This is a genomic window from Pseudomonas sp. P9_2, from assembly GCF_034008255.1.
Taxonomy (GTDB): domain Bacteria; phylum Pseudomonadota; class Gammaproteobacteria; order Pseudomonadales; family Pseudomonadaceae; genus Aquipseudomonas; species Aquipseudomonas synxantha_A.
Window position 1 is genome coordinate 6,094,396 of the sequence record NZ_CP125376.1, and the last position, 57,209, is coordinate 6,151,604.

General features: G+C 60.4%; 51 protein-coding genes (2 of these 51 only partly in view). 19 read left to right on the plus strand and 32 right to left on the minus strand.

The genetic code is table 11. The features are described 5' to 3' along the window. On the plus strand, window positions 1-722 hold the final stretch of the coding sequence (locus QMK52_RS26735; protein ID WP_320403687.1) for a DEAD/DEAH box helicase. Its footprint begins 1,969 nt before the window's first position; only the last 722 of its 2,691 coding nucleotides appear in the window; its start codon lies beyond the left edge, outside the window; it ends in the stop codon at window positions 720-722. 101 nt (window positions 723-823) lie between these two features. Here QMK52_RS26735 and nagZ read toward each other — a convergent pair whose 3' ends face one another. Together nagZ and QMK52_RS26745 are read right to left on the minus strand one after the other, a co-directional pair. Continuing rightward, window positions 824-1,834, minus strand: a complete 1,011-nt coding sequence (nagZ, locus tag QMK52_RS26740) for a beta-N-acetylhexosaminidase (protein ID WP_005786173.1) — start codon at window positions 1,832-1,834, stop codon at window positions 824-826. Window positions 1,835-1,970: 136 nt separating this feature from the next. Further along, window positions 1,971-2,678 (minus strand): TetR/AcrR family transcriptional regulator, encoded by a 708-nt coding sequence (locus QMK52_RS26745; protein WP_005786171.1) that lies wholly within the window; start codon window positions 2,676-2,678, stop codon window positions 1,971-1,973. A gap of 263 nt (window positions 2,679-2,941) precedes the next feature. Here QMK52_RS26745 and lexA point away from each other — a divergent pair, with 263 nt between their 5' ends. Both lexA and sulA read left to right on the plus strand, forming a co-directional pair. Then, window positions 2,942-3,550: a transcriptional repressor LexA gene (gene lexA / locus QMK52_RS26750; protein ID WP_003172575.1), complete on the plus strand. Its 609-nt coding sequence runs from the start codon at window positions 2,942-2,944 to the stop codon at window positions 3,548-3,550. A gap of 10 nt (window positions 3,551-3,560) precedes the next feature. Beyond that, on the plus strand, window positions 3,561-4,034 hold the full coding sequence (gene sulA, locus QMK52_RS26755; RefSeq protein WP_005786162.1) for an SOS-induced cell division inhibitor SulA: 474 nt from the start codon (window positions 3,561-3,563) through the stop codon (window positions 4,032-4,034). 54 nt (window positions 4,035-4,088) lie between these two features. Here sulA and QMK52_RS26760 read toward each other — a convergent pair whose 3' ends face one another. The 7 genes from QMK52_RS26760 to QMK52_RS26790 form a co-directional block, all read right to left on the minus strand. Further along, entirely contained in the window at window positions 4,089-4,322 is a 234-nt protein-coding gene (locus QMK52_RS26760) for a hypothetical protein (RefSeq protein ID WP_005786160.1), read from the minus strand. Between the two features lie 115 nt (window positions 4,323-4,437). Then, the gene (locus tag QMK52_RS26765; RefSeq protein WP_005786158.1) at window positions 4,438-4,959 is read right to left on the minus strand and encodes a DUF6586 family protein; all 522 of its coding nucleotides are present in this window, start codon (window positions 4,957-4,959) and stop codon (window positions 4,438-4,440) included. A gap of 737 nt (window positions 4,960-5,696) precedes the next feature. Continuing rightward, window positions 5,697-8,318, minus strand: coding sequence for a type I DNA topoisomerase (gene topA, locus QMK52_RS26770; RefSeq protein ID WP_005786156.1), 2,622 nt, complete (start codon window positions 8,316-8,318; stop codon window positions 5,697-5,699). Window positions 8,319-8,432: 114 nt separating this feature from the next. Continuing rightward, complete coding sequence (locus tag QMK52_RS26775; protein ID WP_032803813.1) at window positions 8,433-8,669, minus strand: DUF1653 domain-containing protein; 237 nt, start codon at window positions 8,667-8,669, stop codon at window positions 8,433-8,435. Between the two features lie 98 nt (window positions 8,670-8,767). After that, window positions 8,768-9,943, minus strand: a complete 1,176-nt coding sequence (gene fadA, locus QMK52_RS26780; protein ID WP_005786153.1) for an acetyl-CoA C-acyltransferase FadA — start codon at window positions 9,941-9,943, stop codon at window positions 8,768-8,770. Window positions 9,944-9,972: 29 nt separating this feature from the next. Further along, complete coding sequence (fadB, locus tag QMK52_RS26785; protein ID WP_005786151.1) at window positions 9,973-12,120, minus strand: fatty acid oxidation complex subunit alpha FadB; 2,148 nt, start codon at window positions 12,118-12,120, stop codon at window positions 9,973-9,975. Window positions 12,121-12,605: 485 nt separating this feature from the next. Beyond that, on the minus strand, window positions 12,606-13,043 hold the full coding sequence (locus QMK52_RS26790) for a hypothetical protein (protein WP_005786149.1): 438 nt from the start codon (window positions 13,041-13,043) through the stop codon (window positions 12,606-12,608). A 105-nt stretch (window positions 13,044-13,148) separates the two neighbouring features. On the opposite strand from QMK52_RS26790, the gene QMK52_RS26795 reads away from it, so the two are divergent. Further along, window positions 13,149-13,589: a universal stress protein gene (locus QMK52_RS26795; protein ID WP_005786147.1), complete on the plus strand. Its 441-nt coding sequence runs from the start codon at window positions 13,149-13,151 to the stop codon at window positions 13,587-13,589. Window positions 13,590-13,771: 182 nt separating this feature from the next. Here QMK52_RS26795 and QMK52_RS26800 read toward each other — a convergent pair whose 3' ends face one another. After that, window positions 13,772-15,691, minus strand: a complete 1,920-nt coding sequence (locus QMK52_RS26800) for an ATP-binding cassette domain-containing protein (RefSeq protein WP_194440305.1) — start codon at window positions 15,689-15,691, stop codon at window positions 13,772-13,774. A gap of 213 nt (window positions 15,692-15,904) precedes the next feature. Here QMK52_RS26800 and QMK52_RS26805 point away from each other — a divergent pair, with 213 nt between their 5' ends. Continuing rightward, window positions 15,905-17,833: a transglycosylase SLT domain-containing protein gene (locus tag QMK52_RS26805; protein WP_005786144.1), complete on the plus strand. Its 1,929-nt coding sequence runs from the start codon at window positions 15,905-15,907 to the stop codon at window positions 17,831-17,833. Window positions 17,834-17,968: 135 nt separating this feature from the next. Here the strand turns inward: QMK52_RS26805 and QMK52_RS26810 are convergent, their stop codons facing one another. Continuing rightward, window positions 17,969-19,726: an ABC transporter transmembrane domain-containing protein gene (locus QMK52_RS26810; RefSeq protein ID WP_413817828.1), complete on the minus strand. Its 1,758-nt coding sequence runs from the start codon at window positions 19,724-19,726 to the stop codon at window positions 17,969-17,971. 245 nt (window positions 19,727-19,971) lie between these two features. On the opposite strand from QMK52_RS26810, the gene QMK52_RS26815 reads away from it, so the two are divergent. Then, window positions 19,972-20,145: a PA1571 family protein gene (locus QMK52_RS26815; protein ID WP_005786139.1), complete on the plus strand. Its 174-nt coding sequence runs from the start codon at window positions 19,972-19,974 to the stop codon at window positions 20,143-20,145. A gap of 52 nt (window positions 20,146-20,197) precedes the next feature. On the opposite strand, the gene pdxB is transcribed toward QMK52_RS26815, so the two are convergent. After that, entirely contained in the window at window positions 20,198-21,340 is a 1,143-nt protein-coding gene (gene pdxB / locus QMK52_RS26820; protein ID WP_320403688.1) for a 4-phosphoerythronate dehydrogenase PdxB, read from the minus strand. A 168-nt stretch (window positions 21,341-21,508) separates the two neighbouring features. On the opposite strand from pdxB, the gene QMK52_RS26825 reads away from it, so the two are divergent. Next, entirely contained in the window at window positions 21,509-22,903 is a 1,395-nt protein-coding gene (locus QMK52_RS26825) for an MATE family efflux transporter (protein WP_320403689.1), read from the plus strand. Here QMK52_RS26825 and tusA read toward each other — a convergent pair. Both tusA and rlmM read right to left on the minus strand, forming a co-directional pair. Next, window positions 22,900-23,145 (minus strand): sulfurtransferase TusA, encoded by a 246-nt coding sequence (gene tusA / locus QMK52_RS26830; protein ID WP_005786132.1) that lies wholly within the window; start codon window positions 23,143-23,145, stop codon window positions 22,900-22,902. The genes QMK52_RS26825 and tusA overlap by 4 nt on opposite strands. A 126-nt stretch (window positions 23,146-23,271) precedes the next feature. After that, window positions 23,272-24,348 carry a 23S rRNA (cytidine(2498)-2'-O)-methyltransferase RlmM gene (gene rlmM, locus QMK52_RS26835; protein ID WP_194440303.1) on the minus strand — a complete coding sequence of 359 codons (1,077 nt, stop codon included), beginning with the start codon at window positions 24,346-24,348 and terminating at the stop codon, window positions 23,272-23,274. 196 nt (window positions 24,349-24,544) lie between these two features. Between rlmM and acnA the strand changes: the two genes are divergently transcribed. Then, the gene (gene acnA / locus QMK52_RS26840) at window positions 24,545-27,286 is read left to right on the plus strand and encodes an aconitate hydratase AcnA (RefSeq protein WP_320403690.1); all 2,742 of its coding nucleotides are present in this window, start codon (window positions 24,545-24,547) and stop codon (window positions 27,284-27,286) included. Window positions 27,287-27,465: 179 nt separating this feature from the next. Here acnA and QMK52_RS26845 read toward each other — a convergent pair whose 3' ends face one another. Together QMK52_RS26845 and cysK are read right to left on the minus strand one after the other, a co-directional pair. Continuing rightward, on the minus strand, window positions 27,466-28,404 hold the full coding sequence (locus QMK52_RS26845) for an aspartyl/asparaginyl beta-hydroxylase domain-containing protein (RefSeq protein WP_005786126.1): 939 nt from the start codon (window positions 28,402-28,404) through the stop codon (window positions 27,466-27,468). A gap of 153 nt (window positions 28,405-28,557) precedes the next feature. Beyond that, a complete protein-coding gene (gene cysK, locus QMK52_RS26850) occupies window positions 28,558-29,532 on the minus strand; it encodes a cysteine synthase A (protein WP_194440301.1) in 975 nt (324 codons plus the stop codon). Between the two features lie 125 nt (window positions 29,533-29,657). Between cysK and QMK52_RS26855 the strand changes: the two genes are divergently transcribed. From QMK52_RS26855 to QMK52_RS26865, 3 genes are all read left to right on the plus strand, one after another. Further along, entirely contained in the window at window positions 29,658-30,734 is a 1,077-nt protein-coding gene (locus tag QMK52_RS26855; RefSeq protein WP_005786123.1) for a DUF748 domain-containing protein, read from the plus strand. A 150-nt stretch (window positions 30,735-30,884) separates the two neighbouring features. After that, the gene (locus QMK52_RS26860) at window positions 30,885-31,730 is read left to right on the plus strand and encodes an AAA family ATPase (protein WP_003210690.1); all 846 of its coding nucleotides are present in this window, start codon (window positions 30,885-30,887) and stop codon (window positions 31,728-31,730) included. Further along, complete coding sequence (locus tag QMK52_RS26865; RefSeq protein WP_194440300.1) at window positions 31,730-32,908, plus strand: vWA domain-containing protein; 1,179 nt, start codon at window positions 31,730-31,732, stop codon at window positions 32,906-32,908. Before QMK52_RS26860 ends, QMK52_RS26865 begins: the two co-directional genes overlap by 1 nt. Window positions 32,909-33,424: 516 nt before the next feature. Here the strand turns inward: QMK52_RS26865 and QMK52_RS26870 are convergent. From QMK52_RS26870 to QMK52_RS26880, 3 genes are read right to left on the minus strand one after another with little or no spacing between them, the layout of a single operon-like run. Continuing rightward, window positions 33,425-34,339 carry a biotin-dependent carboxyltransferase family protein gene (locus QMK52_RS26870; protein WP_005786119.1) on the minus strand — a complete coding sequence of 305 codons (915 nt, stop codon included), beginning with the start codon at window positions 34,337-34,339 and terminating at the stop codon, window positions 33,425-33,427. Further along, window positions 34,336-35,040, minus strand: a complete 705-nt coding sequence (gene pxpB / locus QMK52_RS26875) for a 5-oxoprolinase subunit PxpB (protein ID WP_005786118.1) — start codon at window positions 35,038-35,040, stop codon at window positions 34,336-34,338. Before pxpB ends, QMK52_RS26870 begins: the two co-directional genes overlap by 4 nt. Beyond that, window positions 35,037-35,777: a 5-oxoprolinase subunit PxpA gene (locus QMK52_RS26880; RefSeq protein WP_005786116.1), complete on the minus strand. Its 741-nt coding sequence runs from the start codon at window positions 35,775-35,777 to the stop codon at window positions 35,037-35,039. The genes pxpB and QMK52_RS26880 overlap by 4 nt, the downstream gene beginning before the upstream one ends. Before the next feature lie 175 nt (window positions 35,778-35,952). Here QMK52_RS26880 and QMK52_RS26885 point away from each other — a divergent pair, with 175 nt between their 5' ends. Continuing rightward, window positions 35,953-36,873, plus strand: coding sequence for a LysR family transcriptional regulator (locus QMK52_RS26885; protein WP_005786115.1), 921 nt, complete (start codon window positions 35,953-35,955; stop codon window positions 36,871-36,873). 52 nt (window positions 36,874-36,925) lie between these two features. Here the strand turns inward: QMK52_RS26885 and QMK52_RS26890 are convergent, their stop codons facing one another. The 3 genes from QMK52_RS26890 to QMK52_RS26900 are packed head-to-tail and all read right to left on the minus strand — an operon-like array spanning window position 36,926 to window position 38,815. Beyond that, window positions 36,926-37,468, minus strand: a complete 543-nt coding sequence (locus tag QMK52_RS26890) for a DUF2937 family protein (protein ID WP_005786113.1) — start codon at window positions 37,466-37,468, stop codon at window positions 36,926-36,928. A gap of 10 nt (window positions 37,469-37,478) precedes the next feature. Beyond that, on the minus strand, window positions 37,479-38,255 hold the full coding sequence (locus tag QMK52_RS26895; RefSeq protein WP_320403691.1) for a class II glutamine amidotransferase: 777 nt from the start codon (window positions 38,253-38,255) through the stop codon (window positions 37,479-37,481). 32 nt (window positions 38,256-38,287) lie between these two features. After that, window positions 38,288-38,815 (minus strand): hypothetical protein, encoded by a 528-nt coding sequence (locus QMK52_RS26900; RefSeq protein ID WP_032803366.1) that lies wholly within the window; start codon window positions 38,813-38,815, stop codon window positions 38,288-38,290. A gap of 24 nt (window positions 38,816-38,839) precedes the next feature. Between QMK52_RS26900 and QMK52_RS26905 the strand changes: the two genes are divergently transcribed. Then, window positions 38,840-40,882 carry a S9 family peptidase gene (locus QMK52_RS26905; protein WP_005786109.1) on the plus strand — a complete coding sequence of 681 codons (2,043 nt, stop codon included), beginning with the start codon at window positions 38,840-38,842 and terminating at the stop codon, window positions 40,880-40,882. Between the two features lie 48 nt (window positions 40,883-40,930). Here the strand turns inward: QMK52_RS26905 and QMK52_RS26910 are convergent, their stop codons facing one another. Next, window positions 40,931-41,209, minus strand: coding sequence for a hypothetical protein (locus QMK52_RS26910; protein ID WP_005786107.1), 279 nt, complete (start codon window positions 41,207-41,209; stop codon window positions 40,931-40,933). A 78-nt stretch (window positions 41,210-41,287) separates the two neighbouring features. Between QMK52_RS26910 and QMK52_RS26915 the strand changes: the two genes are divergently transcribed. Beyond that, a complete protein-coding gene (locus QMK52_RS26915; RefSeq protein WP_005786106.1) occupies window positions 41,288-41,974 on the plus strand; it encodes a spermidine synthase in 687 nt (228 codons plus the stop codon). Window positions 41,975-42,004: 30 nt separating this feature from the next. Here the strand turns inward: QMK52_RS26915 and QMK52_RS26920 are convergent, their stop codons facing one another. Next, a complete protein-coding gene (locus QMK52_RS26920; RefSeq protein WP_320403692.1) occupies window positions 42,005-42,925 on the minus strand; it encodes a ParB/Srx family N-terminal domain-containing protein in 921 nt (306 codons plus the stop codon). Window positions 42,926-43,032: 107 nt separating this feature from the next. On the opposite strand from QMK52_RS26920, the gene QMK52_RS26925 reads away from it, so the two are divergent. The 3 genes from QMK52_RS26925 (at window position 43,033) to QMK52_RS26935 (ending at window position 44,454) form a co-directional block, all read left to right on the plus strand. After that, window positions 43,033-43,407 carry a YajD family HNH nuclease gene (locus QMK52_RS26925; RefSeq protein WP_005786102.1) on the plus strand — a complete coding sequence of 125 codons (375 nt, stop codon included), beginning with the start codon at window positions 43,033-43,035 and terminating at the stop codon, window positions 43,405-43,407. 161 nt (window positions 43,408-43,568) lie between these two features. Continuing rightward, the gene (locus QMK52_RS26930; RefSeq protein ID WP_320403693.1) at window positions 43,569-44,036 is read left to right on the plus strand and encodes an RNA methyltransferase; all 468 of its coding nucleotides are present in this window, start codon (window positions 43,569-43,571) and stop codon (window positions 44,034-44,036) included. A gap of 67 nt (window positions 44,037-44,103) precedes the next feature. After that, window positions 44,104-44,454 carry a DUF2892 domain-containing protein gene (locus tag QMK52_RS26935; protein WP_005786098.1) on the plus strand — a complete coding sequence of 117 codons (351 nt, stop codon included), beginning with the start codon at window positions 44,104-44,106 and terminating at the stop codon, window positions 44,452-44,454. An 83-nt stretch (window positions 44,455-44,537) separates the two neighbouring features. Here the strand turns inward: QMK52_RS26935 and QMK52_RS26940 are convergent, their stop codons facing one another. Both QMK52_RS26940 and QMK52_RS26945 read right to left on the minus strand, forming a co-directional pair. Beyond that, on the minus strand, window positions 44,538-45,758 hold the full coding sequence (locus QMK52_RS26940) for a hypothetical protein (protein WP_005786096.1): 1,221 nt from the start codon (window positions 45,756-45,758) through the stop codon (window positions 44,538-44,540). Window positions 45,759-45,772: 14 nt separating this feature from the next. Continuing rightward, on the minus strand, window positions 45,773-46,222 hold the full coding sequence (locus tag QMK52_RS26945; RefSeq protein WP_003172524.1) for a YcgN family cysteine cluster protein: 450 nt from the start codon (window positions 46,220-46,222) through the stop codon (window positions 45,773-45,775). A 154-nt stretch (window positions 46,223-46,376) separates the two neighbouring features. Here QMK52_RS26945 and QMK52_RS26950 point away from each other — a divergent pair, with 154 nt between their 5' ends. Continuing rightward, window positions 46,377-46,970, plus strand: coding sequence for a nitroreductase family protein (locus QMK52_RS26950; protein ID WP_032803360.1), 594 nt, complete (start codon window positions 46,377-46,379; stop codon window positions 46,968-46,970). A 48-nt stretch (window positions 46,971-47,018) separates the two neighbouring features. Here the strand turns inward: QMK52_RS26950 and QMK52_RS26955 are convergent, their stop codons facing one another. The 6 genes from QMK52_RS26955 to QMK52_RS26980 all read right to left on the minus strand — a co-directional run bounded on the left by QMK52_RS26955 (window position 47,019) and on the right by QMK52_RS26980 (window position 56,294). Continuing rightward, entirely contained in the window at window positions 47,019-51,491 is a 4,473-nt protein-coding gene (locus tag QMK52_RS26955; RefSeq protein ID WP_320403694.1) for an SET domain-containing protein-lysine N-methyltransferase, read from the minus strand. Window positions 51,492-51,637: 146 nt separating this feature from the next. Then, entirely contained in the window at window positions 51,638-52,570 is a 933-nt protein-coding gene (locus tag QMK52_RS26960) for a D-2-hydroxyacid dehydrogenase (protein WP_005786090.1), read from the minus strand. Window positions 52,571-52,678: 108 nt separating this feature from the next. Beyond that, window positions 52,679-52,972, minus strand: coding sequence for a YcgL domain-containing protein (locus QMK52_RS26965; protein WP_005786089.1), 294 nt, complete (start codon window positions 52,970-52,972; stop codon window positions 52,679-52,681). After that, complete coding sequence (rnd, locus tag QMK52_RS26970; RefSeq protein ID WP_005786087.1) at window positions 52,969-54,102, minus strand: ribonuclease D; 1,134 nt, start codon at window positions 54,100-54,102, stop codon at window positions 52,969-52,971. Before rnd ends, QMK52_RS26965 begins: the two co-directional genes overlap by 4 nt. 122 nt (window positions 54,103-54,224) lie before the next feature. Next, window positions 54,225-54,824, minus strand: coding sequence for a class I SAM-dependent methyltransferase (locus QMK52_RS26975; protein WP_005786086.1), 600 nt, complete (start codon window positions 54,822-54,824; stop codon window positions 54,225-54,227). A 99-nt stretch (window positions 54,825-54,923) separates the two neighbouring features. Further along, complete coding sequence (locus QMK52_RS26980; RefSeq protein WP_320403695.1) at window positions 54,924-56,294, minus strand: glutamine synthetase family protein; 1,371 nt, start codon at window positions 56,292-56,294, stop codon at window positions 54,924-54,926. A gap of 348 nt (window positions 56,295-56,642) precedes the next feature. Between QMK52_RS26980 and QMK52_RS26985 the strand changes: the two genes are divergently transcribed. After that, window positions 56,643-57,209 carry the 5' portion of a transporter substrate-binding domain-containing protein gene (locus tag QMK52_RS26985; RefSeq protein WP_005786084.1) on the plus strand. Its footprint extends 207 nt past the window's final position, so 567 of the gene's 774 nt are visible here — the first part of the coding sequence; its start codon is at window positions 56,643-56,645; the stop codon falls past the right edge of the window.

Consider the following 57,209-nt stretch of genomic DNA (forward strand, 5'->3'; position numbering starts at 1 on the left):
TAAACGAGGCCCAGCGCGATGTGTACGAAACCATGCGCCTGGCCATGGATAAAAAGGTCCGCGACGAAATCACCCGCAAGGGCGTGGCACGCAGCCAGATCATCATCCTTGAAGCGCTGCTCAAACTGCGACAAGTGTGCTGCGACCTGCGCCTGGTCAACGACGCCACTCTGCCAGCGCGTGGCAGCAGCTCAGGCAAGCTCGACAGCCTGATGGAAATGCTCGACGAGCTGTTTGCCGAAGGCCGCAGGATTCTGCTGTTTTCGCAGTTCACCTCGATGCTGAGCCTGATCGAGACCGAACTTAAAAAGCGCGGGATTGCCTACGCGTTGCTGACTGGGCAGACCCGCGACCGGCGTACACCGGTGAAGGATTTCCAGAGCGGCAAGTTGCAGATCTTTCTGATCAGCTTGAAGGCCGGTGGCGTGGGTTTGAACCTGACCGAAGCCGACACGGTGATTCACTACGACCCGTGGTGGAACCCGGCCACGGAAAACCAGGCCACCGACCGCGCGTATCGCATCGGGCAGGAAAAACCGGTGTTCGTGTACAAGATGATTGCCCGAGGCACGGTGGAGGAGAAAATCCAGCACTTGCAGAAGGAGAAGTCCGACCTTGCGGCGGGTGTTCTGGATGGCCGGACCACTGGCGATTGGCAGTTGGGTAATGAGGATATCGAGGCGCTCTTCGCACCACTGCCTAATAAGCAAGAGAAGCGCTGACTGTTAGATCGCTATCGCAGGCAAGCCAGCTCCCACACTTGAATGTATTCACACATCAAAATGTGGGAGCTGGCTTGCCTGCGATGGCCGCGCTTCGGTTTTCAGTCGATCAACTGCGCATCACGCAACGCAGTAAGCGCTGTCAGCCAACGCGGGTACTGCTTATAGTCCGTCGACGCAACCGCCTGCCCACGCATACGCGCAATCCGCGCCGACGGCGCGACCTTCATCCGCTGCGCGGCGGTGAGTGCCAGCTCGGCAGCCGCGCGGTCATTGCACACCAGCCCCATATCACAACCCGCCGTCAGCGCCGCCTCGATCCGACTCGCCGCATCACCCACCACGTGGGCGCCCGCCATGGACAGGTCATCACTGAAAATCACCCCATCAAACTGCAACTCGCCGCGCAGGATGTCCTGCAACCAGCGGCGCGAGAAGCCGGCGGGCTGGCTGTCCACCTGCGGGTAGATCACGTGCGCGGGCATCACTGCGGCCAATTGCTTGCTCAAGCGTGCGAAAGGCACCAGGTCATTGGCGCGAATCTGTTCCAGGCTGCGTTCGTCATTGGGGATCGCGACGTGGGAATCGGCCTCGGCCCAACCGTGCCCGGGGAAGTGCTTGCCGGTGGCGGCCATGCCGGCGCTGTTCATGCCGCGGATAAAGGCACCGGCCAGTACGGCGGCGCGCTCGGGGTCGCCTTCAAAGGAGCGAGTGCCGACCACAGCGCTGCGTTGGTAATCCAGGTCCAGCACCGGGGCGAAACTCAGGTCGAGACCCACGGCCAGTACTTCGGTGGCCATGATCCAGCCGCACTGTTCTGCCAGGTATTCAGCGTTGGGGTTATCGGCCAGCGCGCGCATGGCCGGCAGGCGCACAAAGCCTTGGCGCAGACGCTGCACGCGGCCACCTTCCTGATCGACCGCCAGCAGCAGGTCCGGGCGCACCGCACGGATCGCCGCACTCAGCTCGCGAACCTGGCGTGGATGCTCGATATTGCGCGCAAAAATAATCAGGCCGCCCACTTCCGGTTGGCGCAACAGGTGACGATCCTCGGCCGTCAGCCAGGTACCGGCAACGTCGACCATCAAAGAACCTTGCAGGGCAGCAGTCATAAACCTTCCTTAAATAACGCACACAACCCGTCGTGCTGACCAGGCACGGTCAGCACGACGGGTTGCGGACAAATAGCTGAAATCGGCATGGCGGCTAGCTTAGCGGATGCAAGCGGCCACGCACACCCAGGGGCGGTCAAACCTTGGCGGCGACCGGTGCAGTTTTGCTGCGTGGGCGCAGTTGGGCGGCGGCCATGGTCGAGTCGGTGACGCCAGTCTCGGCGCGCATACCCGCAGCGAGGAACGGCACCATCAGGCGCATCACCTGTTCGATCGAGGTGTTCACGCCGAAATCGGTCTCGGCTATCGCTCGCAACGCCTTGATCCCGGACATGCTGAACGCCGCAGCGCCGAGCATGAAATGCACGCGCCAGAACAGTTCGATAGGCGGAATACGTGGGGCCGCCTCGTTGACCAGCAACATATAGCGGCGGAATACTTTGCCGTACATGTCTTCCAGGTAACGGCGCAGGTGGCCTTGGCTCTGGCTGAACGCCAGGCCCAGCAGGCGCATGAAGATCGACAGGTCATTACCACTGCGAGGTTGCACGACCAACGCCTGCTCTACAAGAATTTCCAGCAGTTCTTCCAGGCTTGGCTTGTGATCAGCCTTGGCCTGGCGGCGCTCCAACTCACGGTCGAGGCTGGCACAGAATGGCCCCAGGAAGCGGGAAAACACCGCTTGGATCAGGGCTTTTTTCGAGCCGAAATGATAGTTCACGGCAGCGAGGTTGACCCCAGCCTTGCTGGTGATCAGCCGCAATGAGGTTTCAGCAAATCCTTTTTCCGCGAACAATTGCTCGGCAGCATCGAGAATGCGTTCAACGGTTTCCGACTGGGCCATGGCTACTCCGCCTGACAAACACTTGTTTGAAACATACGTTTCAGAGTGTGTCTTGTCAAGCCTGCGGGTTCGCTTTCCGGCCGGGCAGTCACCCCTTTCATCGCTATTTAATCACATCCCTTCCGCCGTGTAGGCAACACCCCATCTACGTTGTAGGAAGGGTGACGCATGACCGTCCAGCGGAGTCGCGCAAAAGGATGATTGCCAAGCGCAGTTCACTGTATATAATCCCAGTCACTGTATAAAAAGACAGAGCGATCAACATGCTAAAACTGACGCCACGCCAAGCCGAGATTCTGGCCTTCATCAAGCGCTGCCTTGATGACAACGGTTACCCGCCTACCCGTGCGGAGATTGCCCTGGAACTGGGGTTCAAGTCCCCGAATGCCGCGGAAGAGCACCTCAAGGCGCTCGCTCGCAAAGGCGCGATCGAGATGACTCCAGGGGCATCACGCGGTATCCGCATCCCTGGCTTTGAAGCCAAGGCCGACGAATCGACACTGCCGATCATCGGCCGCGTCGCTGCCGGTGCGCCGATCCTGGCGCAGCAGCACGTCGAGGAATCCTGCAATATCAACCCGACCTTCTTCCATCCTCGCGCCGACTATCTGTTGCGTGTGCACGGCATGAGCATGAAGGACGTAGGCATCTTCGATGGCGACCTGCTCGCCGTGCATACCACCCGTGAAGCCCGCAATGGCCAGATCGTCGTCGCCCGTATCGGTGATGAGGTCACGGTCAAACGCTTCAAGCGTGAAGGCAGCAAGGTCTGGCTGCTGGCCGAGAACCCTGAGTTCGCCCCGATTGAAGTCAACCTGAAAGATCAGGACCTGGTGATCGAAGGCTTGAGTGTCGGCGTCATTCGCCGCTAAAGGAGGCATCATGCAGCTCGTGCACACCCCACAACACACACAACTGTCGCTGTTCGAGGCCTTTATGGCCCAACCCCTTGCGCCCATCCTCAAGGAAACGGTCGAAGCCCCCTGGGGCGGTGAACCTGAGGCGTTCAGTGAATTGTCGTTGCGCGGTGCAGCCGAAAGCTGCCTGAACCTGCTGGCGCCAATTCTGCGCGAATTGAGCGAAGACCAGGACGCACGCTGGCTGACGCTGATCGCCCCGCCCGCCAGCCTGACCCAGGCCTGGCTGCGGGACGCCGGCCTCAACCGCGAGCGCATCCTGCTGTTGCAGCCACGGGGAGCGCAGAGCGCCCAGCAGTTGACCTGTGAGGCCTTGCGTCTAGGCCGCAGTCATACGGTGGTGAGCTGGTTGAATCCGTTGAATGCGAGCGCCAAGCAGCAACTCATCAGTGCCGCACGTACGGGCGATGCTCAGAGTTTGAATATTCGCTTGGGATAAAACTACAGCTTGGCGTGCAGTGATCGGGCTTGGAAGCCCTTTCAGCACAAGACTTCAGTGAAGTACCCGCGGGCCGTCGTCCTTCTCCGGTTCGCCTTCAGCCAGGCGACCTGCCATCTGCACGCCCACGCTCAACATGGCTTTAGCCACTTCCACGTGCTGGCCCTGCAGGAACACTTTGGCATCTTCGGAAAAATCCAGAATAACCAGAGAACCTTCGTCCTCAGCCCGGCGCAGTTCGATTCGGCCATCAGGCAGTTCAACAATTTCCAGAAAGGACGTTGGCATAAAAGTCTGTTCTCCACGAAAGGCCGAGATTATATCAGTCATCCACCCAGCCTCGCAGAGGAACCGGGCAGGTTTCTTTACGGCTTGATGAATGGTGCCCGGCGAGCGCCTACCTTCAGCACTCGTTCAACCCCTCACGAAAACGCAACGCCATCTTTTTCAGCTCCTGGCGCCAGCCTTCCAACTCTTCGCGCCCCAAGGGCTTGAGCTCATCCTGTTCCAACGCCACGGCAACGATCAGCGGCTGGGTGACATCGCCCTTGGGCACATGGGGAATACGTGGTGGATGGAACATATCCGCATGGGCCTTGAGCAGCCGTGCCACCCAACTGTCAGGGCTCTGGGCCATTTCCACCAGCTCGGCCAACTCAGGGATCGCCATCGAATCGAGCACTTCACGATTCATGATCATTTCTGCCCGGGGGGCACCTGCCTGGGGCAAGCGGTAGAACCCTGCAATTTCATGACACAGCCCCAGCAACGCGCCATAGAGATGGAACAAGGCCGCTTCGCGCCCCGCCTGCACCAGCGCGATGGCATTCATCTCCTTCCCTTCCTCTGCACGGCCAAGGGCGTCCAGGGATAAACCCGCGAAGTAAATTTTCTGATTGGTACGGGTATAGAGTTCGTTGGCCATGACGGCAATCTCCACAACGAATAGGCGTGATGCTGGCTGAACAGTGTCACGGATCAGCCGAATGTACTGCAAGTGCAAATGTGGGGGGGGGGGCTTGCTCCCGATGGCGGTGGGTCAGTTACAGATGTATCAACTGACACTCCCTCATCGGGGCATAGGTATCTACACAACTCTGACGTAGCAACCATCAGTAACCACGATGCGAAGCGAGCCGCTCTTGATCTTGATCTGCTTTTGATCTTGATCTTAGGCGCCCCGTTAAACCACGCTGGCCGGAATTCGACAGGGATTTGGGGGGTAAACCGGCAGGGATGCCGGTTTAGCCGCCCCGCGCCATGGATGGCGCGTGGCGGCGGCCCCCCAAATCACTGGCGGATTACGGGCACACCGAGCCACAGCGAGGTGCAGAGTGGTGGGGCGAAGGCCTTTTGCTTACTTTTGGGCGTCTCCAAAAGTGAGTCGCTGTAAGAGCGAAACCATAAGCGGCCGTTACCGCAGCAACGGATATGTACTCGGTCTGATCCAACATCCTGGTCGGCTGTCAGGCCGCCTTCGCAGGCAAGCCAGCTCCCACATTTGGATCGCGTCGCATCATTTAGATAGTCGGTGGCTGTCAGGCCGCCACGGGAGCAAGCTCCCTCGCCACAGGTTCAGGGCCATGCCAAAGTTGTGTAGATACCCATGCTCATCGGGGGCAAGCCCCCTCCCACATTTGGATCTTCAGCGCATCCGATGGATCAAGCGCCCTGGCGCTTGTCCTCGACCTTCCACTTGCCGCCGTCGTAGAACGCTTTCCAGCCGGTAGGCTTGCCGTCCACTTCGGTCTGCACGTACTGCTCCTTGGTCTTGCGGCTGTAGCGGATTACGGCTGGGCGACCATCCGGGTCCTTCTTCGGCGCTTCACACAGGAAGTGGTACTTCGGATCGATCTCGTCCTTGTGCGGTACGATTTCCATCACGAGCGGCGCACGGGTCTCGCGGTTTTTCGGGAACTGGCTGGCAGCCAGGAACAGCCCCGAAGCACCGTCACGCAGGATGTAGGTGTCGTTGACCTTTTCGCACTTGAGCTCCGGCATCTTCACCGGATCCATCTTCGGCGGCGCCGCATCACCGCTTTTGAGCAGTTTGCGCGTGTTCTTGCAGGTCGGATTGGTGCAGCCGAAGAACTTGCCGAAACGGCCGGTCTTGAGCTGCATCTCGCTGCCGCACTTATCGCATTCCAGGCTCGGACCTTCATAGCCTTTGATGCGGTAGGTGCCCTCTTCGATCTCGTAGCCATTGCAATCGGGGTTGTTACCGCAGATGTGCAACTTGTGCTTCTCGTCCAGCAGGTAGGCGTCCATCGCCGTGCTGCAGATCGGGCAGCGGTGCTTGCCACGCAGCACCAGCGACTCGGATTCACCCTCGTCATCAGCCGCGATTTCATCACCCGGCACCAGGTTGACGGTCGCCTTGCAGCGCTCTTTGGGCGGCAGGCTGTAGCCCGAGCAACCGAGGAATACGCCCGTGGAGGCGGTACGAATCTGCATTGGTCGACCGCAGGTGGTGCACGGAATATCCGTCATTACCGGCTGGTTGGCGCGCATACCGCTCTCAGGGTTCTCGGCCACTTCGAGTTTTTTCTTGAAGTCGCCGTAGAACTCATCCAGCACGTTTTTCCAGTCGCGCTCGCCCTGGGCCACGTCATCGAGGTTCTCTTCCATACCGGCGGTGAAGCCGTAGTCCATCAGGTTGGAGAAGCTCTCGGACAGACGCTCGGTAACGATATCGCCCATCTTTTCCGAATAGAAACGACGGTTGTGCAGCGCGACGTAGCCACGGTCCTGGATGGTAGAGATGATCGCTGCATAGGTCGACGGGCGACCGATACCGCGTTTCTCCATCTCTTTCACCAGGCTGGCTTCCGAATAGCGCGCCGGCGGCTTGGTGAAATGCTGGGACGGGTCGAGCTTGATCAGCTTCAACGTATCGCCCTGGGCCATGTCCGGCAGCACGTCGTCATCGCCTGGCTTGGCGATTTGCGGCATGACGCGGGTGTAGCCGTCGAACTTGAGGATACGGCCCTTGGCGCGCAGCTCGAAGTCGCCAGCGCCCACACTGACAGTGGTAGACAGGTATTGCGCCGGCAGCATCTGGCAGGCCAGGAACTGGCGCCAGATCAGCTCGTAGAGGCGCTCAGCGTCACGCTCCATGCCGCTCAGCTTGGCGGGCGTGGTGTTGGCGTCGGAAGGACGAATCGCTTCGTGAGCCTCTTGTGCGCCTTCCTTGCTGCTGTAGACGTTCGGCTTCTCCGGCAGATAGGTCTTGCCGAATTCGCTTTCAATATACGTGCGCGCCATCGCCACCGCGTCTTGCGACAGGTTGGTGGAGTCGGTACGCATGTAGGTGATGTAACCGGCTTCATACAGACGCTGGGCCATCATCATGGTCTTCTTCACCCCGAAGCCCAGGCGGTTGCTCGCGGCCTGTTGCAGGGTAGAAGTGATAAACGGCGCCGACGGCTTGCTGCTGGTCGGTTTGTCTTCACGCTTGACGATGCTGTAGCTGGAAGCCTTGAGCTTTTCCAGCGCGGCCATGGCCTGGGCTTCGTTCAGCGGCTTGAAGGCCTCGCCTTTCTCGCGGGCCACTTCGAAGCGCACGTTGGCGCCCTTGGCAGTGCCCAGGTCCGCGTGGACTTCCCAATATTCTTCGGGGTTGAACGCACGAATCTCACGCTCACGCTCCACCACCAGCTTCACCGCAACCGATTGCACACGGCCGGCGGACAAACCACGGGCAATTTTCGCCCACAGCAGTGGCGAGACCATGTAGCCCACGACGCGGTCGAGGAAGCGACGGGCCTGCTGGGCGTTGACGCGGTCAATGTCCAGCTCGCCCGGCTTGGAGAAGGCTTCCTGGATGGCTTTCTTGGTGATTTCGTTGAACACCACACGCTTGTAGCGGCTGTCATCACCGCCGATGGCTTCGCGCAGGTGCCAGGCAATGGCTTCCCCTTCGCGGTCCAAGTCCGTCGCGAGATAGATGGTGTCAGCATCCTTGGCGAGCCGGCGCAGCTCTTCGATGACCTTTTCCTTGCCCGGAAGAATTTCGTACTTGGCCTTCCAGCCATGGTCCGGGTCCACACCCATGCGCGAGACCAGCTGCTTGCGCGCTTTCTCTTTAGGGCTGAGCACCGGACCTTCGCCTGCGGCCGCCTTGCCGCGCTTGGCGGCAGGCTCCTTGCTGGCGCTAGCCGAACCGCTGGTGGGCAGGTCTCGGATATGGCCGATACTCGACTTCACCACGTACTCGTTGCCCAAGTACTTGTTGATGGTCTTGGCCTTAGCCGGGGATTCCACAATGACCAGCGATTTGCCCATGGATCGGAAAGTTCCTGAATTCGAGAAGTGAAAGGCAGTTGGCGCCTGTCGCGGCAACGCTATATATAGTGGCAACAAGGTGAGGTCAAGCGCAGCATTCTGCGCGACCTGCCGTTATTGCCCTTTAAAAAGACTGGGTTCGGCCTGGACCAAAGCAAAGCGCGGGACCTGCTCGCCGTCAACTTCAACGGTCTCCAGGAACATGCTCAAGGGACGCACCCAAAAGCCGTATTCGCCATACAGTGCTTGGTAAAACACCACTTCTTCTTCGGTTTCCGAGTGCCGTGCCACGCTGAAAACGCGGTACTGCGGCCCCTTGTAATGTTGGTAGAGCCCTGGTTCGACTTTCATGCTCTGGCCCTCGTACAAAATTTGTTGAAAAAAAATATTAAAAAGTTCCAAAAAACAAAAACCGGGGCACTGGGCCCCGGCTTCCGTCAACCGAACGTTTAGACGCGTTCGAAGACGGTGGAGATGCCTTGGCCGAGACCAATGCACATGGTTGCAACCCCAAGGTTGCCGCCATTTTGCTTCATCACGTTAAGCAAAGTGCCGGAGATACGTGCACCGGAGCAACCGAATGGGTGGCCCAGGGCAATCGCACCGCCGTGCAGGTTAACCTTCTCGTTCATCTTGTCGAGTACTTTCAAATCTTTCAGCACTGGCAGGGCCTGTGCGGCGAAAGCTTCGTTGAGCTCGAAGAAGTCGATATCGGAGATGGAAAGGCCTGCGCGCTTCAAGGCTTTTTGTGTGGCCGGTACTGGACCATAGCCCATGATCGCCGGGTCCACACCTGCTACCGCCATCGAACGGATCACGGCCAACGGCTGGATACCCAGGTCCTGGGCACGCTGCGCCGACATCACGATCATGCACGAAGCACCGTCGGTGATCTGCGACGACGTACCGGCTGTCACGGTGCCGCCCTTTGGATTGAACGCAGGCTTCAACGCCGCGAGGCTTTCCAGGGTGGTGTCCGGACGAATGGTTTCGTCGTAGTCGAACAGTTTCAGGAAACCGTTCTCGTCATAGCCGTTCATCGGGATGATCTCATCCTTGAACTTGCCTTCCACGGTCGCCTTGTGGGCGAGTTGGTGGGAACGCAGGCCGAACGCGTCCTGGGCTTCGCGAGTGATGCCGTGCATCTTGCCAAGCATTTCCGCGGTCAGGCCCATCATGCCCGAGGCCTTCGCCGCGTACAGCGACATGTGCGGGTTGGGATCGACGCCGTGCATCATGCTGACGTGGCCCATATGTTCCACGCCGCCGACCACGAATACATCACCGTTGCCGGTCATGATCGCTTGTGCAGCGGTGTGCAGCGCGCTCATCGACGAGCCGCACAGGCGGCTGACGGTCTGGCCGGCTGCGGTGTGCGGGATCTGAGTCATCAACGACGCCATGCGCGCGATGTTCCAGCCCTGCTCCAGGGTCTGGTTGACGCAGCCCCAGATCACGTCTTCGACTTCGTTCGGGTCAACCTTGACGTTACGTTCCAGCAGCTTGCTGATCAGGTGCGCCGACATATCTTCAGCGCGGGTGTTGCGGTGCATGCCGCCCTTGGAGCGGCCCATCGGAGTACGACCGAAGTCGACAATCACGACGTCTCTTGGATTCAAGCTCATAAATATTCTCGCTCTAGTCGATTGGGCGCTTAACCGAAGAAGCTCTGGCCATTCTTGGCCATTTCACGCAGCTTCGCGGTCGGGTGGTACAGCGGGCCCAAATCAGCGTATTTGTCAGCCAGGGCAACGAACTCGGCCACACCGATCGAGTCGATGTAGCGCAGTGCACCACCACGGAATGGAGGGAAACCAATACCGTACACCAGGCCCATATCGGCTTCGGCGGCGGTTTCGACGATGCCGTCTTCCAGGCAACGCACGGTTTCCAGGCACAGGGCGATCATCATCCAGTTGATGATGTCCTCGTCCGACACCTCACGCTGTTCGTAGATGACCGGAGCGAGCACTTCGTGCACCGACGGGTCGGCGACTTTCTTCTGCTTGCCCTTCTTGTCGGCCTCGTAGGCGTAGAAGCCCTTGCCGTTCTTCTGGCCCAGGCGCTTGGCCTCGTACAGCGCGTCGATCGCCGAGCGGCGGTCGTCTTTCATGCGGTCCGGGAAGCCCTCAGCCATCACGTCGCGGCCGTGGTGGCCGGTGTCGATGCCGACCACGTCCATCAGGTACGCCGGGCCCATGGGCCAGCCGAATTTCTCCATGACCTTGTCGATGCGCACGAAGTCCACACCGGCACTGACCAACTTGGCGAAACCGCCGAAGTAGGGGAACAGCACGCGGTTGACCAAAAAGCCCGGGCAGTCGTTGACCACGATCGGGTTCTTGCCCATTTTCTTGGCGTAGGCAACGGTGGTGGCAACAGCCAGCTCGCTGGACTTCTCGCCACGGATCACTTCCACCAGCGGCATCATGTGCACCGGGTTGAAGAAGTGCATGCCGACGAAGTTTTCCGGACGCTTGAGGGCCTTGGCCAGCAGCGAAATGGAAATGGTCGAGGTGTTGGAGGCCAGGATAGTGTCGTCTTTGACCTGAGCTTCCACTTCAGCCAATACCGCCTGCTTGACCTTCGGGTTCTCGACAACCGCTTCGACCACCAGATCGACGTGGCCGAAATCGCCGTAGGACAGCGTAGGACGAATGCCGTTAAGCACTTCGGCCATTTTTGCAGCGGTCATACGACCTTTATCCACGCGGCCCACCAGCAGCTTGGCGGCTTCGGCCAGACCCTGTTCGATACCGTGCTCGTTGATGTCTTTCATCAGGATCGGCGTGCCTTTGGACGCCGACTGATAGGCGATACCGCCGCCCATGATACCGGCGCCGAGTACGGCAGCCTGCTTCACGTCCTTGGCAATTTCGTCGTAGGCCTTGGCCTTTTTCTTCAGTTCCTGATCGTTCAGGAACAGGCCGATCAGGCTCTGGGCCGCCGAGGTTTTCGCCAGTTTGACGAAGCCAGCCGCTTCCACTTCCAGGGCTTTGTCGCGACCGAAGTTCGCGGCCTTCTGGATGGTCTTGATCGCTTCAACCGGGGCCGGGTAGTTCGGGCCGGCCTGGCCTGCCACGAAACCTTTGGCGGTTTCGAAAGACATCATCTGTTCGATAGCGTTGAGCTTGAGTTTTTCCAGCTTCGGCTGACGCTTGGCCTTGTAGTCAAATTCGCCGCTGATGGCGCCCTTGATCAGGTTCAGCGCGGCTTCGGCCAGTTTGTCCGGAGCCACCACTGCGTCGACGGCACCGACTTTCAGTGCGTCCTCGGCCTTGTTTTCCTTACCGGCGGCGATCCATTCGATCGCATTGTCGGCACCGATCAGGCGCGGCAGGCGCACGGTACCGCCGAAGCCCGGGTAGATGCCCAGTTTGACTTCCGGCAGGCCGATCTTGGCGGTCGCGGACATGACGCGGAAATCCGCTGCCAGGCACATTTCCAGGCCGCCACCCAACGCAATGCCATTGATCGCGGCAACGGTCGGCACGTTGAGGTCTTCGAAATCGCTGAAGATCTTGTTGGCTTCGAGGTTGCCAGCCACCAGCTCGGCATCGGGCAGCTTGAAGTTGTCGACGAATTCGGTGATGTCAGCGCCGACGATAAACACGTCCTTGCCGCTGGAGACGATCACGCCCTTGACCGAAGCATCTGCTTTGATGGTGTCTACGGCCTGACGCAGTTCGTTCAGGGTTAGACGGTTGAACTTGTTGACGGACTCACCCTTGAGGTCGAATTTGAGTTCGACGATGCCACTTTCAAGAGCCTTAACCGTGATGGCTTTACCTTCGTAAATCATCAACTGATCTCCACGATATGGAAGCTGAACAGTACACACCGGACGCTGGCCTCTGGTTTGACGTTGACAGTCGCATCAATGCTCAAACCCATCCGCCAGGCACACCCGCCAGTGCGATAGTCGGGGTAATGTATGAGCTGCCTGTAGGACAAACGCTCAATTCATACGCCCGTTTGATTTGGGTACGCCACCTTCATCCAATTCCGGGCAATTGTCAATCGCTCCAAAGGCTCGGTAAAACGCGACTTTCCAGTCATTTCAGAACCCGGACCACAGGCAGGCAACCCGTCAATATTCAAATATTCACAAGATCAATAATAGAAAAGGTGTGGGAAGCGGCTGTACAGAAAGGGATATACGGCTAGGCTAGCGGGAACTTGCAGATTTACCGGCCTGCCTGGCCACCTCCAGCCCGATGATGAAGTCGGGCTTTTTATTGCCCGATCTCTGTAGGAGCGAGCTTGCTCGGTCCTACAAACGCAGGGTCAGGCCAGAGCCTTGAGCAGCGCATCGATGTCTTTGAGCACGCTCGCGTCGCCCTTCTCGCCCCAATACAACGCGATCATTTGCTTGTCCGCTTCAATTTTGTAGACGTTCGCCGGTAGCGTTGCAAAATACGGCAACAACTTTTCATCCACACACCCTTCGCGCCATTGATTGACCCACACACCCGGCTCCAGCTGCCAGTAACTCCAGATGGCCGGCGTGCTCCCACGCCGTGGTCGACAGTACTGTGCACAAGGGCTCGGCGGCTCTTGCTTGAGCCAGTGTGGCCATTCCTGGGGCGCCAACTGCATGGCCAGGCCGATGCGGCGTGCCTCCATGCGCAGGGCCATGCGCCCGCTCTGCCCACGCGACGGGCGCAGCCAGGCCAGGGGGCTTAAAACCACCGCAAGGATTGACACCACTATCCACACCGTCATATGTGTACTCCCGAATTTCTAGATGAGCGGATTTGACCTGACGCAACCCCATCCGCTTGAAAGCAGCCATACTGAACTTATTGCAGCCCCCTGGAGGAACGCCTCATGCCCTACAAACATATTCTGGTCGCTGTCGATCTGACCGAAGAGTGCGATCCGGTGATCAAGCGCGCGCAGGAATCTGCATTGGCCAATGGCGCCATACTGTCGCTGGTGCATATCGTCGAGCCCATGGCCATGGCCTTTGGCGGTGACGTGCCGATGGACCTTTCCCAGTTGCAGCAACAACAATTTGACCAGGCCAAGGAGCGCCTGGACCGTTTGATTCTCAAATACCCGCACCTGAAAAAGGAAGACTGCCACCTGACCTACGGCCAACCGCGCCAGGAAATCCACCACTTGGCCAAGGAAAAGGCCTGTGACCTGATCGTGGTCGGCAGCCACGGCCGTCATGGCCTGGCACTGTTGCTGGGCTCCACCGCTAATGATGTATTGCACGGCGCGCCTTGCGATGTACTGGCCGTCAAACTGGCAAAGAGTTCGTAAGACCGATGAAGGTCTAATGTGGGAGCTGGCTTGCCTGCGATAGCAGTCTGTCAGTTGATGCATCAGATGGCTGTTACACCGCTATCGCAGGCAAGCCAGCTCCCACAGTTGAATCGCATTTCATATTAAAAAGCCCGGCGCTCATAGAAGAGTGCCGGGCTTTTTTATTGCGGTGCGATTACTCAGGCATCCAGCTCGGCCCAACGCTCAACCAACGCTTCCAGATCCTGGTTCAACGTCTCCAGGGAAGCAATGACCGCAGCGGTTTCTGCCGCCGGGCGCAGGTAGAAACCGGCGTCAGCCATTTGCGCTTCTACCGCGGCAATCTGCTGTTCCTTGGCGTCGATCTCACCCGGCAAGGCTTCCAGCTCACGCTGCAACTTGTAGCTGAGTTTCTTCTTGGCCGCTGGTGCAGCTTCCTGGGCCGGTGCAGCCTCTTGCACAGGAGTCACAACCGCCGAGGTCAGGTCGGCCTTGCCGGACTTGCTCTCGGTCACGCCCAGCAGACGTGGCGAACCACCCTGACGCAACCAGTCCTGGTAACCACCGACGTATTCGCGCACCTTGCCTTCACCTTCAAAGACCAGGGTGCTGGTGACCACGTTGTCGAGGAATTCCCGGTCGTGGCTGACCATCAGCACAGTGCCGTTGAACGTCAGCAGCACTTCTTCGAGCAACTCGAGGGTTTCCACATCGAGGTCGTTGGTCGGTTCGTCGAGCACCAGCAGGTTGGCCGGCTTGCTGAACAGCTTGGCCAGCAGCAAACGCGCGCGCTCACCACCCGACAGGGCCTTGACCGGGGTACGTGCACGTTGCGGGCTGAACAGGAAGTCGCCCAGGTAGCTGAGTACGTGGCGGCTCTGGCCGTCGATGTCGATAAAGTCGCGACCTTCGGCGACGTTGTCGATCACGGTCTTTTCCAGGTCCAACTGGTGGCGCAACTGGTCAAAGTAGGCCACATCGATGCGCGTGCCCTCTTCAACCTTGCCGCTGGTCGGCTGCAGACCGCTGAGCATCAGCTTGAGCAAGGTGGTCTTGCCAGTGCCGTTGGCGCCCAGCAGGCCGATACGGTCGCCGCGCTGCAGGACCATGGAGAAGTCCTTGATCAGGAACGGGCCGTCCGGGTGATGGAAGCTGACATTCTCCAGCACCATTACCTGCTTGCCCGACTTGTCGGCGGTGTCCAGCTGGATATTGGCCTTGCCGGTACGCTCGCGGCGCTCACTGCGCTCCACGCGCAAGGCTTTCAAGGCACGTACGCGGCCTTCGTTACGGGTGCGACGGGCCTTGATGCCCTGGCGGATCCAGACTTCTTCCTGGGCCAGCTTTTTGTCAAACAGCGCGTTGGCGGTTTCTTCGGCAGCCAGGGCGGCTTCCTTGTGCACCAGGAAGCTGGCGTAGTCGCCGTTCCAGTCGATCAGGCCGCCACGGTCCAGCTCGAGGATGCGCGTGGCCAGGCTTTGCAGGAATGCACGGTCGTGCGTGATAAACAGCACGGCGCCCTGGAAGTCCTTGATGGCTTCTTCAAGCCAGGCAATGGCGCCGATGTCCAGGTGGTTGGTCGGTTCGTCGAGCAGCAGCAGGTCCGGCTCGGACACCAGGGCCTGGGCCAGCAGCACACGGCGACGCCAGCCACCGGACAATTCGGCGAGGGTCTTGTCGGCCGGCAGTTGCAGGCGGCTCAGGGTGCTGTCCACCAGTTGCTGCAAGCGCCAGCCGTCGCGAGCTTCGAGGTCTTGCTGGACGTGCATCAGCTTGTCCAGGTCTTCCTCGGTGACGCAGTTCTGCGCCAAGTGATGGTATTGCGCGAGCAACTCGCCAACGCCGTCCAGGCCTTCGGCAACCACGTCGAACACTGTCCGTCCGTCGGCCACCGGCAATTCTTGCGGCAATTCGCCGATCTTGAGGCCCGGGGCACGCCAGACAGAGCCGTCATCAGGCTTCTGGTCGCCTTTTACCAGCTTCATCATGCTGGACTTGCCGGTGCCGTTGCGGCCGATGATGCACACCCGCTCACCACGGGCGATCTGCCAGGACACCTTGTCCAACAACGGCATGGCGCCGAAAGCAAGGGACACATCGCTGAATTTGAGCAGGGTCATACGCTTCTCCAAAAACTGGGCGCGCATTCTACCTGACTTGAGGGTGGGATGCGGTCGGCATTTTCTCTATTGACACGTTCTGTAGGACATTTCCGGCGAACTTGAACGAACCAGACGGCAAAGCTTTCGCGGGCCGCTGGCAAAAGGCTAAGCTAGGGGCAATCAGTGTCGGCAGTGCCGGTGCTAGTCGTGATTTCTCTGCACGGACGTCTCATGCGCAGTCGCCTTTTCAACTTTTTATCTTGTCTGCTTCTTTCCGCCACTGCCGTTCAAACCGCCCAGGCGGTGGACCTCACCACCCAACGTCAGTATTACGATCAAGCCAAACGCGCCCTGGCCAAGGGCGACAGCGGCCCGTACATGCAATACAGCCAGGCCCTGGCCGACTACCCGCTCACGCCGTACCTGGCGTATGACGAGCTGACTGCACGCCTGAAAACCGCGAGCAACGAGGAAATCGAACAGTTCCTCGCCAAACACGGCGACCTGCCCCAGGCCAACTGGATGAAACTGCGTTGGCTGCGCTGGCTGGCCGAGCGTGGCGATTGGCAGACCTTTGAAAAGTACTACGACACCAAGCTCAATTTCGTCGAGCTGGACTGCCTGCATGGCCAGTACCAGCTCAGCCACAATCTGAAGGCTGAAGGCTACAAGACCGCCGAAAAGTTGTGGATGACCGGCAAATCCCAGCCCGCCGCCTGTGACGCCACCTTCGGCCAATGGGCCGCTGCCGGCCAACTGACCGAACAGAAGATTTGGGACCGCACCAAGCTCGCCGCCGAAGCCCGCAATTACGCGCTGGCCAACAGCCTGGTGAAGACCCTGCCAACCCTCGGCGTCCAAGGCCGCCTGATGGTGGATGTGGCGCAAAAGCCTGACATGCTCAGTGATCCGTCACGCTTCCTGCCGGCCACCGAGGCGATGTCTGACGCCGTCGGCCTGGGCCTGCGCCGCCTGGCCCGCCAGGATCCGGACAAGGCTATGGCCCTGCTCGACGGCTACGCCAGCAGCATGCACTTCTCTCGTGACGAAAAGGTGTCGATTGCCCGCGAGATTGGCCTGACCCTGGCCAAGCGCTTCGATCCACGTGCGCTGGACGTGATGACCAAGTACGACCCGGAACTGCGCGACAACACCGTGTCCGAATGGCGCCTGCGCCTGCTGTTGCGCCTGGCGCGCTGGGAAGATGCCTACCAGTTGACCCGCAAACTCCCACAAGACCTAGCCACCACTAACCGCTGGCGCTACTGGCAGGCGCGCAGCCTGGAGCTGGCCGAACCGAAAAACCCGCAGGCCCTGGTGCTGTACAAAAACGTGGCCAAGGAACGGGACTTCTACGGCTTCCTCGCCGCTGACCGTTCCAAATCCCCTTATCAGTTGAACAACAAACCGCTGGTGATGAGCCAGGCGTTGGTCAACAAGGTGCGCAATACTCCTGGGGTGCGCCGTGCCCTGGAGTTCTACGCCCGTGGCCAGATCGTGGACGGTCGCCGCGAGTGGTACCACGTCAGCCGGCACTTCAACCGTGACGAAATGGTCGCCCAGGCCAAGTTGGCCTACGACATGAAGTGGTACTTCCCGGCGATCCGTACCATCAGCCAGGCTCAGTACTGGGACGACCTGGACATCCGTTTCCCGATGGCGCACCGCGATACCCTGGTGCGCGAAGCCAAGGTGCGCGGCCTGCATTCAAGCTGGATATTTGCCATCACGCGTCAGGAAAGCGCGTTTATGGACGACGCCCGCTCCGGCGTGGGCGCCAGCGGCTTGATGCAGCTGATGCCCGGCACCGCCAAGGAAACCGCACGCAAATTCAGCATCCCCCTGGCCTCCCCGGCCCAGGTGCTGGACCCGGATAAAAATATCCAGCTCGGCGCCGCCTACCTGAGCCAGGTGCACAGCCAGTTCAACGGCAACCGCGTGCTCGCTTCCGCCGCCTACAACGCCGGTCCCGGCCGCGTACGCCAATGGCTGCGCGGTGCAGACCACCTGAGCTTCGATGTGTGGGTTGAAAGCATCCCGTTCGACGAAACCCGCCAGTATGTGCAGAACGTGCTGTCTTATTCGGTGATCTACGGGCAGAAGCTCAATTCACCGCAGCCGCTGGTGGATTGGCATGAGCGGTACTTCGACGACCAGTAAGGCACTGAACCTGCTTCCAATGTGGGAGGGGGCTTGGTCCCGATAGCGGTGGGTCAGCAACATAACTGCTGATTGACACGCTGCTATCGGGAGCAAGCCCCCTCTCACATTGGTATTTCTGCAATGCTTGTGGCGCTAGTGATCTGCGCTGAACTGCAGCGCCGCCAACCGCGCATACAGTGGATTGCTCGCAATCAACTCCTGGTGCGTGCCCACCGCCACCAGTTTGCCCTGATCCATCACCGCTATTCGATCGGCATTCTTGACGGTCGCCAGACGGTGAGCGATCACCAGCGTGGTTCTTCCTTGCATCAATTGCGGCAGCGCTTGCTGGATCAGGTGCTCACTCTGCGCGTCGAGGGCGCTGGTGGCTTCGTCCAGCAGCAGGATCGGCGCGTCGACCAACAAGGCGCGGGCGATGGCCAGGCGTTGGCGCTGGCCGCCAGAGAGGCCCATGCCACCGTCGCCGAGGTGGGTCTGGTAGCCCTCGGGCATTTGCAGGATGAAGTCGTGGGCATGGGCGATGCGCGCAGCGGCTTCGACCTGGGCCATGGTGGCGGACGGGTTGCCGTAACGAATGTTATCCTCGACGCTGCCGAAAAACAGCGCCGGGCTCTGGGACACCAGTGCAAAGTGGCGACGCAGGTCCAGGGGGTCCAGCTCGGTCAGCGGGCGGCCTTCGAGCAGGATGCGCCCTTGCTGGGGATCGTAGAAGCGCAGCAGCAGGTCGAAGATTGTCGACTTGCCCGCGCCGGAGGGGCCTACCAGCGCCAGGGTTTCGCCGGGATTGATGGTCAGGTTCAAGCCATCGATGGCGTAACTGTCCGGCCGTGAGGGGTAGCAAAAGCGCAGATCTTGCAGCTCCATGCGGCCACTGACCCGCTGCGGCAAGCGTTCGCTGCCATCGGCCGGCGCCTGGATGTCATTGCTCGACTGCAACAGCTCACCGATACGCTCGGCCGCACCGGCAGCACGCTGCAACTCGCCGAGCACTTCGCTCAGAGTGCCAACCGCACTGCCGACTATCAGGCTATAGAACACAAACGCCGCCAGCTCACCGCCGGAAATGCGCCCGCTGATCACGTCCATGCCGCCTACCCATAGCATCACGCCCACGGCGCCGAGCACCAGCATGATCACCAGGGTTATCAGCCAGGAGCGTTGCAGGATGCGTTTACGTGCGGTGGTGAACGCGTCCTCCACGGTAACAGCGAAACGCTGTTCGTCCTGCACCTGGTGGTTGTAGGCCTGCACCGTTTTGATCTGGCCCAAGGTCTCGGCGACATAGCTGCCGACGTCGGCAATACGATCCTGGCTCAAACGCGACAGGCTGCGCACCCGGCGCCCGAAGATCAGGATCGGCGCCAGTACCAGCGGCAGCGCCACCACCACGATGCTGGTGAGCTTGGGGTTGGTGATGAACAGCAACACGATACCGCCGATGACCATCAGGGCGTTGCGCAGGAACAGCGACAGCGATGAGCCGATCACCGATTGCAGCAACGTGGTGTCGGTGGTCAGCCGCGACTGGATCTCCGAGCTGCGGTTGTTCTCGTAGAAGCCTGGGTGCAGGTAGATCAGGTGGTTGAACACTTGCCGGCGAATATCGGCCACCACGCGCTCGCCAATCCATGACACCAGATAAAACCGCGTGAACGTACCCACAGCCAGGCCCAGCACCAGCACCATGAACAAGCCGATGGACTGGTTGAGCAAGTGCGGTGACTGGGTCATGAAACCCTGGTCGACCAGAAGGCGAATGCCCTGCCCCATGGACAAGGTGATGCCGGCGGTGACGATCAGCGCCAGCAAGGCGCCCAGGGCCTGCCAGCGGTAGGGCGCAATAAAGCGGCTGGCCAGGCGGATCGCACGGCGTTGACGGGTTGAGAACATGGAAGGCACCACCAATGAGGAATCTGTACTTCAACATTGGGGGAACTTGCGCAAATAACAATGAGTCAGGTTAATTATGCCCGCCGATACAGGCCGCTAGAGGCTATCGGTCTAAGACTCATCTGGAAATCTGTACCGGTTTCTGGTGGACTGGGTGTTCGAACCGATGAGCGTGCAAGGAGTTGTAACAGCGCGTTCATGCGGGGGATTTAAGATAGGTACACAACCTGATGAGGAGACAGGCCATGACCTTGCAAGATAGCAGCAACGCCAAGATTGAAGTGATCCGCCAGCAGCAGGTGTTGCCTTGCTCGTATATCGATGCCAAGGGCCACGAAGTGCAGATTACCGAAGAGATGATCCAGCAAGCCTGCAGCGAGCTGGAACAGCGACTGGTCAAACCTGCCCAGCAAGGCTAAGTGCCCACGCTCTTTCAAACCCGGCCCAGGTGGCCGGGTTTTTTATAGGTGTTTACAGCGTTTCAGCGCCCAGAGCCGAAACGATAGCCGACAGCGCCGTCGACTCGCCCTTTATGCGCACTTTCAGGCCATCGATCTCACGGCGCTGCGGGTAGTGCTTGCGCAGCAAATCGAAGGACTGGCGCTGCTCCTGCACGGTCCCCACCAGGCTGCGACGAAAATCTGCATCATCACGGCGCGGGTCGTACACGCTGCGGCACAGGGCCGCCAGTGCCCAGGCAGGATCGGTTGAAGCGTTCAGGTGGACTTCGTCCAGCCAGGGTGCCGGCAATAAATCACTGAGCTGAACAGTCGGCTCCTGGCCCAGGTGCGCGCAGAACGCCTGGTAGATCTGCGCGGTGCCGCGCTGCTTGCCATCGAGGCTGTAGCCGGCGATATGCGGCGTGGCCAGCACACACAGGTCAGCCAGGTCGACGTCCACTTGCGGCTCGCCTTCCCACACGTCCAGCACCGCTTGCAGGTCTTCACGGGCCAGCAGCACCTCGCGCAGCGCGGCGTTGTCCACCACCGCGCCACGGCTGGCGTTGATCAGCCAGGTGCCGGGCTTGAGTTGCTCCAGACGCTGGCGGTCGAATAAATGCCAGGTGGCGCCATTGCCGGACTTGATCAGCGGCGTGTGCAAGCTGATCACATCGCACTGCTCGATGATCTGTTGCAGGCTGACGTAGTCGCCGTCCTCGGCGATCTGGCGCGGCGGGTCGCACACCAGCACGTTCCAACCCAGGCCCTTGAGGACCTTGACCAGTCGCCCGCCCACCTCACCGGCACCGACGACACCGTAGGTGCGCGAGCCCAACTCGACACCTTCGATTTCGGCCAGGGTGTGCAAGCTGCCGAGTACGTAATCCACAACCCCCCGCGCATTGCAGCCAGGCGCGCTGGCCCACTGGATGCCTGCCCGCTTGAAAAAGTCCAGGTCCAGATGGTCGGTGCCGATGGTGCAGGTGCCGACAAAGCGTACGTTGCTGCCTTCGAGCAGGGCACGGTTGACGTTGGTCACCGAGCGCACCAGCAGCACGTCGGCCTGCTCGACGGTAGCGCGGTCGATGGACCGCCCAGGCACGCGGCGAATCTCGCCAACCCCCTGGAAAAAGTCATCAAGCAGCGGAATATTTTCGTCGGCAACAATCAGCATGGCAGGCTCCTTTGGCGGATCAGCAGTGTACAGGCATGGGATTCAACTAACACAACAGATCCCTGTGGGACTGCATTACAAATCAGCAACACAGGTTTTTTCCTGACCACTGCGTCAAAGCGTAGAATCCGCCGTCCTTGCGACTGCTTTTTTATTGGACACCTGTACGTGAACACTGCCACCGCTACCCTTTCCCGCCCCGCCCGCATCAGCCGGGAAGTGCGCGGCCTGCTGACGCTGGCCTTGCCGATCATGATCGGCCAATTGGCAACCACTGCGATGAGTTTTGTCGATGCGGTGATGGCCGGGCGTGTCAGCCCCCAGGACCTGGCGGCGGTCGGCCTGGGTAACTCGATCTGGATCCCGGTGTACCTGCTGATGACCGGCACCTTGCTGGCCACCACGCCGAAAGTGGCCGAGCGCTATGGCGCGGGCAAACTCACCGAGATCGGGCCGTTGGTGCGCCAATCGTTGTGGTTGGCCGTGGTGGTCGGCCTCTGCGGTGCGGTGCTGTTGCTGTGTGCCGAGCCGATCCTGCATGCGATGAAGGTCGAGCCCGACCTGATCGAGCCGTCCATGGGTTACCTGCATGGCATCGCCGCGGGGATGCCGGCAATTGCGCTGTATTACGTGCTGCGCTGCTTCAGTGATGGCCTGGGCCGTACGCGGCCGAGCATGGTCATGGGCCTGTGCGGCCTGGCGCTGAATATTCCGCTGAACTACATCTTCATCTACGGCCACTTCGGCGTACCGGCCATGGGCGGCGTGGGTTGCGGCTGGGCCACGGCCATTGCGATGTGGGTGATGATGCTCGGCCTGGCGGGCTGGACACGCTGGGGCCCGGTGTACCAGAGCAGCGAACTGTTCAAGCGCTTTGACTGGCCGCAATGGGCGGTGATCAAGCGCATCCTGGGCATCGGCCTGCCGATTGGCGTAGCGATCTTTGCCGAGTCGAGCATATTCGCGGTGATTGCCCTGTTGCTTGGCAGCCTGGGCGCCACCGTGGTTTCCGGCCATCAGATCGCGTTGAATGTCAGTTCTTTGGTATTCATGATCCCCTACTCCCTGAGCATGGCCGTGACCGTGCGCGTCGGCCAGGCCCTGGGGCGTGGTGAACCGCGTGAAGCGCGCTTCGCCGCAGGGGTCGGCATGGGCACTGCACTGGCCTATGCGTGCCTGTCGTGCAGCCTGATGCTGGTGTTTCGTGAGCAGATCGCGGCGATCTACACGCCCGACCCGGTGGTCATCCACCTGGCGTCGATGCTGATTGTGTTCTCGGCGCTGTTCCAGTTCTCCGACTCGATTCAGGTCACCGCCGCCGGTGCTTTGCGCGGCTACCAGGACACCCGGGTGACCATGGTGCTGACCTTGTTCGCCTATTGGGGCGTGGGGCTGCCGGTGGGTTACGCCCTGGGGCTGACCGACTGGCTCGGCGAACCCAGCGGCCCAAGCGGTTTATGGCAAGGGCTGATCGTCGGCTTGAGCTGTGCGGCGGGGATGTTGCTGGTGCGCCTGGCGCGCAGTGCACGCCGGCGCATTCGAGCCGAAAAGGCGCTGGCTTAATCGGCTTTCTTGCGGATCCAGTACAGGTAGGTGCCAGCATCTTCCTGTTGATCCACCAGTTTGTGGCCAAGAAACACGCAGAATTTGGGAATATCTCGACGGGTCGACGGGTCGGTGGCGATCACCTTGAGCAAGCCGCCCGCCGGCAGGTCACGGATGTGCTGGTGCAGCATCATCACCGGCTCCGGACAGTTGAGGCCGGTGGCGTCGAGGGTGCCGTCAACAGGTAAATCAACACTCATACTTCACTCCTGAAACAGGCCCGCTCTTATGTGGGAGTGGGCTTGCCCGCGATGACGTGGGCACATTCAACATAGATTTCGACTGTTATACCGCTATCGCAGGCAAGCCAGCTCCCACATTTAATATCAGCGGCCTTTAGATTTCTTTATGTCTACCAGACGACGCAGGTGACATGTCACTTCTTCGCGGTCGTGGTACAGCTGCTTGCAACCGATTTCCACCCGTATGCCGCGCGCCTTGAAACCCTCCTCGATGCGTTCGAGCAGGCGCTTCACTTCGGCGTAACGCTGCTTCATCGGCAACTTCAGGTTGACCACCGCCTCACGGCAATGCCCCTCGCCGATCCAGGTTTCCAGCAGCGCCGCGTTGCGCGCAGGCTTCTCGACGATATCGCAGACCATCCAGTCCACCGGCTGCTTGGGCACGAAGGTGAAGCCATCAGCCATCAAATGTTGCACCAGGCCGGTGTCCATCAGGCTTTCGGCCATGGGGCCGTTGTCGATGGCGGTGACCAGCATGCCGCGGTTGACCAGTTGCCAGGTCCAACCGCCTGGCGCTGCGCCGAGGTCGACGCCGGTCATATCACCGTGCAGGCGCTCGTCCCACTGGTCACGGGGGATAAAGTGATGCCAGGCCTCTTCCAGCTTCAAGGTCGAGCGGCTGGGCGCGTCACGCGGGAACTTGAGGCGCGGGATGCCCATCGGCCACATTGCCGAGTTGTTCGACTCGGCCAGCCCCATGAACACTTCGCGGCCGCTCTTGAAGGTCAGCAACAGGCGCGGCTTGCTCGGGTCGTCCACCAGCTTGCCGGCGCCCAGCAGGGCTTTGCGCAGGTGCACTTCGAATTTTTTGCAAAAGTTGGAGAGTTCCTTGCCGTCATTGGTGTCGACCATTTCCAACCACAGGCTGCCGCACACCGGGAAGTCGCGCAGGTGGGTAAGGATCACACTGATGCGGTCGGTTTCCGGCAGGTCGATAAACACCCCGCGTGCCCACTGCCTCGGGAAGATCAGCTCGGCGAAGCGCTGGCCGTGCATCAAGCGCTGGGCGCCGTCTTCTTCCGTGCAGACAAATTCGGCGCAGGCGCTGCCGGTCTTGGCCTTGGCGTAGCCGGACACGTTCAAGCGCGCGGCGTGTTCCGCGATCTCGGAACAGACTTCGCCTTCAAAACCCGGGCGGCAGTGCATAAAAAGGGTGTTCATCTACTCTCCTGGTGAATCAACTGACCTTGCGCTATCGCAATGCCTGTCATGAAAACGCGCGCATGATAGCCGAGTTCGGAACCTTGGGCTCGACGATAGAGTCCAGTTATTAGCCTGCTAATGAAAACAGCGCTAACGTGTTAGCTCTGTTCGTCCCGTCAGGTCCGTAGCCGTGCGGACCATAAGGAGTCATGTAATGTCATCCCTTGATAGCCTGAGAACCCTTAAGACACTGCAAATAGACAGCAAGACCTACCACTACTTCAGCCTGCCCGAAGCCGCCAAGAGCCTGGGTGATCTGGACAAGCTGCCGATGTCGCTCAAGGTGCTGCTGGAAAACCTGCTGCGCTGGGAAGATGCCAAGACCGTGACCGGCACCGACCTCAAAGCCATCGCCGCCTGGCTCAAAGAGCGCCAGTCGGACCGCGAGATCCAGTATCGCCCCGCCCGTGTGCTGATGCAGGACTTTACCGGGGTGCCCGCGGTGGTCGACCTGGCCGCCATGCGCGCCGCCGTGGCCAAGGCCGGCGGTGACCCGCAGCGCATCAACCCGCTGTCGCCGGTGGACCTGGTGATCGACCACTCGGTGATGGTCGACAAGTTCGGTACCACCAGCGCCTTTGAGCAGAACGTCGATATCGAAATGCAGCGCAACGGCGAACGCTACGCCTTCCTGCGCTGGGGCCAGAGCGCCTTTGACAACTTCAGCGTCGTGCCACCGGGCACCGGCATCTGTCACCAGGTGAACCTGGAATACCTGGGCCGCACCGTGTGGACCAAGGACGAAGACGGCCGCACGTACGCCTTCCCCGACACCCTGGTCGGCACCGACTCCCACACCACCATGATCAACGGCCTCGGCGTACTCGGCTGGGGCGTGGGCGGGATCGAAGCCGAAGCGGCCATGCTCGGCCAGCCGGTGTCGATGCTGATTCCGGAAGTCATCGGCTTCAAGCTCACCGGCAAGCTCAAGGAAGGCATCACCGCCACCGACCTGGTGCTCACCGTTACACAAATGCTGCGCAAGAAAGGCGTAGTGGGCAAGTTCGTCGAGTTCTATGGCGACGGCCTGGCCGACCTGCCCCTGGCCGACCGCGCCACCATCGCCAACATGGCGCCGGAGTACGGCGCTACCTGTGGCTTTTTCCCAGTGGATGAGGTGACGCTGGACTACCTGCGCCTGTCCGGCCGCCCGGCTGAGACGGTCAAACTGGTGGAGGCCTACACCAAGGCCCAGGGCCTGTGGCGCAACGCCGGCCAGGAACCGGTGTTCACCGACACCCTGGCCCTGGACATGGGCAGCGTCGAAGCCAGCATCGCCGGGCCCAAGCGCCCCCAAGACCGGGTATCCCTGCCGAATGTCGGCCAAGCGTTCAGCGACTTCCTCGACCTGCAATTCAAACCCACCAGCAAGGAAGAAGGCCGCCTGGAAAGTGAAGGCGGTGGCGGCGTGGCCGTGGGCAACGCCGATCTGGTCGGCGAGGCCGATTATGAATACGAAGGCAACACCTATCGCCTGAAAAACGGCGCGGTGGTGATCGCCGCCATCACCTCCTGCACCAACACCTCCAACCCCAGCGTAATGATGGCGGCCGGGTTGGTGGCGAAAAAGGCCGTGGAAAAGGGCCTGACCCGCAAACCTTGGGTCAAGACCTCGCTGGCACCAGGCTCCAAGGTGGTCACCGACTATTACAAAGCCGCGGGCCTCACCCAGTACCTCGACAAGCTCGGTTTTGACCTGGTGGGCTACGGCTGCACCACCTGTATCGGTAACTCCGGGCCGTTGCCCGAGCCTATCGAAAAAGCCATCCAGAAGGCCGACCTCGCCGTGGCCTCGGTGCTGTCGGGTAACCGCAACTTCGAAGGCCGCGTGCACCCGCTGGTGAAAACCAACTGGCTGGCTTCGCCGCCCCTGGTAGTCGCCTATGCGTTGGCCGGCACTGTGCGTATCGACATCAGCAGCGAGCCGCTGGGTAACGATCAGCACGGAAACCCGGTGTACCTGAAAGATATCTGGCCCAGCAGCCAGGAAATCGCCGACGCGGTGGCGCAGGTCAGCACCAGCATGTTCCACAAGGAATACGCCGAGGTGTTTGCCGGTGACGAGCAATGGCAGGCGATTGAAGTGCCGCAGGCAGCGACTTATGTGTGGCAGAAGGATTCCACCTACATCCAGCATCCACCTTTCTTCGACGATATTGCCGGCCCGCTGCCGGTGATCAAGGACGTCAAGGGCGCCAACATCCTGGCCCTGCTGGGCGATTCGGTGACCACCGACCACATCTCCCCTGCCGGCAATATCAAGACCGACAGCCCGGCCGGACGCTACCTGCGCGAGCAAGGGGTGGAACCGCGTGACTTCAACTCCTACGGCTCGCGCCGGGGCAACCATGAAGTGATGATGCGCGGCACCTTTGCCAACATCCGTATCCGCAATGAAATGCTGGGCGGCGAGGAAGGCGGCAACACGCTGTATATCCCCACCGGGGAAAAAATGGCGATCTACGATGCATCCATGAAGTACCAGGCCTCAGGCACGCCGCTGGTAGTGATCGCAGGTCAGGAATACGGCACCGGTTCCAGCCGCGACTGGGCGGCCAAGGGTACCAACCTGCTGGGGGTCAAGGCGGTGATCGCCGAGAGTTTCGAGCGTATCCACCGCTCCAACCTGGTGGGCATGGGCGTGCTGCCGTTGCAGTTCAAGCTGGACCAGAACCGCAAGACGCTCAAGCTCACCGGCAAGGAGAAGATCGACATCCTCGGGCTGACCGATGCCGAGGTCGAACCGCGAATGAACCTGACGTTGGTGATCACTCGGGAAGATGGCAGCAGCGAGAAGGTTGAGGTGCTGTGCCGGATTGATACCTTGAATGAAGTGGAGTACTTCAAAGCGGGTGGGATTTTGCACTACGTGCTGCGCCAGTTGATCGCCTCTTAAGAGCAACGCAGATCAAATGTGGGAGCTGGCTTGCCTGCGAAAGCGGTGGGTCAGCCAACATTTTTATAGCTTGATACTCCGCCATCGCAGACAAGCCAGCTCCCACAGTTTTGATCACATTCCAGGCATAAAAAAGGCGCTGCATCTTTCGATACAGCGCCTTTTTTATGGTGTGCGGTTTAGCCGAACAACCACTTCCACAACAGCACCAACACCACCACCGCCAGCACCGGCCGCGCAATGCGGTACGCCTTGGGATGCTTGCGCTTCCACTGCTTGACCTGGCCACTGAACTTGTCGCTGAAGGTCTTGCTCCAGGCATAGGCCTGGTTGATGCCGCCCACGCGTTCGTCGTCAAGGTTCTGCGGCGCAGTAGCACGGCCCAGCTGCTTGCTGACCCAGCGGTTGATGCGGGTCATCACACGGTTGCTCAACGGCCGTTCGATGTCGCAGAACAGGATCACGCGGGTCTGCTCGGTTTCGTTCTTCACCCAGTGCACGTAGGTTTCGTCGAACATCACGTCTTCACCGTCGCGCCAGGCGTAGACCTGGCCGTCGACGAAGATGCGGCAGTCGTCAGAGTTCGGCGTGGACAGCCCCAGGTGATAACGCAACGAACCGGCGAAGGGGTCGCGGTGCGGGTTTAGGTGGCTGCCGCCTGGCAACAGCGCGAACATGGCGCCCTTGACGTTGGGGATGCTGCTGACCAGGGCCACGGTTTTGGGGCACAGGGCCTCGGCCGATGGCAGGGGTTTGTCGTACCACTTGAGGTAGAAGCGCTTCCAGCCTTTCTTGAAGAACGAACCGAAACCGGCGTCGTTGTTCTTTTCGGCGGCGCGGATGTAGCCCTCGTCGAACAGGTGCATGGCCTCTTCGCGGATCACTTCCCAGTTGTCCTTGAGCACGTCCAGTTCCGGGAACTTGCTGCGGTCCAGGTAAGGCTTGGACGGCACCGCGGAAAACAGGTACATCAAGGCGTTATACGGGGCGAACAGCGCCGAATGGTTGACGAACTGGCGCAGCATCGGCAAACGGGCCTTGCCACGCAGGTGCACATACAGCGTGCTGCCGATAAACAGCAGCAACACCGACAGTTTGGCGGCCAAAGAAAAGGTCATGCAGCAACTCCTGGAAATAAGCGCCTGGCCGGCAAACTTGCGTCAACGGGAAACCAGACGTAACAGCCGGCCATGATAAACACTTGAGCCATTATGCAGAAGGCCCACGCCGACCGGATGACTTACATCAACCTTGTGGGACCGCTTTGAAGATCAGACCTGGTTTTCCTGGTCGGTAAACACATCGCTGAACAACATGCTCGACAGGTAGCGCTCGCCGGAGTCCGGCAAAATCACCACGATGGTCTTGCCTTGCATTTCCGGCTTCTCGGCCAGGCGTACTGCCACAGCCATGGCGGCCCCGCAGGAGATACCGCACAAGATACCCTCTTCCTGCATCAGCCGCAGGGCCATGGCCTTGGACTCTTCGTCGGTCGCCAACTCCACGCGGTCGACCATCGACAGATCGAGGTTTTTTGGCACAAACCCGGCGCCGATACCCTGGATCTTGTGGGGGCTGGGCTTGATTTCTTCCCCCGCCAAGGCCTGGGTGATCACCGGGGAAACCATGGGTTCCACGGCCACCGACAGGATCGGCTTGCCCGCAGTGTTCTTGATATAGCGTGACACCCCGGTGATGGTACCGCCGGTCCCCACGCCCGCCACCAGCACATCCACGGCGCCGTCGGTGTCGTTCCAGATTTCCGGGCCGGTGGTTTTCTCGTGGATCGCAGGGTTGGCCGGGTTTTCGAACTGGGCCGGCATAAAGTAGGTGGTCGGGTCGCTGGCGAGGATTTCACCGGCCTTTTCGATGGCGCCCTTCATGCCCTTGGCCGGCTCGGTCAGCACCAGCTCGGCGCCCAGGGCCTTGAGCACTTTGCGGCGCTCAAGGCTCATCGACGACGGCATGGTCAGCAGCAACTTATAGCCACGGGCCGCCGCGACAAACGCCAGGCCGATACCGGTATTGCCGGAAGTCGGCTCGACAATGGTCATGCCTGGCTTGAGCTTGCCGCTGCTTTCGGCATCCCAGATCATGCTTGCGCCAATGCGGCACTTCACTGAATAACTCGGGTTACGCCCTTCGATCTTGGCCAGAATCGTCACGCCACGCGGTGCGATGCGGTTGATCTGAACCAGGGGCGTGTTACCGATGGAATGCGCGTTGTCTGCAAAGATACGGCTCATGAGGGATCCTGTTGGCGACTTTGAAGAAGGTCCCAAGGGTATGCCTCGTTCTCCAGGGCGTCCAGACGGGGGAACGTTGCGTTCATCAGAACAGTCAATCTCCTACAAGCAAGGAGAACTGCCCCATGAAACGTCGTTACAGTTGGCCGTTAGGGACAATCGCCGCTCTGGTGCTGGTCCTGATTGCCTTGAATATCGCGCTGCCCTACCTGGTGCGCAATTACCTGAACGAGAAACTCGCCAACATGGGCGATTACCGCGGCGAAATTGCCGATGTGGACCTGGCCCTGTGGCGCGGCGCCTACCGGATCAACGGCTTGCAAATCGTCAAGGTGGACGGCAAGGTCCCGGTGCCATTCGTGAAGGCGCCGCTGATCGAGTTCGCCGTGAGCTGGCATTCCCTCTGGTACGACCACGCCGTCGTGGCCGAGGGGCATTTTGTGCGTCCGCAGATCAACTTCGTCGATGGCGGTGCCAACAAGCAGGCGTCCCAGACGGGTAAAGGCACCGACTGGCAGGAACAACTGCGCAAGTTGCTGCCGATCACCCTCAATGAAGTGCGCATCGAAGACGGCGAGATTGCCTTCCATAACTTCAGCTCCAAGCCCCGGGTCAATATCAACGCCACTGGGGTCAACGCCAGCTTCTACAACCTGACCAATGTGGTGGATGTCAAAGGCAAGCGCGACGCCCGCTTCGAAGGCAAGGCACTGCTGCAAGGCCAGGCGCCCCTGGAGGCCAATGCCACCTTTGATCCGCTGAGTGATTTCAAAGAGTTCGAGTTCCGCTTCCGCGCCCGCGACCTGCAACTCAAGCGCATGAACGACTTTGCATCGGCCTATGGCAAGTTCGACTTCAAGGCCGGCACGGGCGACGTGGTGATCGAAGCCCAGGCTGAAAATGGCCGACTCACCGGCTACATCAAGCCGCTGCTGCGTGACGTAGAGGTGTTTGACTGGCAACAAGACGTTGAAAACAAGGACAAGAATATCTTCCGCTCAATCTGGGAGGCCGTGGTCGGAGCCAGCGAAACGGTGCTGAAAAACCAGCGTAAAAACCAGTTCGCCACCCGTGTGGAACTCAGCGGCAGCGTGCACCAGCAGAATGTCAGTGCGTTTTCTGCGGTGATCGCAATTCTGCGCAATGGGTTTATCCAGGCGTTCAATGCCCGGTATGAACAACCCAAGCCCAGCGCTGATTAACCCTGTGGGAGCAAGCCCCCTCCCACATGTCCCTCATTGCTCAGGATATTGATGTGACCCGCCATTCAGAGACTGAATGCCCCGTCTGCGTTCACAGTCGCCGGGGCTGCGGGGTATAGTCGGGGCATTGATGAATCCGAGGAATGACCGATGAAGTTCGAAGGCACCCAGGCCTATGTGGCTACCGATGACCTGAAACTGGCCGTCAACGCCGCCATCACCCTGGAGCGGCCGTTGCTGGTCAAGGGCGAACCGGGCACTGGCAAAACCATGCTTGCCGAGCAACTGGCCGAATCCTTCGGCGCCAAGTTGATCACCTGGCACATCAAGTCCACCACCAAGGCGCATCAGGGCCTCTACGAGTACGACGCAGTGAGCCGCCTGCGCGACTCGCAACTGGGCGTGGACAAGGTTCACGACGTGCGCAATTACCTGAAAAAGGGCAAGCTCTGGGAAGCCTTCGAGTCCGAGGAGCGGGTGATCCTGCTGATCGACGAAATCGACAAGGCCGACATCGAGTTCCCCAACGACCTGTTGCAGGAACTCGACAAGATGGAGTTCTACGTCTACGAAATCGACGAGACCATCAAGGCCAAGAAGCGCCCGATCATCATCATTACCTCCAACAACGAAAAAGAGCTGCCGGATGCATTCCTGCGCCGCTGCTTCTTCCACTACATCGCCTTCCCCGACCGCACCACCCTGCAAAAAATCGTGGATGTGCACTACCCGGACATCAAGAAAGACCTGGTCAGCGAAGCGCTGGACGTGTTCTTCGATGTGCGCAAGGTTCCGGGGCTGAAGAAGAAGCCTTCCACGTCCGAACTGGTCGACTGGCTCAAGCTGCTGATGGCCGACAATATTGGCGAAGCGGTGCTGCGCGAGCGCGACCCGACCAAGGCCATCCCACCGCTGGCCGGCGCTTTGGTGAAAAACGAGCAGGATGTGCAATTGCTGGAACGGCTGGCGTTCATGAGCCGCCGCGGTAATCGCTGATGCTGCTCAACCTGTTCAATGAAATGCGTGCGGCCAAGGTGCCGGTGTCGGTGCGCGAACTGCTGGACCTGATCAACGCGCTGAAACAGCGCGTGACCTTCGCTGACATGGACGAGTTCTACTACTTGGCCCGGGCGATACTGGTCAAGGACGAGCGGCATTTCGACAAGTTCGACCGTGCCTTCGGTGCTTATTTCAATGGCCTGGAAAAACTCGATGACCATTTGCAGGCGCTGATCCCCGAAGAGTGGCTGCGCAAGGAATTCGAACGTTCGCTGAGCGATGAAGAACGCGCGCAGATCCAGTCCCTCGGCGGCCTCGACAAGCTGATCGAGGAGTTCAAGAAACGCCTGGAAGAACAGAAAGAACGCCATGCCGGCGGCAACAAATGGATCGGCACTGGCGGCACCAGCCCGTTCGGTTCCGGTGGCTACAACCCCGAAGGCATTCGTGTCGGTGACGCCGGCAAGCGCCAGGGCAAGGCGGTGAAAGTCTGGGAGCAGCGCGAGTACAAGAACCTGGACGATCAGGTGGAACTGGGCACGCGCAACATCAAGATCGCCCTGCGCCGCCTGCGCAAGTTTGCACGCCAGGGTGCGGCCGAAGAGCTGGATATCGACGGCACCATCGACCACACCGCCCGCGATGCCGGGTTGCTGAATATCCAGATGCGCCCCGAACGCCGCAACACCATCAAGCTGTTGCTGCTGTTCGACATCGGCGGCTCGATGGACGCCCATGTGAAGACCTGCGAAGAGCTGTTCTCGGCGTGCAAGACCGAGTTCAAGCACCTGGAGTACTTCTACTTCCATAACTTTGTGTACGAGTCAGTGTGGAAGAACAACCAGCGTCGCACTTCGGAGCGCACGTCCACCCAGGACCTGCTGCACAAGTATGGCGCCGACTACAAAGTGATCTTTATTGGCGATGCAGCCATGGCGCCCTATGAAATCACCCAGGCTGGCGGCAGCGTCGAGCACTGGAATGAAGAACCGGGGTATGTGTGGATGCAGCGGTTCATGGCCAAGTACAAGAAGCTGATCTGGATTAACCCTTACCCGAAGGACACTTGGGGGTATACGGCGTCGACTGGGATTGTGCGGGAGTTGGTGGAGGATCAGATGTACCCGCTGACGTTGCGCGGGTTGGAAGAAGGTATGCGTTTTCTCTCGAAATAGGCGGTGTTTTGACCGGCCTCATCGCAGCATGGGTATCTACACAACTTCAGTTCGCAGCCCCCCTACGGTAACCACGATGCGAAGCGAGCCGCTCTTGCTCTTGATCTGCTTTTGATCTTGATCTTAGGCGCCCCGTTAAACCACGCTGGCCGGAATTCGACAGGGATTTGGGGGGTAAACCGGCAGGGATGCCGGTTTAGCCGCCCCGCGCCATGGATGGCGCGTGGCGGCGGCCCCCCAAATCCATGGCGGATTACGGGCACACCGAGCCTGAGCGAGGTGCCGAGTGGTGGGGCGAAGGCCTTTTGCTTACTTTTGGGCCTCTCCAAAAGTGAGTCGCTGTAAGAGCGAAACCATAAGCGGCCGTTACCGCAGCAACGGATATGTACTCGGTCTGATCCAACATCCTGGTCGGCTGTCAGGCCGCCTTCGCAGGCAAGCCAGCTCCCACAAGGGTTATGCATTCCAACTTTGAAATGCATTCAACATGTGGGAGCTGGCTTGCCTGCGATGCTTTTAGCGATCGGCAAACCGCTGCAAAAACTTGGTGTGCTGCCGATGCGCCGCCTCCTGCACCACCGGTGCCAACCGCACCTTCTCCCCCGGCAAACACTGCGCCAGCCGCGCCAAGGATAAAGGCGTCAACGCGCCCAGCCGCGGATAACCGCCGATAGTCTGCCGGTCATTGAGCAACACAATCGGCTGCCCATCCGGGGGCACCTGGATCGCGCCCAACGGAATCCCTTCGGAAATCAACGACGGCCCCTGGTACTGCAACGGCGTGCCGAGCAAGCGCATCCCCATGCGGTCGGCGCGGCTGTCCAGCGCCCATTCGGTGTTGAAGGCGTCGAATAAACTCTGCCCGCTGAACTGGCCGATCTGCGCGCCGATAATCACGTCCAGTGAGGCACCGGATTGCAACTCCGGCTTGGCCAGCACCTTCATTGCACCGCCCGTACCGGAATAAGCCAACCGCCCGCCTTCGGCCAATGCCTTGCCGAAACCGTCCACCCCGCCCAACGCTTCGCGCACGACCGTGGCACAACTGCCAAGTACAGTCGGGGCATCGAACCCACCGGGCGCCGCCAGATAAGCGCGTGCCCCATTGAACGGCTGGGTGAAGCGCAGTCGCTGGCCCTTTTGCAGGATAAAACTGCGACCGGGGCTTATGGCGCGCTCATCGATATAGGCGCCCAGGTCTGCACCGGCCAGTGCCAACAGGCAATAATCCTCGGCCTGCACGGTAAAACCACCCAGGGTGATCTCCACCACCGGCGCATCCAGGGCATTGCCCAAGAGCCAGTTAGCCCAAGACATCGACACCCAGTCCAGTGCGCCGCCCTGGGTTACACCCAGGTGGCGCACGCCAAAACGCCCGGCGTCCTGCAACAGGCACAGCGGCGTGCTGGCCTCGATCATCAAGCGGCTCATGCCTGCGCCTCCAACGGCGTGTCATCGCCACCCAGGTTGACGAATTCGGTGTGGCTGACCGGGGCGAAGCGCACCGTGTCGCCGGGCTGCATCAGGCTGTAGCCGTCGCGCGCACGGTCGAAGAGTTTGGCCGGGGTGCGGCCGATCAGGTTCCAGCCGCCCGGGGACACCACCGGGTACGCAGCAGTTTGCCGTTCGGCGATGCCGACGCTGCCAGCGGCCACGCGTTTGCGCGGTGTGTTGAGGCGCGGTGTGGCGAGCATTTCATCCACCAGCCCCATAAAGGCAAAACCCGGCGCGAAACCAAGGGCGAACACCTGGTATTCATGGGCGCTGTGGCGGCGGATCACGTCCTCTACCGTCAGCCCGCTGCGCTGGGACAACAGCGTCAACTCCGGGCCGACGCTCAGGTCGTACCACACCGGCAGCACATGGCACTGGCCGCTGCCCTGGGCCTGGGGTTGCAGGTCCGTCAGCGCAAGGTCGATCAGCTCCCGAGCCTGTGTCGGGGTCAGCTCCCTGAGGTCGTAATGCACCATCAAGGTGGTGTAGGACGGCACCAGATCCACCAGCGCCGTGCCGAACTCTGCGCGCAAACGCTGCGTGGCAGCGAGCATCCACGGCATGTTGGCCTCGGCAATCACCTCAAACAGACGCACCATCAGGCAGTCGATGGCCACCACTTCAATGCGTGGCTTCATGCTGTCTGCAACGCTTGGCGGATACGCTGCACCGCGGCCACCGAGCTGGCGTTGTCGCCATGCACGCACAAGGTATCGGCCTGCAAGGCCAACGGGCTGCCGTCGCTGGCGACCAATGCCGCGCCACGGGAAATGGTCAGGGCCTGCTGCACGATAGTGTCGCTGTCGTGGTGCACCGCGCCGGGCAACTGCCGGGAAACCAGATGGCCCTTGCTGTCGTAGGCACGATCGGCAAAGGCTTCGAACCACAGGGTCACACCGTATTCGTCACCCACAGCTTGGGCGGCGCTGTTGTCACGGGTAGCCAGCAGCATCAGCGGCAGGTCGCCGTAAGCGGCCACGGCCTGGATCACCGCACGCAACTGCGCGGGGTTGGCCATCATGTCGTTGTACATCGCACCGTGGGGTTTCACGTAGCTGACGCGTCCGCCCTGGACCCGGCAGATGCCGTCCAGCGCGCCGATCTGGTAATGCAACAGGTCCTGGATTTCCTGCGGCGTGTAGTTCATTGACCGTCGGCCAAAGCCTTGCAGGTCTTGATAGGCCGGGTGAGCGCCCACTTGCACGCCATGCTTGAACGCCAGGCTGACGGTCTTGCGCATGATGCTCGGGTCGCCGGCATGGAAACCGCAGGCCACGTTGGCGCAATCAATGAACGGCATGACTTCGGCGTCCAGACCCATGGTCCAGTTGCCAAAGCTTTCGCCGATGTCGCAGTTCAGTAGCAGGCGGCTCACGGTGGTCGCTCCTGTAGGTTTTGTTTTTTTGTAGTGTGGGATTTATTACACAGAACTCGCAACTTGTCCTGGCACCCCAACGACGCTTATCGTGGAACGGCTCGATTTTTGGCGCTTGCCCGGTGCGACGTCCAACTAATAAAAACCGATCCATGCATAAGAAAAAGTTGATCCCATGAATTTGAAGTTCCTCGAAACCTTCGTCTGGGTGGCCAAGCTCAAGAGCTTTCGCCTGACTGCCGAAAAGCTGTTCACCACCCAGGCCTCGATTTCCAGCCGCATCGCCGTGCTTGAAAGCGAGCTGGGGGTGAAGCTGTTCCTGCGTGACTCCCGGGGCGTGAGCCTGACCCCGGAAGGCTTGAAGGTGCTCGATTATGCCGAGCAGATGATGGTGACCATGCAGGGTTTGAAACAGTCCCTGGAGACCACCAGCAGCAAGGTCGGGCGCATTCGGATCGGCGCGATGGACACGGTGATCCACACCTGGCTCAGCCCGCTGGTGGCAGAACTGATGAAGCTGTTCCCGCTCGTGGAAATCGAGCTGGTCGCCGATACCGCGCTGAACCTCAGCGATCAGTTGCAAAAAGGTTTTCTCGACCTGATCCTGCAAACTGACCTGCTGCGCCTGGAAACCGTGCGCAGCCTGGAACTGGCCAGCCATCCCATGGCCTGGATCGTCGCCAGCCACTCGATTTACAACCGTGACTACGCCTCCCTCGCCGAACTGGCCCAGGAGCGCATCATCACCTACTCGAAAAACTCCCACCCGCATCAGGACGTGCTGAGCCTGATGCAGGCCAATGGCGTGGCCGCGCCCAGAATGAACTGTGTGAACTCGGTGTCGGCAATTACGCGATTGTTGCGTGACGGCTTCGGCATCGGTGCCCTGCCGCCGGTGCTGGTCAGTGAAGAGCTGGCGCGGGGGGAATTGGTGATGCTGCCGATGGCACAGCGCCTGCCGAACTTGCAGGTGGTGGTGTCATGGCGCGTGGGGGTGGAGTTGGTGGAGGAAATTGTGGGGCTGTGCCAGAAGGTGGTGGCGCGCTATGCCGAGGAAGTCGGTGCAGAACGCATGCAACTGCATAAACCCGATTAAAACTGTGGGAGCAGGCAAGCCAGCTCCCACATTGGACCGAGTCGGCCCTGACTTATAGGCCCTTCAAGTCCCGCTCTTCGATCGGCCGGCTCTGGCGCAAGCGCCGGCCACCCAGCACTACCCAGTCGATCAGGCGATACAGGCACTCGATGCCGAACGACAACAGCATCGCCCCGCCCAAGCCCCAGCCCATGGCTTCGGGCGTCAGCAGAATCTGGTAGCTGTAGCCATTCCAGGTTTCCAGGCGGATATCCGGGTCGGCGGCTACGGCCACTTGCAGGGCGCGGATGTACCACGGGCCTTGCATGGCCTGGAATTGCTTGTCCAACTCAAGCTGGCGATCAAGCATCGCGCCCAGGCTGCTGGCGTCGCTCTGGAACACCGGGTCATCGCTGGCGCGGTAATGCGCCACCAGCGCTTGCATGTCCCCGTTGAAGAACTGCTGCGCGGTGGACTCAAAGCCGCGCAAGCCAGTCTGCGCCTCGATCAGGTGGGCTTCGACGCGCTTGGCGTAATCGTTGATAAACCCCGGCACTTGCACGCCGACCAACAAGCCAATGGCAAACAGCACCAACCGCAGATAGCTGAGCAACATGGTCGATTCCTTATTCGGTAACGCCCTGGCTGACGCATTCACCGCGTCGCCACAGGCTCCATTGGCCCGGTTCGTAGCGGGTCCAGTTTTCGTTGTCGGTCAAAGGCTCGGTGGCGATGACGGTTACCACGTCATTGGGCGTCGTTTCGGCCTGAAAATCGACGATCACGTCGACATCTTTCAGGCGTGCGGGGCCAAACGGCGCGCGCCGGGTAATCTGCGCCAGTTTGGTCGAGCAGTAGCAAAACAGCCAGTCACCGTCGCTGAGCAAGCAGTTGAACACGCCCTTGCTGCGGTATTCGGCGCAGGCGGCGATCAGGTCCGGCAGCACTTGCTCGATGTCCACAGGCTCAGGGAAGGCTTCGCGCACGCGGTTGAGCAGGTCACAGAAGGCCACTTCGCTGTCGGTATCGCCGACCGGGCGGTAAAACGTGGCGCGCGGGTGGAAGTCGGCCAACTGGCCGTTATGGGCAAAACACCAGTTGCGGCCCCACAGCTCACGCACGAACGGATGGGTATTGGCCAGGCTGACCTTGCCCACATTGGCCTGGCGGATATGGCCGATTACCACTTCGCTCTTGATCGGATAGCGCTGCACCAACAGCGCCACTTCAGACTCACTGCTCGCGGCCGGGTCCTGGAACAGGCGCAGGCCACGGCCTTCATAGAAGGCGATGCCCCAACCGTCGCGATGCGGGCCGGTACGCCCACCGCGCTGCATCAGCCCGGTAAAGCTGAACACGATATCGGTGGGGACGTTGGCACTCATGCCCAATAATTCACACATGCCAGGGCTCTCGCTGCAGGGGCAGTCAACGTTTAAAGGCGCGGCTCGACCCGCATGCCACCAGCAGGCGCCGGGCGACGGAACGGTTCGTCGTCTTCCGGCTCGGCGGCCAAGGCGGCATCTGCAGCAGCCTTGCGCTCACGGCGAGCGTTGGCGGCGCGTTCGATGGGCCAGCGGATCAGCACAAACACGATGTACAGGGCAAACACGATCATCGTGTACATGAACAGATCGGAGATCGCCCGCCAGGCGTTGTTGCCGACCTTGAGCACCAGGTCCAGGGCGGTAATGGCCACGGCCGGCGCAAACTGGGTCTTGACCGGGTCGACGATGGTCGGGCTCAGTAACAGCACCGCCATCAGCAATTGCAGCGGCTCGCGCAGCCAGCGCCAGACCCAGCGGGTCATGCGCCACCACACTAACAGGCAGCCCAAAGCGGCGAAGGCGTAGAGGCCCCAAGCGGTCAGATAGTCGTTCTCGGTCATGGTGTCCATGGCAAGGCTGGCAAAGAGGCGGCTATGATAACGGCTTTTGCGTGTCGCGGCTGCAATGCCGGCCACCGTCCGCCAGATAGGGAATTATCCATGCCTATTTCCACCGCTCCGATTGCCCGCAAGGCCCCAGGCGCAGACCCCTACGCCTGGCTGCAGGAGCGCGACACCCCTGAAGTGCTCGATTACCTCAAGGCGGAAAACGCCTGGCAGGAAGCCCAGCTCGCCGACCAGCAGGCTTTGCGCGAAACGCTGTTCGATGAGATCAAGGGCCGCATCCTCGAAACCGATCTGTCCCTGCCCTCCCCCTGGGGCCCGTACCTGTACTACACCCGCACCACCGCCGGCGACGAATATGCACGGCACTATCGCTGCCGCCGCCCGGCCGATGACAGCAACCAGGTGGACGAGAGCAGTGAAGAACTGCTGCTGGACCCGAACGTATTAGCCAATGGCGGCTTTTTCTCCCTCGGCGCGTTCAGCATCAGCCCCGACCACCAGCGCCTGGCCTACAGCCTCGACACCAGCGGTGAAGAGATCTACACCCTGTACGTGAAGGAATTGGCCACCGACAAGGTCAGCGAACTGGCGTTCGACAACTGCGACGGCAGCATGACCTGGGCCAATGACAGCCTGACGCTGTTCTTCGGCGAACTGGACGACACCCATCGCCCGCACAAGCTGTATCGCTACCGTCTGGACGGTACGGCGGCGCAGGAAGTGTTCCACGAGCCCGATGGCCGTTTCTTCCTGCACTGCTACCGTTCCAGCTCCGAGCGCCAACTGCTGCTGGCCCTGGGCAGCAAGACCACCAGTGAAATCTGGGCGCTGGATGCCGATCAGCCGCACCTGGCCTTCACCTGCCTGGCGCCGCGGGTCGAGGACCACGAATACGATGTCGACCACGGCAAGCGTAACGGCGAGTGGACCTGGTTTATTCGCAGCAACCGCGACGGCATCAACTACGCGCTCTACCTCGCCGCCGATACCGGCACGCCGCCTACCGAGGCCGACTGGCAGAACCTGATCCCTCACAGCGACGAAGTCATGCTCGACGGCGTGAGCCTGAACGCCAGCGCCATGACATTGAGCCTGCGCATCGGCGGCCTGCCGGTCATCGAGGTGCACCCCGAGGGTGTACCGGCTTATCGCGTGGAATTACCCGACGCCGCCTACAGCCTCTACGTACAAAACAGCCTGGAATTTCCAAGCGACAAAATCCGCCTACGCTATGAGGCCCTGAACCGTCCCGCCCAGGTGCGTCAGCTAGAGCTGGCAAGCGGCGCGCAGGTGGTGCTCAAGGAAACCCCGGTACTCGGCACATTCAACGCCGACGACTACGTCAGCCAGCGCCTGTGGGCCACCTCTGCCGACGGCACCCAAGTGCCCATCAGCCTGGTGGTCAAGCGTGATCAACTGGGTAAACCCACCCCGCTGTATCTGTACGGCTACGGTGCCTACGGCTCAAGCCTGGACCCATGGTTCTCCCACGCACGCTTGAGCTTGCTGGACCGAGGGGTCGCGTTTGCCATCGCCCATGTGCGCGGCGGCGGTGAGCTGGGTGAAGCCTGGTACCGCAACGGCAAGCAGGAACACAAACAGAATACCTTCAGCGATTTTATCGCCTGCGCCGAACACCTGATCACCGAGGGGCTGACCACTTCCAGGCAACTGGCGATCAGCGGCGGCAGTGCCGGCGGCCTGTTGATTGGCGCGGTGCTCAACCAGCGCCCGGAACTGTTCCAGGCGGCGATTGCCGAAGTGCCGTTCGTCGATGTGCTCAACACCATGCTCGATCCGGAGCTACCGCTGACCATCACCGAGTACGACGAATGGGGCAACCCCGAGGAACCCGAAGTGTATGCGCGCATCAAGGCTTACGCGCCATACGAAAACGTCAGCGCCCAGGCGTACCCGGCCATGCTGGTGATTGCCGGCTACAACGACAGCCGCGTGCAGTATTGGGAGGCCGCCAAGTGGGTGGCCAAGCTGCGCGATACCGCCACTTCAGACAACCTGTTGCTGCTCAAAACCGAGCTGGGCGCCGGCCATGGCGGCATGAGCGGGCGCTACCAGGGATTGCGTGACGTAGCGCTCGAATATGCGTTTGTGTTCAAGGCGCTCGGGCTGATCTAGGCACTTGATGGAGCGGGCCCGTCTGAACGCAGGACCGCCTTGACTGTTTTAACCGCCGGGCGTCTTCGGCTTGCTGTCGTTCTGCTGCAGGCCGGGGACAGTCTGGTCCTTGGGCGGCGTGGGCAACACGATGGGCACCAACGGTGGCGTACCGTTCGTCTTGGGCGTGGCGGGCGGGCTGACTTGAGGGTACAACGTCGGGGTCGGCGTGCCCGGCGCGCCTGGGGTTGGTGCGGGCGCGACCGGTACGGTTTGCAACTCCTGAGCCTGCGCCGCAGCGGATATGAGCGCGCTCAATACAATGACCGTTAGAATGCTGCACTTCATCGATGGCTCCATGGCCTGACCGGAATGCCTTAAGGCTACTCCCAACTGCGCAAGAATGCCCTTCCCAATGAGATTTCCATGAAACGTTTCGTTCTGCTGGACACTACTCCGATCCCCGACAACGGCGGCGCCTTGTGCCTGTTCGAGTATGGCGAGGACTTCGTCATCAAGATCCAGGGCGGTGACGGCGGCCAGTTGATGAACACGCGCATGCACGGTTCCGAAGACGCCCTGGCGGAGATTCCCTGCCGCAAGGTCGCCGGTCGCCCCAACTCACGCGTGCTGATCGGCGGCTTGGGCATGGGCTTTACCTTGGCCGCGGCGCTCAAGCATTTGGGCAAGACTGCCGAAGTGGTGGTGGCCGAGTTGGTGCCGGGGGTCGTGGAATGGAACCGTGGGCCGCTGGGAGAAAAATCCGGGCGCCCATTGCTGGACCCGCGCACGGTGATTCGTCTGGAAGATGTGGCCAAGGTGCTACAGGCTGAGCCCCAGGGCTTCGACGCGATCATGCTTGACGTCGACAACGGCCCCGAGGGGCTTACGCAAAAGGCCAACAGCTGGCTGTATTCCGCCGGTGGCCTGGCCGCCTGCGCCAAGGCCCTGCGGCCCAAGGGCGTGCTCGCCGTGTGGTCGGCCAGTGCCGATAAGCTGTTCAGCGACAAACTGCGCAAGGCCGGTTTCAAGGCTGAAGAGGTTCAGGTGTTCGCCCATGGCAATAAAGGCACGCGGCATACCATCTGGATTGCAGAAAAGCTGAAGAGTTGAATCACCCCCTCCCACATTTGACCTGCGGCGTCAGTTAAGGGATTTGCGGTAATCGATCACGTACTGCACTTTCTTGTCGAAGGTCTTCTCCAACTCGTCGCGATCCAGCTGGGTCATACCGCCCAACTGCCGGGCAGTGAAACCGCTGTCGCCGACCTTTGCCCCCGGCGCCAGGCTGACCATGCGCTTGGCCACAGCCTCGATGGCATCCTTGTAGCCGCCCTTCTTGTTCAGGTTGTACTGGCCCGGATCAATCTGCGTGCGCAGCCAGTTGCCCCAGTAGAACTCGAGAAATTCCGGCGCAATCGCACTCTCGCTTGGCTTGCCGTAGGCGGCCTTGCGGGTGAAATACACCAGGCTGCGGAACGTGTCGTCCTGCAGGTTCTTGAAGCCCAGGTGCGCTGGCAGTTGCTCCGCTGGCAACGCCTGGCCTCGGTTGTCCTTGAGCCAGACCTTGCGAGCCGCTTCCATCCGCTGCCAGAACGTGGCGAGGTTAGGGCTGGCACTGAAGTCGTTGGTGACCTTGACCCACATTTTCAAGCGCGGGCCAGCGCCGGGTGTTTCCCACAGGGTGGTGAAACTGTGATGACCATCGGTCAGGTAAAGCTGGCCGCCGGGACCCACCACCACGGTTTTCATATCCTGCGCATAGGTGCCGACCGGGTGCTTGCAGGTAAAGCTGTCGGGCCTTAGCAGTTCGGCGTTTTTCGGCACCTGGTCAGCCTCGCCCTGGCCGTTGGTTTCGCAGTATTCATCGAACGCCTTGGCCGGCTTGTCGGCGAACAGCCCCAGGCTGTAGTAGATCTGGTCGAACCCCACCACGGCCTGGGTGGGGTGCAATTGCTCCAGGGCCACCTCGATCACCTGCCCGGGTTGCGGCGTCGACAACGCCTGGGCCTGAGCGGTAACCACACAGAGCACAAGCCCGAGAGTCCATGAATGCAGACGCATAAATTTCAAATCCTTATCAGTCAGTGAAGCAATCCCTAGGGGTGATTTTCAGCGTAAGCGGCTAGAATCAACCTTATCCGTGACCCACCAAATAGCCAGGAGCCATGATGAGCTCGACCAACCCGCCCTCCCACACCGCCAAGCTGGACCGCATCCTCGCCGATGCCCAGCGCGACCGCGAAATGGGCTACCGCGACAAAGCCTTGAAGATGTACCCCCACGTGTGCGGCCGCTGCGCCCGTGAATTCGCCGGCAAGCGTTTGAGTGAACTGACCGTACACCACCGCAACCATAATCATGATGACAATCCCCAGGACGGCTCCAACTGGGAATTGCTGTGCCTGTACTGCCACGACAACGAACACTCGCGCTACACCGACCAGCAGTATTTCGGCGAAGGCTCCACCAGCAGCCCGAGCATTGCCAAGGCGACGCACAACCCGTTTGCGGCGCTGGCGGGGTTGATGAAGAAAGACGATTGAAGATCGTCCTTGTCTGTACTGGCCTCATCGCAGGCAAGCCAGCTCCCACATTTGGAATGCATTCCCCTGTGGGAGCCGGGCTTGCCCGCGATGACGATCGCCCAAGCACTGCATACACCCAGGCCGTATAATCGCCGTTTTTCTCCAAGGCACCCTTCCCCGTGGGCAATAAACGCTACAGCTGCATCGGTCTGTATAACCCAAAATCCCCCGAAAACGTCGGCTCGGTGATGCGTGCCGCCGGCTGCTACGGCGTGGCCTCGGTGTTCTACACCGGCGTGCGCTACGAGCGCGCCCGGGACTTCATCACCGACACCAAGAAGGTCCACCACGACATTCCGCTGATCGGCATCGACGACCTGAAGAAGATCCTGCCCCTGGGCTGCATCCCGGTTGCCGTGGAACTGGTGGAAGGCGCCCGCCCGCTGCCTGAATACACCCACCCCGACCGCGCGCTGTATATCTTCGGCCCCGAGGACGGTTCCCTGGACAAGGAGGTCCGCGACTGGTGCGAAGATGTGGTGTACATCCCCACCACGGGCTGCATGAACCTGGCGGCCACCGTCAATGTGGTGCTCTACGACCGCCTGGCCAAGGGCAACAACACCCGTTCGGGCCCCAAGTACTGATTCTGCGGGAACATCCGGCACCTGCGCGCAGTCAGCTAGTAACACTAGCCCTTGTTGGAGACAGATCATGAGCGACAGCAAAATTTTGCAACCTATCATCGAAGCCACACCGTTGAAGCCTCAGCCTACCCAGAACGTGCATGGCTGGGAGCGCATCGGCTCAGTGGCGGGCGGCGTGATGATGGTCGGCAAAGGCCTGCGCCGCGGTGGGATTTTCGGGCTGATCCAGGTGGCGATTGGCGGCGTGGCACTGGCCCGTGGCTTTACCGGGCACAGTTCGCTCAAAGACAAGCTGGAGCAGGGCCGCCAGGAGATGAACAGCGTGCGCACGAAGATCGAGCGGGCCGGGGAAGAATTGAAGAATTTGAAGACCAAGGCGGAAGTGGCGGCGCAGAAGGCTGTGAAACCCAAAACCTGACCTAAGTAATTGGACATGCTGGAGATTCAAATGTGGAAGGGGGCTTGCACCCTCCCACATTTTGAATTGCACAGGGCTTGGGATCAGCGCAGCAGTTTGCTATCCAGTACCACCGACGACTCGCCGATTACGCTTTCAGCCAACTGAACGAACTCTTTGGTGTTGATGCTGTTCACCCGCATCACCGCCTGCGCCAGATCATCCAGGGAGCGCTTGTTGTGGGTTTTCACGCGGATCTCGCGGTCCAGGTCCTGCAACACCAGTACTGCCCGCGCTACACCAGCGCTGCCGATTTGCTCGCCCCTCAGCGTGGTGACCGCCTTGCTTTCTTTGGCCAGGCGCGCCTGGATCGCCGCATAACGCTCATCGGTGAGGCCCCCGGCACGTCGCACCAGTTCAATCGCGTAATACTCCCCCAGGCCCTCGCTGATCCAGTCACTGCTGTCGTGGTCGTTGAAGCGCCCGATGGCCTGCACCACCTCGCGCAGCAACGGGCTGCTGCCATTTTCGCTGACCAGTGGCGTACGGCTGTTGAGGTAGATCGAATCGTGCGACGCCCAGGCACCGCGGCGCATCGGGTCACTCGCGCCGACGATCAATAATTTGGCGGGATGGCGTGGGAACGCAGCGTCCACCTGCGGCCACACAAACGTCAGCAGCGTCAGCACGTCCATGCGGCGCATGCCCTGCCCCTTTGGCGAGGCCACGGTGACCTCGGTTTCACCCAGGCGCAGGCGACGGCTGCCGAGGTTACCGGCGAGCATCCAGCCGGTGGGGCGGTCGAACAGGCGGGACACGTTGTCGATGCGGAATTTGTTTTTGCCAATGCGCGGCCAGGCGGTTTCGACGCTCTTCCAGCCCGCGGGCAGTTCGAACATCAGGCGCGAGACCAATTCAATGCCATCTTGCTGGTCCAGGCGCGCAGCCGGCACCAGGTCTTCACCGCGCAATAATGCCCAATTGGGCGTGGCCCGTGTGTCAAAGGTGCCCGGTTTGCGCGCGTGGGTCAGGCGCACGCGGTAGGTCAGGCTGGCCTTGTCGGCGCTGGGCTGCCACACACCACGGCTGCCCGTGACTTGCCATTGGCCGTCGGCCTTGAAGTCGCTGTAATCGCCACTGCGGCCCAGGTCAAAGTCCAGGCTGCGCACCGCCGAGCCTTGGGACAGACTGACGCGCACCTCGGCCTGCTCGCTCTGGGGCAGCAGCTTGACGTGATAATCCAGGTCAACCTTCTTAGCGCACCAGCCCGGCCCGCTCAGGGCCAGCAATACCAGGGCCGCTGCCAACTTGGCTGCCACCTTCATACACACTCCTTTGTTCAGCCTGCACGGAAGATCAGGTAATCCTCCCAGTCGTCCTCTGGCACGCTGCCTTCGCTGAGCATGCGCCCGGACTGGGAAATGCGTTCATGGTGCACGGCATCGCGGTCGCCGCAGACCAGGTGGTGCCAGAGCGGCAAATCCTTGCGCTCGCTGACCAGGCGATAGCCGCAGGTTGGCGGCAGCCATTTGAACTGGTCGGCCTGGCCGGGCGTGAGCTGGATACAGTCCGGCACCGAAGCGCGGCGATTGGGGTAATCGGTGCACTGGCAGGTTTTCAGGTCGAGCAGTTTGCAGGCGATACGCGTGTAATAGACGCTGTTGTCGTCTTCATCCTCAAGCTTTTGCAGGCAGCACAGGCCGCAGCCGTCGCACAACGACTCCCACTCCTCCTGGTCGAGGTGCTCAAGGGTTTTGCGTATCCAGAAAGGTTCGACTTTGGCGGCCATGGCTCAACATCAGTATCAGAAGGTGAAAAGGCCGCCAGTCTAGTGCCCAAGCCCGTTACGGCCAAGCGCTTACGACTGACGGTGTTGCAAGACTTGTCAGGCCTGGGTTGGCGCAGTAGTTTTGAACCCCGGCTTTTTTCATCAGGATCTGTCCATGAGCGATAACCCACGCGTTGCCGATTACCCGATCCATACCCAATTCACCGAACGCTGGTCGCCCCGCGCCTTTACTGGCGAAAGCATCCCGCAAGAGACGTTGCTGAGTTTCTTCGAAGCCGCACGCTGGGCACCCTCGGCGTACAACTCGCAGCCGTGGCGGTTTCTCTACGCCCGCCGGGACACGCCGGACTGGGAGCGTTTCCTGGGCCTGCTGAATGAGTTCAACCGCAATTGGGCGCAGCACGCGTCGGCCCTGGTCATCATCGCGTCGAAAACCGACTTCATCGCCCCCGGCGCTACAGAAGAAACCCCGGCGCTGTGGCACACCTTCGACACCGGCTCGGCCTGGGGACACCTGGCGCTGCAAGCCAGCCTCAGCGGCTGGCACACCCACGGCATGGCCGGTTTCGATCAGGAGCTGACCCGCAAAGAGCTGAAGATTCCACAAGGCTATGCGCTGCATGCGGCCGTAGCGGTGGGTAAGCTGGGTGACAAGTCGAGCCTGCCGGAATACCTGCAAGGCCGTGAAGCGCCGAGCCCGCGCAAACCGTTGAGCGAGCTGGTATCAGAAGGTGATTTCCGCTTATAAGGCCCGACGAAAGCTGCACCTGAGCAGTGCAGCTCTATCGGAAAGGGATCAGGTCTCTGGATCTTTTTTGATTGCAATATCGGGTATCGGTTGATAGTACGGGCCGTAGTCCATCAGCAATTCATCACCTTTCTTGATGTGTTTATTTGCCACGAAGAACGTCAGATTTTTCCCAACGCTGATGGACACCACATTGTTTGTTTGCCACACCGGCCCGCCGCGCAGCTGAGAGGTGTTGACCAGGCTCAGCGTATTGCCGCTATTCAATGCACTGACCGTACGTTCACGCGAGCGCGTGCCGAACAAGTAGGTCAAAACCGCACGCGAACCTTTTTTGCGCTCCTCCTCAAACAGGGCAACTTGATTGGGGTAATACTTTCCCGAGTACGGGCCCAGCACTTCGAATCTGGGGATATCTCGCCGCGCAAACACCGAAGCACCACGTACCGGCCCTTCGTCATCCAGCGGTGTCATCACCTCCAAGGTGTCATCAAATCGAGTGCCGTGCAGCCTCTCGGATCTTAACCAGTCTTTTATCGACTCTTTAATCTGACTGCCGACCGAGTTTCTATCTGCTGCACTCATACCATCCAACAATTCATTCCAATAGGTAATCCGAATATCGTCAATAGCCCCCTCCAACTCCCTGGTCAAGCTGACTCCGGGATTTCTCGGGTCCTGTAGGATGGGCAAGGAATTATCGATTTGATGGGGAGCCAGAGTACGAACGTACATGACACCTGGTTCAGTCTTGATGCTCGGGCCGGCTGCCGATGACGGCTCAGGTACCTGTGCCTGTTGCTTCACGACTGGGGCAGTTTCAGGGCGGGGCATCGACAGGTCCAGAGGTTCCTGCTGCGATGGTTCAACGAAATCAGACGCAGGCCGCTTTCTACCTGGGAGTGCGGGAGGGCTTGTACTTGTACTTGTACTTAAAGTGCCCGTACTCATGGGTGACACGGCAGGTGGAATGCGACCGACACGCCGTACAGCCTCCGTGGTGAGGGACCCATCGATTCGAACAAACCAGGACCATTCGAGCGGGCTGAGATTGTGCTGAGCCTGAAAAGCCGCCGGCGTGACTTTATTGCCAGGCTGTTGGGCAAGCTGGCTCCATTGCTGCAAATGCGTATCGGCGATCTTGGTGTAAGTGCCGCCAGCAGCCTTGAAAAACAGCGCCTGCGCCGCAGGCCCCACACTTGCGTCCTGCCTTGCGTGGTTTCGAAAATCACCTAAATCAAGATTATACCGAGCGGCGAAACCCTGCATGGTCACCGTGTCGCGTGCCTGCTGTGTCATCCCTTGCCATTCAAGAAGATGATCCGGTCTGATTGCAAACGCCGGTGTCCCGTTAGGGCGGTCACGCACGATCTTGCCCACATCACTCAAGCCACCACGGCCATCCAGGTAATACGCGAAGGTCGGCGGATGGATTTTATGTTGTCGGGCGAAACCTCGGACAGTGATCTTCTGCTGCTCTTGAGGGGACAGCGCTTCCCAGGCCCGAAGGTGATCGGCGTTAATGATCACACCGCCTTTGCTTCCCAGGCGCTGCCATTGATCGCCGTGCACCTGCTGGACCAGCAACTCGGTTTGCCGATTGTTGTGATAGATCCGCGCCTGGACAACACCCTCTTGCGTACGTGTCACTTGGCGAACTTCATACACCGCCGTCCGCCCATCACTGTCGATATGACGAATATGTGACAAATGGCCATCGGCAGCCACGTAAAGCCCCTGACTGTTTCGTACAAGCCCGGCGATTTTCGACTTGGGGGCCTCATATCGACTGAATGCGGTGTTGCTCAGCTCCACCCCTGATTCGACGTATGCGGTGCCGGCCAGGCCATCCACAGCGTGGATATCAGGGGTAAAACTGTCGAGCGGGCGCCCATAGGCGCGCATCGTGTCGCTATCAAAGGCATACCATTTGCCATTGTGCAGCACAGCCCCCCCTCTGACCCTGTCGCCTGCCACGTTGAAGGCCCCCGTTGCCGCGTCTCCGTACTGCTTGCTGGCAGCCTTGAGCACGTCATAACGACCCGCCGTGCCCCTGAGCTGCTTGAGTTGCCGGCGCACATAACTGCCGCCTTTGGTCGCCAACCGACCACCGCCCACCAACAGATCTCCAACGCCGCTCAACGGGTTGAGGGCATCTACCATGGTAGCTCCGACAAACCTTGCAGCCTTGGCCGCATGGCGTGTCGATGACAAGGCTTTACCCAGTACCTTGCCTGTTTGCGCAGCCTTGCCGACCCCCACGGTGAGCAGCCCGACGACATCCAGAGCCAGATCAAAGAGGCCTTGCCCGACGTTACCCTGGCGAAAATTGACGATGGCCGAGCGTAGCGGGATGAGATTCAGGAAGAACTCGCCAATCGCCTCGTTGCGGCTTCTGTCCTGATCATAGGAAGTGGTTCCCCTGGCCTCATTCAATAGATCATCGTTTTTCAGGTCGAGGGCCTTTACAAATACACGGGCGATTGCATGACTGCGCGCAGAGTTGAAGCTGTCAGGCAGCACCGCCTCATCAGAGACAGCCTTGAACTGCCGAGCGCCGACATCATCGTGGGGCTTGAACGGTGCGGTTCTCGTAAGGATATCGGCATCCCGTTCATCCATCTTGTGAGAGGTGAAAGGGGCAGTGAGGCGGCGTATCCGATAATTCCTTTTTTCGATCACGCCCCGTCGGGTGTCAATCAGATAGACATTGGTTTGCCCGTTCCTGGTGGCCTTCATCTCCAGGGTGTGGCCTCTGGTACGCAACATGGGCGGGCTAAATAAATCAGGGGCAACTGTATATTGGTTGGTATGGAAGAATTCCAACTCGCCGTATTCGAGGTTCTGACGATCTTCCAGCGGTAACGCCGAGATCAGGTGTCGGACCAAGCCTTGGTGGGCTTCTTCATGGGTGTTGATAGCCGCATCGAACGCGGTCTTGAACGACGCGGCAACACTCAATTTCCCCGCCCTGCCAAGGCTGCAAACTTTATCGATGGGCAGACGCTTGTCATTGCTGATCCAATGATCTTCAGCCCCGAGCGGGGTGCCTTCCATGACGATATCCAGCATCGAGCGCATACCGGGATAGAGACCGGGCCGCCCTTCTTTCAACCTGGCCTTCTGTATAGTTTTGACCTCAAACAAGCTTGGGTCCAAGCCGGGAAACGCCTCTTCAAGCAGAACCAAGGCATCCGCCCTTCGACTGGGGATCGGCGTTTGCAGCACAGCGCTGGTGGTTTTTATAGAACTCAAGTGACTGTTAAAGGCCACCCTTACACGCTCCATTGCATCCGCCGAAGGCGTCTGATCAGCACTGAAGAGGGGATCGTTAACCACGGCCCAGTCCCTCAATGCCTGATAATCGATCTGTTGGCTGACGTCTTCGTCGCTCTCAAGCTGCTCAGCAGCCAGCAAAACCTCGGCATACTCCATGCCCAGCGTACGGCCAGGGGTGCGTGCTTCGATCCTAGCCACCGCCATCGCCAAGTGTGTCCAGAGCACGCTGGCGTAGGTCACACTGGCAGGAATATTCTTGATCAGAAACTGCGGCGCTATCCTGGCCAACAGCAGAGAGGCACACAGGTTGGCGGTTTGCGCGGTGGCCCGGCCGTTTTCAATCAAGTGTGTAGCCAGCCTCTGAATCACCGCCGACGCCGTTTGCCCCCAGTGTTGACGGCTTGCCAGATCAAACCCGGCGACGGTGTCGCGGGCAGGCGTGACCAGGGACTCCGGATCAAGTCCAAGTTGGATCGCCGTTAACACATAATCGCTGCTGTCGACGCCCGCAGGGATGCCGTCCAGCCTGGACCGAATGGCATGCCCCAGCGCCATGGCCTTGGGCGAACCGAGCAGTTTTTCCATCGCCAGCACCGGCGCCTTCAGATCCGCTTCAGACACCGAGCTTTCGCTGATCAAATAGCCCAGGGCACCTTTCGCGCTATCCGCCAACGGCAAGCCTGGCAACCCACTGCTGTTGCTTTGCATCAGAGTGATGATGCTGTTCTGGTCTTGAAGGGGCATCTGGACGGGCCACGACAACCCGCCACCGAGGTTGCCCAAAGGATGAACTCTCGCCCGTTCGGCAATCATTTCCTGCAGGCTCGTCAACGCCTCCAGGGTTTTCGGAACCTCTGTGCCACTGCTGGACAAATAAGACTCAAGGCTGACCACTCGGTTGGCAGACAGTGGTTGCGCGGCCGGATCGGCAGAGTTGTCACACACGTACATCGTTGTGTTTTTGAGCTGCGATGCCAGCGCACTCTCCATCTGCGCTCTGGATAGCGCTGGGGTTTGAACGAGTTGCCGGTTCAAGTCCTGGATAATATTCTGCAACTTATCGGCCAGGGTTCGCCGGTTGCAGTGCTCTGCGAGCGCAGCATTAAGTGATTCAGGCTGTTTAATTGCGCGAATATCGACGGCGTGCACAACCTCTTCAGGAGGTTGGACAGCAGGGGTAACGGGCAAGCTGGAATGCGCGAGGGGGCGGGTATAACCCCCCGGCGAAGTGAGGGTATTCATAGGGGCTGTCCTTAGTCAACGAAGCGCTACCTGCGCTATCTGAAGTCCCTGGGTGGAAAATCAGAGAAGAAGGTTCCCTATAAACTGTCAGGCTTTATGTGAGTGACTATAGGTGAACGAGCACGCCCGGTTGCCAGGCGCCCTGGTCAATAGCCGCGCTCGAAATTCACTTCCCCGCGCAACGCTAGCTTGGCCTGGTAGGCGCGCACGTTTTGCACAAACAACGCCACCATCATCGACGGCGAGGTCGGTGCCGAGCTGTGACCGGTCAACAGCAAACCCCACGCGGTCCAGAACGGGTGGCGTTGCGGCAACGGCTCCTGACGGCATACGTCGATCACCGCGCCGGCCAGATGCCCTTCTTTCAGGGCCTCGACCAAGTCGGCATCCACCACCGCCACGCCGCGCCCGACGTTGATAAACAACGCCGTCGACTTGAATTGCTTGAACAACGCCGCGTTGTACACGTCATGGGTGTCCGGGGTATTGGGCAGCAGGTTGATCACGTAATCGACCTCGCCCACCAAGCGGCCCAACTGATCGAGCCCGGCCACTTCGATAAAGGGTGCCTGTTCCCGCGCCGTACTGGCGATGCCGTACAGCTTGACGCCAAAGGGCACCAGGAAATCAGCCACGCTTTTGCCAATATCACCCGTGCCGACAATCAGCGCCGTGCGCCCCGCCAGGCTCTGACCCATGCGGTTGTCCCATTTGCGCTCGACCTGGCTGACCAGCCGCGCCAGCACTTCGCGCTCATGGCCTAGCATATAGGTGAGGACAAACTCGGCCATGACCTGGCCGAAGATGCCAACCGCACGGGTCAGGCGATAGTCGCGGGGCAAGCCATCGGCCAGCAGCGGCGTGATACCGGCCCAGGTCGATTGCAACCACTGCGGGTGATGGCCCTGGCGCAGCAGCGTCGCCAACAGATCGGGCTGGCCCAGCCACACCGGGCAATCGGCGGCCAGGCGCGAGAGTTCGGCCGAGTCACCGCTGGTCAGCACGTCAAGGTCCGGGGCGGCCTCCTTGAGCAGTTGGGTGTAGAGCGGGTGATCCTGTTCAGCAATCAGAACACGCATGGTTCAAACCTTTCAAAAACAATGCAGACGGACGCACGCATCCTTACGGCCACCGTCGTCTAATACGATTCCATTTAAAGCATGTGCCCTGACACAGGCACTGATCGATCACATCGGGTCGTTGCGGCGCAGCAACTCTTCGGGCAAGTGCTCGATGTACTCGTCTTCGGCCGGCGGCATTTGCAGGTGGTAGCCCTGTTTGTCGAGGTTTTCCAGCACCACGGTGATGTCTTCGCGCGACAGCTTGCGCTCCGGCGTCAGCACCATGTCAAACGCGTGATGCGCCTTGCCGAAGGCGTCCATCAACGGCTCGGGCACGCGCTCGAGGGCATCGCTTTTGAGCACGTAGAGGTACATGCCGTCTTTTTTCTTGCTGCGGTAGATGGAACAAATACGTTTCAAGGCTGTTCTCCGGCATTGGCCAGGCTGTCGAGCAGCGCCTGGCCCATCAACTCGCGGCGCCAGCCACGCAGCGAGTCTGGCAATTGGTAAGGCCCATCGGGGTAGCCACTTTTGACCAGGGCTTCGAGGGTTTTCTTGCGCAGCATCAGTTCCGGCGCCATCTCCAGGCGCTCGGCGAACGTCTGGCCCAGGGCGCGCAGTTGCTTGATCAGCGCGGCGGCATCCACCGGCAACGGTTCGGCCACGGCGGGAGGCCATTGGTCCATCGGCACGCTACCGGCACGTTTGATGAGGTCCAGCAGGAACTGGCCGTCCTGACGCACGGTACGCGGGTGCATGTCTTCGATCTTGCCCAGCGCTGCCAGGTTGTCCGGCTGGGATTTGGCCAACGGCCAGAGCGAATGCTCGCGGATGATGCGGTTGCGCGGCAGGTCACGGGCGCGGGCCTGCTGCTCGCGCCAGGCGCACAATTCACGCAGCACGGCAAGTTGGGCACGGGACAGTTTCCACGCCAGCTTGGCGTCGCGGTACACCTCGAAAGGGTCGATTTCGCGGCGCAGGTTGGCGACCAGTTCGGCACCGTCTTCCAGGACCCAGGCGTACTTGTCATCCGATAGCTGCGGGCGCAGGCGAATATAGACCTCGGCCAGGTGCACCGCGTCTTCGGCGGCGTAACTGACCTGCGTCTCGGACAATGGCCGCTGCAGCCAGTCCGAGCGGGTTTCGCCCTTGGGCAGCTCGATATCCAGCACCGCTTGCACCAGGCGCGAATAACCCATGGAAAAGCCGAGGTTGAGGTAAGCCGCGGCCAACTGGGTGTCGAACAACGGCGCCGGCAGGCTGCCAGTCAGGCGCAACAGCACTTCCAGGTCTTCGCTGCAGGCGTGCACCACCTTGATCACCGCTGGGTTCTCCAGCAAAGCGGCCAAGGGTTGCCAGTTGTCGATGGTCAGGGGGTCGATCAGGTAAGCGCGCGCGCCATCACCGATCTGGATCAGCCCGGCAATAGGGTAAAAGGTGTCGACCCGCATGAATTCGGTGTCGAGGGCGACGAATGGCAACTGCTGCCATTGGGCGCAATGCTGGCCGAGGCTATCGTTGTCGCAGATCCAGTGAATATCGATGGCCACACGGCTCTCCCTTGAAGAATGGCGCGCAGTATATATCGCGAAAGGGGCTTGCGAGCATCCGCAGTGCACACACCATCATGAAAACTCCGACAGGAGATGAAGAATAGTCCGACAAATGGGAGTTATCCTCTCTTACGCAGCACGTACACACACCACAGTTTGGAGCCCGGCAGGAACTCCTGGTAATTCAGAACCTTGAAGCCCGCCTGACGAAACTCATCCTCTACCGGTGTACCCGCGCTTACGGAAACAATCACCGTGTCGCGGCTGACGCGGTGAAACTCACGCAACAACATTAATCGCACATCGCTGCTGGGCACATGACGAAACAACTCCAGGCAGAAAATGCAGTCCACCGCATTCGCCGAAAGGCCAATCGAAAACGCCGAGCCCTGGAAAGTTTTGACACGTTTGAGCAACGTGCCCGGGTGATGGGTACGCGCGTGGTCGAGCATGGCCTGGGAGTTGTCAGAGGCGAGGATCACCCGGTTGACGTGCTCGGCCAGCACCGGCCAGAAGCGCCCCGAACCACAGGCCAGGTCAAGGATAAGCCCTGGCTCACCCGCGACCTTCAGCGCATGGCGAACCAGCCGCGCATCCCGCCACGCGGCCAAGCGCTGCAACAGCCTTGGCGGACGCGGATCACCACAGACCCTGGCATGCTCACGGTCACAGCGCTCGGTGAATTCAGTCTCGATGGGGGATGGAGGTTGTGGCGACATCACGGGCTCATGTGGGTAAAACGGTAGTGAACGACCTTGATTCCCAGCTTAACCACTGCAACGTGAAAAAAAGGTCGAAAGCCGCCACCGTAAACTCCGTCACGCCTGATGCAGGTACCAGCGCCAATCCTGCTCACCGACCTCGCCCATGAACTGGCGATATTCGGCACGTTTGACTGCCAGGTAAACACCAAGGAATTCACTGCCAAACGCATCCTTTGCCCATCGCGAAGCCTCAAGCGCACGCAGGGTGGTCAGCCAGTCAGTGGGCAACAGCTCCTTGGCCTGGGCATAACCGTTTCCTTCCACCGGGGCGCCAGGGTCGCGTTGTTCGCGAATGCCGCGATGGATGCCGGCCAGGATCGCGGCGGCCGCCAGATAAGGGTTGGCATCGGCGCCGCAGATGCGGTGCTCGATATGCCGGGAACTGGCCGGGCCACCGGGCACGCGCAGGCTGACGGTGCGGTTGTCCACGCCCCAGGTGGCAGCCAGCGGTGCATAGCTGTTGGTTTGGAAACGCCGATAGGAGTTGGCGTTGGGGCAGAACATCAGCAGCGAATCGAGCAACGTACTCAGCATCCCGCCCACCGCCTGGCGCAGCAGTGGCGTGCCATCAGCCGCCTCGCTGGCGAACAGGTTATTGCCCTGGGCATCGACCAGGCTGACGTGCATATGCATGCCGGTGCCGGCCAGGTCGTCGAACGGCTTGGCCATGAAACATGCGGCCATCCCATGCTTGTGGGCCACGCCCTTGACCAGGCGTTTGTAGCGCACCGCTTCGTCCATCGCCTGTAAAGCATCAGTGCGATGTTCAAGGGTGATTTCCACCTGGCCCGGGGCGTACTCGGAGATGGCCGTGCGCGCCGGGATACCTTGCAGCTTGCAGGCGCTATAAAGGTCGGCGAGAAACGGCTCGATCTGCTCCAGTTCGCGCAGGCCATACACCTGGGTCGAACGCGGGCGATTGCCGTCCATATCCCGCGCCGGTTGCGGACGACCGTTGCCGTCGGGCTTCTGGTCGAGCAGGTAGAACTCCAGCTCTGCCGCCATCACTGGGTAATAGCCATCGGCTTTGAGTGCATCGATGACCTTGGCGAGCAAATGCCGAGGGTCGGCCACGGTGGCGGGCAAGCCTTGTGTGGGGTGCATGCTGACTTGCACCGCTGCGGTAGGAATCAAACGCCAGGGCATACGCTGCAAACTGCCACTGATCGGGTAGGCGCGGCAGTCGATATCGCCGACTTCCCACACCAGCCCTGAGTTTTCTACGTCATCGCCATTGATGGTCAGGCCGAGAATGGTGCTGGGCAGTGGCCGGCCGGTTTCGTACACCGCCAGCAGTTCGTCGCGGTGCAGCAGCTTGCCGCGGGGGACGCCGTTGTTGTCGAGGATAAACAGCTCGAACATCTCGATGTCGGGGTTCTGCTCAAGGAAGGTTCGGGCTTCGTGCAGGCGGGCAAAGACACTCATGGCAATTCTCATACGTTTGGGTCGGGCAGGTGCAGATGGGCACAGGTGCGCGTCATCCGTGGGGGTGGATCAACGTAGAAGAGAGGTGTCTGGCGGGCGCGCGTGTCGACAATGGAACAAGGCCCAGAACGCAAGTGCAGAAGGCAGTGTCGCGGCGTGAGTGTCGGGGCAACCGTCCATGCGCGGATCACAGAAATAGAGAACCCCGAGCGTCACACGCCTGGATAGGCGGTTAAATTCAGGCTTGATGGAGTTTGGGTGCAGTTTGGCTAAACATTCCTCACCTTGCCACCCTGCCCGGCGCTGGAAATAATGGGCGCCCCGACCGTGCCCCAAGGACTCGCCCCCATGAAAGCTCCTCTGGCCCTCTGTGTGCTGGCAAGCCTGGCCAACATCGCCCAGGCCGACACTGTTCCGTCACGTCTTGACGAGGTGATCCAGCGCGGCACCCTGACCGTTTGCACAACGGGCGACTACAAGCCCTACACCTCATTACGCGCCGATGGCCGTTATGAAGGTATCGACATCACCATGGCCGAGTCCCTGGCCAAGAGCCTCAACGCCACGATCAAGTGGGTGCCCACCACGTGGAAAACCCTGATGCCGGACTTCCTCGCCCAACGGTGCGACATCGCCGTGGGCGGGATTTCGGTGTCGCTGGAGCGGCAGAAAAAGGCGTTCTTCAGCCAATCGCTGGGGGTTGACGGCAAGATCCCACTGGTGCGCTGCGCCGATGTGCAGCGCTACCAAACGGTTGAGCAGATCAACCAGCCACAGGTGCGGGTGATCGAGCCGGCAGGTGGCACCAATGAAGTGTTTGCCCGTGCCCACCTGGGCCAGACGCAGATTCGCCTGCATGACAATGTAACGATTTTTGATGAGCTGCTGGCGGGCAAGGCCGATGTGATGATTACC

Excerpts from the sequence above, each read along its gene's own strand:
- nagZ (WP_005786173.1), bottom strand. The coding sequence starts at position 1,834 with ATGACTGCTGCCCTGCAAGGTTCTTTGATGGTCGACGTTGCCGGTACC.
- QMK52_RS26745 (WP_005786171.1), bottom strand. The coding sequence starts at position 2,678 with ATGGCCCAGTCGGAAACCGTTGAACGCATTCTCGATGCTGCCGAGCAA.
- lexA (WP_003172575.1), top strand. The coding sequence starts at position 2,942 with ATGCTAAAACTGACGCCACGCCAAGCCGAGATTCTGGCCTTCATCAAG.
- sulA (WP_005786162.1), top strand. The coding sequence starts at position 3,561 with ATGCAGCTCGTGCACACCCCACAACACACACAACTGTCGCTGTTCGAG.
- QMK52_RS26760 (WP_005786160.1), bottom strand. The coding sequence starts at position 4,322 with ATGCCAACGTCCTTTCTGGAAATTGTTGAACTGCCTGATGGCCGAATC.
- QMK52_RS26765 (WP_005786158.1), bottom strand. The coding sequence starts at position 4,959 with ATGGCCAACGAACTCTATACCCGTACCAATCAGAAAATTTACTTCGCG.
- topA (WP_005786156.1), bottom strand. The coding sequence starts at position 8,318 with ATGGGCAAATCGCTGGTCATTGTGGAATCCCCGGCTAAGGCCAAGACC.
- QMK52_RS26775 (WP_032803813.1), bottom strand. The coding sequence starts at position 8,669 with ATGAAAGTCGAACCAGGGCTCTACCAACATTACAAGGGGCCGCAGTAC.
- fadA (WP_005786153.1), bottom strand. The coding sequence starts at position 9,943 with ATGAGCTTGAATCCAAGAGACGTCGTGATTGTCGACTTCGGTCGTACT.
- fadB (WP_005786151.1), bottom strand. The coding sequence starts at position 12,120 with ATGATTTACGAAGGTAAAGCCATCACGGTTAAGGCTCTTGAAAGTGGC.
- QMK52_RS26790 (WP_005786149.1), bottom strand. The coding sequence starts at position 13,043 with ATGACGGTGTGGATAGTGGTGTCAATCCTTGCGGTGGTTTTAAGCCCC.
- QMK52_RS26795 (WP_005786147.1), top strand. The coding sequence starts at position 13,149 with ATGCCCTACAAACATATTCTGGTCGCTGTCGATCTGACCGAAGAGTGC.
- QMK52_RS26800 (WP_194440305.1), bottom strand. The coding sequence starts at position 15,691 with ATGACCCTGCTCAAATTCAGCGATGTGTCCCTTGCTTTCGGCGCCATG.
- QMK52_RS26805 (WP_005786144.1), top strand. The coding sequence starts at position 15,905 with ATGCGCAGTCGCCTTTTCAACTTTTTATCTTGTCTGCTTCTTTCCGCC.
- QMK52_RS26810 (WP_413817828.1), bottom strand. The coding sequence starts at position 19,726 with ATGTTCTCAACCCGTCAACGCCGTGCGATCCGCCTGGCCAGCCGCTTT.
- QMK52_RS26815 (WP_005786139.1), top strand. The coding sequence starts at position 19,972 with ATGACCTTGCAAGATAGCAGCAACGCCAAGATTGAAGTGATCCGCCAG.
- pdxB (WP_320403688.1), bottom strand. The coding sequence starts at position 21,340 with ATGCTGATTGTTGCCGACGAAAATATTCCGCTGCTTGATGACTTTTTC.
- tusA (WP_005786132.1), bottom strand. The coding sequence starts at position 23,145 with ATGAGTGTTGATTTACCTGTTGACGGCACCCTCGACGCCACCGGCCTC.
- rlmM (WP_194440303.1), bottom strand. The coding sequence starts at position 24,348 with ATGAACACCCTTTTTATGCACTGCCGCCCGGGTTTTGAAGGCGAAGTC.
- acnA (WP_320403690.1), top strand. The coding sequence starts at position 24,545 with ATGTCATCCCTTGATAGCCTGAGAACCCTTAAGACACTGCAAATAGAC.
- QMK52_RS26845 (WP_005786126.1), bottom strand. The coding sequence starts at position 28,404 with ATGACCTTTTCTTTGGCCGCCAAACTGTCGGTGTTGCTGCTGTTTATC.
- cysK (WP_194440301.1), bottom strand. The coding sequence starts at position 29,532 with ATGAGCCGTATCTTTGCAGACAACGCGCATTCCATCGGTAACACGCCC.
- QMK52_RS26855 (WP_005786123.1), top strand. The coding sequence starts at position 29,658 with ATGAAACGTCGTTACAGTTGGCCGTTAGGGACAATCGCCGCTCTGGTG.
- QMK52_RS26860 (WP_003210690.1), top strand. The coding sequence starts at position 30,885 with ATGAAGTTCGAAGGCACCCAGGCCTATGTGGCTACCGATGACCTGAAA.
- QMK52_RS26865 (WP_194440300.1), top strand. The coding sequence starts at position 31,730 with ATGCTGCTCAACCTGTTCAATGAAATGCGTGCGGCCAAGGTGCCGGTG.
- QMK52_RS26870 (WP_005786119.1), bottom strand. The coding sequence starts at position 34,339 with ATGAGCCGCTTGATGATCGAGGCCAGCACGCCGCTGTGCCTGTTGCAG.
- pxpB (WP_005786118.1), bottom strand. The coding sequence starts at position 35,040 with ATGAAGCCACGCATTGAAGTGGTGGCCATCGACTGCCTGATGGTGCGT.
- QMK52_RS26885 (WP_005786115.1), top strand. The coding sequence starts at position 35,953 with ATGAATTTGAAGTTCCTCGAAACCTTCGTCTGGGTGGCCAAGCTCAAG.
- QMK52_RS26890 (WP_005786113.1), bottom strand. The coding sequence starts at position 37,468 with ATGTTGCTCAGCTATCTGCGGTTGGTGCTGTTTGCCATTGGCTTGTTG.
- QMK52_RS26895 (WP_320403691.1), bottom strand. The coding sequence starts at position 38,255 with ATGTGTGAATTATTGGGCATGAGTGCCAACGTCCCCACCGATATCGTG.
- QMK52_RS26905 (WP_005786109.1), top strand. The coding sequence starts at position 38,840 with ATGCCTATTTCCACCGCTCCGATTGCCCGCAAGGCCCCAGGCGCAGAC.
- QMK52_RS26910 (WP_005786107.1), bottom strand. The coding sequence starts at position 41,209 with ATGAAGTGCAGCATTCTAACGGTCATTGTATTGAGCGCGCTCATATCC.
- QMK52_RS26915 (WP_005786106.1), top strand. The coding sequence starts at position 41,288 with ATGAAACGTTTCGTTCTGCTGGACACTACTCCGATCCCCGACAACGGC.
- QMK52_RS26920 (WP_320403692.1), bottom strand. The coding sequence starts at position 42,925 with ATGCGTCTGCATTCATGGACTCTCGGGCTTGTGCTCTGTGTGGTTACC.
- QMK52_RS26925 (WP_005786102.1), top strand. The coding sequence starts at position 43,033 with ATGAGCTCGACCAACCCGCCCTCCCACACCGCCAAGCTGGACCGCATC.
- QMK52_RS26935 (WP_005786098.1), top strand. The coding sequence starts at position 44,104 with ATGAGCGACAGCAAAATTTTGCAACCTATCATCGAAGCCACACCGTTG.
- QMK52_RS26940 (WP_005786096.1), bottom strand. The coding sequence starts at position 45,758 with ATGAAGGTGGCAGCCAAGTTGGCAGCGGCCCTGGTATTGCTGGCCCTG.
- QMK52_RS26945 (WP_003172524.1), bottom strand. The coding sequence starts at position 46,222 with ATGGCCGCCAAAGTCGAACCTTTCTGGATACGCAAAACCCTTGAGCAC.
- QMK52_RS26950 (WP_032803360.1), top strand. The coding sequence starts at position 46,377 with ATGAGCGATAACCCACGCGTTGCCGATTACCCGATCCATACCCAATTC.
- QMK52_RS26955 (WP_320403694.1), bottom strand. The coding sequence starts at position 51,491 with ATGAATACCCTCACTTCGCCGGGGGGTTATACCCGCCCCCTCGCGCAT.
- QMK52_RS26960 (WP_005786090.1), bottom strand. The coding sequence starts at position 52,570 with ATGCGTGTTCTGATTGCTGAACAGGATCACCCGCTCTACACCCAACTG.
- QMK52_RS26975 (WP_005786086.1), bottom strand. The coding sequence starts at position 54,824 with ATGTCGCCACAACCTCCATCCCCCATCGAGACTGAATTCACCGAGCGC.
- QMK52_RS26980 (WP_320403695.1), bottom strand. The coding sequence starts at position 56,294 with ATGAGTGTCTTTGCCCGCCTGCACGAAGCCCGAACCTTCCTTGAGCAG.